We start from the raw sequence: 45,958 nt of genomic DNA on the forward strand, positions 1-45,958 counted from the left end.
GAGCTCGCCAAGGCGATCAGCGAGGTCGTGCACGACGGCGACGTGTCCGGGCGGCTCAGAGCAGCCGGCCTCGCCCGCGCGGCGGCGACGTCGTGGGACCGCATCGCGGTGGAGCACGATGCGATGTACCGCGCCGCGACGAAGCAGTGGACGCCGCCAGGACCGGACGACCGGCCGCTCGAGGTCGTCGTCGTCGCGTACGGCCAGCCCGACCTTCTCGCCGACGCGCTGGCTCCGCTGAGCACGCTGTCGGTCACGGTCGTCGACAACTCCTCCTCACCTGCGGTGCGCTCCGTGGTGGAGGCCGCGGGCGCCCGCTACGTGGACCCGGGTCGAAACGGGGGTTTCGGGGCCGGTGTCAACGAGGGGCTGCGACGGGTCGACCCCCGCGCCGACGTCCTGCTCGTCAACCCCGACGCGGTGGTCGCCCCGGGCGACGTCGAGGTCCTGCGCGCAGCCCTGCTCGCCGAGCCCGACCTCGCGAGCGTCGGACCGTCGCAGGTCGACGCGACCGGGACGCCCGCGCGGGTCGAGTGGCCCTTCCCGTCGCCGCTGGCGACGTGGGTCGAGGCCGCCGGACTCGGCCGCCTGCGACGCAACCGCTACGTCATCGGGTCGGTGCTGCTGCTGCGCCGCGAGGCCCTCGACCACGTCGGTCCCTTCGACGACGAGCGCTTCTTCCTCTATGCGGAGGAGACCGACTGGGCGCGCCGCGCGGTCCTGCTCGGCTGGCGGCACGCGCTCGTGCCGGCAGCGCGTGCCACCCATGTGGGTGCCGCGACGAGCACCGACCCCGCTCGGCGTGAGGGCCACTTCCACGCCGCGCAGGAGATCTATCTCCGAAAGCACTTCGGCAGCGTGGGCTGGCAGGTCGGGCGTGCCGGGCAGGTCGTCGGCTCTGCCGCGCGAGGGGTCGTGCTGCGGGGAGACCGGCGTCGCGCGGCACGTGCCCGCCTACACCTCTACCTCGCGGGTCCCGCACGGTCGGAGGAACGGCCCCGCGACGCCCGCGCCGGCCGCGCCGCCCGCGCCGCCCGCGCCGCACGCAGCGACCTTCCGTCCGTGCCTCTCGACGAGCTGGGACGGGTGGCCACGTCGTGAGCATCATCCCGGAACGTCTCCTCCGCACCGGCACGACCGACCTGCTCACCCGCATCGGTCTGGTGCTCGCCGGCGTCGCCCTCGTCGCCGTCGTAGGACGTCTCGCCGTGACGACGCCCGACGCAGCGATCATCCTCGCCGTCGCCGTGCTCGCGATGGGTGTGACGGCAGTGCAACCCGGTCTCATCCCGCTCGCCGTGCTACCCCTGCTCCTCGTCGTCCTCCGCGTCGGCGGCGGAGGGGTCGACCTCTCGCTCTCGGACTTCGCCCTCGCAGCGGCCGCCGTCCCAGCTCTTCTTCTCGCCAAGCGGCCCTTCTCCGCCGGCATGCGTGCGGTCCTCTGGGCCTCGGCGGTGTACCAGTTCGCAACGCTGATCACGGTCGTCAACAACCCGTACACGGCGAACGCCGTCGAATGGGCGCACGCCTGGATGCTCGTGTCCGGATCCCTTCTCGTCGGATGGGCCGTCGGCGCCAACGGTCACGCCCGCACCGGTCTCCGCCTGCTCATCGGCACCATCGCCGTCCTGGCGACCATCACCGTCGCAGAGGGTCTGATACACATCGCGAACGGCGACCTGAGCCCGGTCTACCCGAGCTTCCCGTATGGCATGCACAAGAACTTCGCGGGCACGGTCTGTGCGATGGGGGTGGTCATGGTCTACGCGCGGCCCGCGTGGGCCGGGATCAATCGGAGGTGGTCCTTCGTCCTCATGGGCATGATGCTGACGGCTGTCCTGCTCACCCAGTCGAGGCAGGCGGTCATCGGTCTGGTCGCGGCAGTCTTCGTCCTGGTCCTGCGCTCGCGGACCGATCGTCGACGGTCCAAGCTCGTGCTCCTGGTCGTCGCACCGCTGGTTCTCTTCGTGACGAACCTCGTGCAGGACCAGGTGCAGTCCGGGAACCAGTTCAACTCGGTCTTCCAGCGCCTCACGTGGTTCCAGGACTCGATGACCGTCTGGTCCTCCGACCCGTGGTTCGGCGTCGGGCTGCGCTGGTGGTACACCGACCGGTTCCCGTTCCAGTTCCAGCCGCCCAACGCCGAGATCGAGGTGCTGACATCGGCCGGGGCAGTGGGCCTCGCCGCCTTCGTCCTCCTCATGGTCGTGGCACTGCGGGTCGCGTGGCGGATGGACCCGGCCTACGGGTCCCTGGCGGTGGCCGTTCTGGTGTCACGGATCGTCCAGGGCCAGTTCGACCTCTTCTGGTCCGCCGTGCAGGGGTCGCTCCCGTTCCTCGTCCTCGGCCTGTGCCTCGGTGCGAAATGGTGTTCCCAGCAGCGCGAGTCGACCGAGACCCGAGCGCCCGAGCCGACTGGGGCTCCGCAGCCCGCCGGACTGTTGCAGACCCCTGGGGCCGCTCGGTGACCACGATCGTGCAGATCGCGCCCGAGATCGGGCCCGGCACCGGGGTGGGTTCCGTGGCTCACCACCTCGAGCAGGAGTGGCGGCGAACGGGGCTCACCGTCGAGCGCTTCACCCTCACGGAGTCGGGCGGCGCGTGGTTGCCGACACCTCGGGGCGGTCTGCAGGGTCGGCTCGCGGTCCTGGCCAGGGTGGTGTGGTTCTCGTCCGTCGGGACGCGCCGCGCGCGTCGCTATCTCGCCGACCACCCCGAAACGGTCTCCGTGTGCCACAACGACGTCCTCGCTGGGGACATCTACGTCAACCACGGACTCGTCCAGGCCGCGATGCGGTCGAGAGGCGCGTACTGGTACCGGATCCTGCGCAACCCCCTGCACCTGTTCACCACGGTGCGGGACAAGCGTCGCTACACCTCCGCCACCCACCGGCTCGTCGTGAACCTCTCCGACCAGGACCAGCGGCTCCTGCGTGAGCTGCACCCGTCCTTGGGGCCGGGCACCGCTGTCGTCACCAACGGCGTCGACACGTCCGAGTTCGTCCCGCCATCCGCTGACGAGCGGCGCGCAGAGCGGGAGTCGCTGGGGCTGACCGAGACCGACGTGCTGGCCGTCTTCATCGGGCACGAGTACGCGCGCAAGGGACTTGACCTCGTCGTGGACGCGCTGGACCAGTGCCCTGACCAGGTGCGGCTCCTCGTCGTGGGCGGGTCACCGGATCTCGTCGCCGGCATGGAGTCGCGGGCGGCCGCCGTCCGCAACCGGGCCCGCATCACCTTCGTCGGTCCGAGCCGTGACCCGAGGCCCTGGCTGCGCGCGGCTGATGTGCTGTGCCTGCCCAGCGCCTATGAGGCGTCGCCGCTCGTCGTCCTCGAGGCGTTGTCCATGGGGGTTCCCGTCATCGGCACCCGCACCGGCTCCATCCCCGATGTCGTCGAGCACGGGGTCAACGGCTACCTCGTCGAACGGTCGGCGACCAGCGTGGCCGAGGCGCTCGACCTGCTCTCCGTGGCCGACCGTCCGTCCCTGCGTCAGGCGGCTCGCCGGACTGCCGAACAGCACACGTGGGCCCATGTCGCCGCCCGCTACGTCGAGCTGCTGGACGGCCTGCGTGACGGGCCGGGACGAGGCCGAGAGGCCTCATGAGGATTCTGCACGCGATCCGCTCGGACGGGTTCGCCGGCGTCGAGAGCCATGTCGCTCTGCTCTCCCGCGCCCAGGCCGCCGCTGGTGACGAGGTCGTGGTCATCGGAGGCGACACCCACCGTATGCCGGCTGCCGCAGGTCCGGCCGTACGCACCCTTCCGGCCGCGACCGTCACCGACGTCCTCATCGCCGTCCGGCGCTGGGCGGTCGATGCCGACGTGGTGCACGCCCACATGACGGCCGCCGAGATCGCTTGCGCCACAGCGCTGCTGGGCGTGGACGTTCCGCTGGTGGTGACCCGGCACTTCGCCAGGAGTCGGGGGAGCAACCCCGTCTCGAGCGTGGCGGCCGCCCTGGCCGCACGCCGGGTCGACGCTCAGATCGCGATCAGCCGGTACGTGGCGGACAGCATCGCGGGGTCGAGCGTCGTGATCCACCCGGGCGTCGAGAGCAGTCCGGAGACGCCCCCGGCCGCGGAGCGTGAGAAGGTGGTGCTGCTCGTCCAGCGACTCGAGCTCGAGAAGGACTCCGACGTCGCGCTGCGGGCCTTCGCCGCGTCCGGGGTCGCCTCGCAGGGCTGGCGCCTCGACGTCGCCGGGGACGGTGCCGAGCGATGGCGTCTGGCCTCCTTGGCGGCCGACCTCGGCCTGGCCGACTCAACCCGCTTCCTCGGTCACCGGAGCGATGTGCCGGACCTGATGGCGCGCGCAGGTGTGCTCCTGGCCCCCTGTCGCATCGAGGGGCTCGGCCTCACGGTTCTCGAGGCGATGGGAGCGGCCCTTCCCGTCGTCGCGGTCGGCGCCGGAGGGCACCTCGAGACCGTCGGGGCCGTCGACGGCGCGGCGCTGCACGCACCGGGAGACCATGAGAGTGCGGGACGGCAGCTGGCTGCTCTCGTCGCGGATCCTCGCCGCCGGGACGCTTATGCCGCCGACCTCCAACGCGCCCAGCGCACCTGCTTCACGCCCGAACACCAGGCACGAGAGACCCGGGCCGTCTACCGAGGGGTGCTGTGATGGATCTGGTCATGACCTCCCTCGAGGCGTGGGACCGTGTGTGGCGACGCAACCAGCATCTCGTCGCCGGCCTGTTGCGCGGCGACCCCACCCTCCGGGTGCTCTTCGTCGAGCCGGCGACCGACCCGCTGCACGCAGCCCTCGGCGCCAGCCAGCCGAGGCTCGGCCGCGGGCTGCGTCCCGGGCCGTCGCTCGACGGCATACGGCCCGAGGCGCTGTGGCTCCTCGAGCCCACCAAGTGGCTGCCCCGCCGGGTCGACCGCCGCGTCGACGAGCGTTGGGCTCGGCAGGTGCTCCGGACCGCCCGTTCGCTCGACATGGTCGACCCGGTCCTCTGGGTCAACGACCCGAGCGGCGCGCTACTGGTCGAGGCGACGACGTGGCGCTCGCTCTACGACGTCACCGACGACTGGACGCTCGCCGAGCGGTCGACCGCCGAGACCGAGCGGGTCATCGCACAGGAGCAGGTGCTGTTGGCTCGGTGCGACGAGGTCGTCGTCTGCTCCCCGGCCCTCGCGGCGAGCAAGGGGCAGCGCCGGAAGGTGACTCTCGTGCCCAACGGGGTCGACTCGGCGGCCTACCTCGTCGGCCACGACCGACCCGCCGACCTTCCAGAGGGGGCCGCGGCGGTCTACGTCGGGACCCTGCACGGTGACCGACTCGACGTCGACCTCTGTGCGGCCACGGCGCGGGCTCTCGAAGGGACCGGACACTTGGTGCTCGTGGGACCGAATGCGCTTGCGACGGAGCAGCGTTCGCGCCTCGAGTCAGCGGGCGTCTTGATGCTCGGCGCGCGACCGAGCGGCGACGTGCCGTCCTACCTCCAGCACGCCGACGTGCTCGTCGTGCCGCACGTCGTGACTCCCTTCACCGACAGCCTCGACCCGATCAAGCTCTACGAGTACCAGGCTGCCGGCCGTCCGGTCGTCGCGACGCCGGTCGCCGGCTTCCGTGACGTCGACGACGAGCGGGTCACGGTCGCCGACCACGAGACCTTCGTGTCGGCCGTTGTGGCGGGTGTGGCCAGCGCCGGCCAGGTGAATGGACCGCTGCTGGACTCCGCGCCGTCGGCCGACGCCGACTGGTCCCGCCGCGTCGAGCAGGTCGCCGAGGTTCTCGAGAGAGTGCGGGAGCACGGGGCCGGCTCATGACACATCTGTCCACCGAGCTCCTCCACGTCCGGGCCCTGGGCGCCACTCTGGCCATCGAGGTCGAGGACGTTCGACTGCGGAGCCTTGCCCACCGGGCCTGGTCAGCCTGCCGGGTGTCGCCGGCCGCGGACGCGCTGGTGGTTCGTGCCCCCTCGGTCCCGGCCGGCTCAGGGGAGCCGGAGCTCGCCGCGGCCCTGCAAGAGCTGACCCAACGTGTGACCCGACGGGCCATCACGGCCCGCGTCGGTGAGCTGACCATGTTCCACGCAGGCGCGCTGTGTGATCGGACCAGCGGGGCAACGATCGCGCTGGTTGCCCCCGGCGGCACGGGCAAGACAACGGTGGTCAGGACCTTGGGTCGTGGCCGCGGCTACGTCTCAGACGAGACCGTCGGTGTCGACGGCGACCTCGGCATCGAGACGTACTGCAAACCGTTGTCCGTCCGTCGTGCGGACAGCCCGGATCTCAAGGACGAGATGTCGCCGGCGGACCTCGGCCTCCACGGGCCGACGGTGAAGCCGTGGCTGGCTGGCATGGTCATCCTGCGCCGCGATCTGACGTCGGGTGCGGCCGTCGTCGTCGAGCAACTGGCTCTCCTCGACGCTCTCGTGCTGCTCGCGCCAGAGACGTCGGCGTTGGCCCAGCTCGACAAGCCATTGCACCGGCTGGCCCGGCTCGTCGAGTCGGTCGGCGGCCTGAAAAGGGTGCGCTACCACGATGCCATCGACCTCGAACCCATCGTGCGTGACGTATTGGGGAGGCGTCGGTGAGCAGCATGGATCCCGAGCTCGACCCGTCCACGCCGCTGCGGTGTCGACAGTTTGTCGATGAGCTCACGACGGACGAAGGCACCCTCGTCCTCGTCGGGGGGGACCCATGGGGCCGCGTGGTGAGGTTGTCGCCGCTCGGGCTCGAGATTCTCGACGCGATCGGCGCGGGGCTGACCCTTCAGGAACTGGAGGCCGAACTGCTCGACCGAATGGGCCAACCCCCCGGTGGGCGGCTGACCGAGAGGGTTCGTGAATCGGTCCTCGCGTTGCTCTCCGCTGAGGTCATTAGTGCAGGTCAGGGGTACAAAAGAGACAATCAGGACGTCGTTCGATCGTGATGAGCCGGCGGGGGCCTAACGCCCCTCATTCCCGGCGTCGCGGACGTCTGGTTCGGGTACATTGACGAAGCACTTGGGGGTTCCAGTCATCGAGTGGGGGATTTATTCATGTCACACAATCACGGCGTCGAATCGGCGCCTCCGAGCCGACGCTCGGTCGTCAAGGGGGCCGCTTGGGCGGTACCCGCGGTGGTGGTCGCCGGGGCTGCGCCCACCGTCGCCGCTTCAGCGGGTCCCTTGAGCTTCACCGGAGCTGCATGCAAGCTGCCCGGCGCCTCGAGCTCGATCTTCAAGGGGTACGTGTTCGAGCTCGTTGCCGTTAATCAGCCTGGCCCCGGCCCAACAGTGGGTGTCACCGTCATCTCCGACGTCCGCATCAACGACAATCCGGTGTCGGGCTTCCAGGCGTTCGTCTTCTCCAGCACCAATGGCAGCTGCACGTGCCCGGCGTGTACGCCGGCTGGTGCGGTTGGCACGTGCGCCACGTTCTGCACGCCCGACGGTGCGAGCCAGCGCATCTTCGTCTACACCAACAGCCAGGAGGACAGCTCGAACTCGTCGTTCAGCCTGAGGTACCAGCGGTTCGAGTGCTCGACCTGCGTGGCGCTCGACGCCACCCCGGTGCTCATCTCCACGCCGACCCTCAGCACGCCGCCTATCACCGCCAACGGTGGCGGGGCCTGCAGAACCAAGGAGTTCGTCCCGATCCCGGCTGGCAACCCGGTCTGCAGCCCGGCGCCCTGAACCGAGGGCACTCGCACCAGACCCGACACGACTGACGAGCAGGGCCCGGATTCTTGTGGATCCGGGCCCTGCTCGCGTGCGTTGGCTCCTCCTGGCCGGCTGTCCTGCCGCAGTCAGCTGGCGGCGTCGGACGGATCCATCTCGGGCGCAGACGCGGCAGCGAGCTCTGCCTCGATGTCTGCGACGAACTCGGGCACCGCCAGGCTGCCGGTCACGGGTCCGCCGGCAAGGTGACCGTCGACCCCCAGCAGCAGGGCCGAGGGTGTGGCCAGTCCGAAGGTGTCCGAGAAGGCACCCTCGGTGTCGTGAACCGTGAGCGGCTCCTCGAGGGACGTCAGATGCGTGTGCCCGGCCGCCATCCGTGTCACCAGGCGTACGTCGAGCAGCGGCAGACGGGTTCGCCACTCCGGCACCGAGGTGATGACCTCCTCGCACGAGCCGCACATCTCCGACACGTAGACCAGCAGCTGGGGCCGCTCCACGCTGAGGGCCCTGAGGTTGGTCGTCGAGCCGTCGGACAGGCTGACTGGAACCGCCGGTGTCCGGGTGCGGAGGTAGTCACCGCTCTCGTCGTCCGGGACGTCCCCCGCGGCAGGCGCTGCTGGGCTCGGGGCGCCGACGATGAGGTAGGTCGTGGCGGCGGCGACACCCGCTCCCGCCAGCCACCACCAGGGCAGCCGGCCGTCGGCAACGCGCGTCGCGACCGAGGAGCCTTGTGCCGCAACGACGACGGCCAGGACCGCCAGCAGGACGAGCCACGCGTTGCGCACGACCGTGCGACGTGTGATGCGGCCGGGGGCGAACTCACCGAAGCACGCGCAGTCCACGTCCTCGTCGAAGCCCAAGGCCCGAACGACGAGCACGAGGTATGCCGTGAAGAGCAGGAGCGCCGCCACCGCGGCGACGATGCCCACCGGGCCACCGACGAGCACGAGCAGGGCGGCGAGCAGCAGCTCGCCCCACGGCAGTCCCTCGACGACGACGCGGCCGCGCAGGGGCGCCGGCACGCGGAGGTCCCGGAAGGCCTCGGCCGAGGCGCTCGGCGAGCGCAGCTTGCCGACCGCGCTCACGACGAGGACGACCGCGAGGATGACGGGCGCGAGGGCGAGGGCGTCGGAGGGCACGTCGCATTCTAGGCAGGCGACGGCATACCACCGTGGGTGATCGGGTGATCCCACCGGGCGGCGGGCCCGGCGTCGGTCACCTCCTGCACAATCGGCCCATGCGCGTCGTCACGGCCAACGTCAACGGGATCCGAGCAGCCGCGAGGCGGGGCCTGGTGTCGTGGCTCGAGCAGGCCGAGCCGGACGTCCTCTGCCTCCAGGAGGTGCGCGCCGACGACGTCGAGCTCGCCAAGGTGCTCGCCGACGCCGGCCTGGCGCACTGGTCGGCGGCGCACACCGAGGGCTCGGCCAAGGGACGTGCCGGCGTCGCCGTCGTGACGCGCGAGCCCCAGACGGCGGTGCGGGTCGGCATCGACGGCGCGTTCACCGACGAGGGCCGCTGGGTCGAGGCCGACGTCCCCACTGCCGCAGGACCGCTGACGGTCGTCTCCGCCTACGTCCACACCGGCGAGGCGGGCACCGAGCGACAGGACGTCAAGATGGCCTTCCTCGCGGCCATGACGGAGCGCATGCGACGTGCGGCCGCGGCCGACGAGCTCGTCCTCGTCACCGGCGACCTCAACGTCGCGCACCGCGAGGCCGACCTCAAGAACTGGAAGGGCAACCTCAAGAAGGCGGGCTTCCTGCCCGAGGAGCGCTCCGTGCTCGACGGGTGGTTCGCCGACGGGGGCTGGGTCGACGTCCAGCGCCGCCACGCGGGTGACGTCGCGGGCCCCTACTCGTGGTGGTCCTGGCGCGGCAAGGCCTTCGACAACGACGCCGGCTGGCGCATCGACTACCAGCTCGCAACCCGGAGGCTGGCCGCCACCGTCACCGACGTCTTCGTCGGGCGGGCGCCGACGTATGCCGAGCGCTGGAGCGATCACGCACCGGTCGTCGCCGACTACGCCCTCGGGCCCGTCTGACGACGCGTCGTCGGAGGCGGCTCGAGGCGGACCGGTTTGGGGCTCCCGGTCGCCCATGGGCCAGAATGCACCCATGTCCTCGACGCCCTCCCTCCCGACCACGACGCCGCGCAGCCTCTCGGGCATGCAGCCGACGAGCGACTCGCTCCACCTCGGCAACTACATCGGTGCGCTGGTCGAGTGGGTGCGCCTCCAGGAGACGCACGACGCCTTCTACTTCGTCGCCGACCTGCACGCACTGACGGTCGCCCCGGACCCCGAGGTGCTGCGCGAACGCACCCGCATCACCGCCGCGCAGTTCATCGCCGGCGGCGTCGACCCAGCCCGCTCGACGCTCTTCGTCCAGAGCCACATCGCGCAGCACACCGAGCTCTACTGGGTGCTCGGGACGCTCACCGGCTTCGGTGAGGCGAGCCGGATGACACAGTTCAAGGACAAGTCGGCCAAGGGCACCAACACCAACGTCGGCCTCTTCGCGTACCCCGTGCTCCAGGCCGCCGACATCCTCATCTACGACGCGAACGTCGTCCCCGTCGGCGAGGACCAGCGCCAGCACCTCGAGCTCTCGCGTGACCTCGCAGGCCGCTTCAACCAGCGCTTCGGCGACACGCTCGTCGTGCCCGAGCCGCACATCATGAAGGCGACGGCCAAGATCCAGGACCTCCAGGAGCCGACGGCCAAGATGAGCAAGTCGGCCGCCTCCGACACCGGGCTCGTCAGCCTGCTCGACGAGCCCGCGCGCATCGCGAAGAAGATCCGCTCGGCCGTCACGGACGCCGAGCGGGAGATCCGCTTCGACGAGGAGAACAAGCCGGGCATCTCCAACCTGCTCTCGATCCACTCGGCCCTGTCGGGCACGCCGGTGGCGATCCTCGAGGAGCAGTACGCCGGCAAGGGCTACGGCGACCTCAAGAAGGACGTCGCCGAGGTCGTCGTCGAGGCGGTGACGCCGTTCCGCACCCGCACCCTCGAGCTCATGGCCGACCCGGCCGAGCTCGACCGCATCCTCGCCGACGGCGCCGAGCGGGCCCGCGCCGTCGCCGAGGCGACGGTCCGCCGCGTCTACGACAAGGTCGGCCTCCTCCCGGTCCTCGGTCGGAACCTGGGATAACCACGCTGTGCCCACCCGCGCTGGGTAGGGTGCCACCGTGACGCAGACAGGGGAGCTCAAGGCGCGAGCCGACCTCCCGCACGGCACGTCAGGGCTCGGGGCGCTGCACCGAGGCCTCCTCCAGTGACTCGTCCCACCCGGTGCGACAGGATCTCCGACCACCTGCGCACTGGGTCGATTGTCGGCACTGGCCACCAGGTGTGCGAGGTCGCCACTGCGCCGACGGGGTCGCGGGAAGATCGCGCGAGCACGCCTGATGTCGACGAACGTCGACATCACAGACAGAACATCGGGGGCGCAGCGTGAGCACGGACATGGCGATTCGTGCGGCAGGACTGTCGAAGTCCTACCGCATCGCTCATCGAGCAGCACCGGTCACCCGGGTGACCGAGGCCGTGGCCCAGCGACTGCGTCACCCGTTTCGACGCGGGGACTACGAGGACTTCACCGCCCTGTCGGACGTGTCCTTCGAGATCCCGTGGGGAGAGGCCGTCGGCATCGTCGGGCGAAACGGCGCCGGCAAGTCCACGCTGCTCAAGCTCCTGACGCGGATCACGGCACCGACGGCTGGAAGGATCGAGCTGTCCGGTCGCATGGGCAGCCTGCTCGAGGTGGGCACGGGCTTCCACCCGGAACTGACGGGTCGCGAGAACATCTTCCTCAACGGGGCGCTGCTCGGGATGCGGCGCAACGAGATCCGACGGCGTTTCGACGAGATCGTCGACTTCTCGGGGGTGGAGCGCTTCCTCGACACGCCGGTCAAGCGATACTCCTCCGGCATGTACGTACGGCTGGCGTTCTCGGTGGCAGCGCACCTGGACACGGAGCTCCTGGCGATCGACGAGGTGCTGGCCGTGGGAGACGCGGAGTTCCAACGGAAGTCTCTCGCCAAGATGCGTGACGTCGCCAACGACGGACGCACCGTGCTCTACGTCAGTCACCAGATGCAGACGGTTGAGTCGCTGTGCACGTCGGCGATCTTCCTCCAGCACGGCACGCTCCAGCTGCAGGGCGGTGTCTCCGACGTCATCGAGCGCTATCGCGGCAGCTATGAGGAGTATGCCGCTCGTGAGACGCAGGCGCGGAAGGGGCTGAGTGACGACGTGCCTCGCATCCTCGAGGTCGTGCCGACGAGTCAGACCTTCTCCGTCGACGATGACAAGTTGGTCGACATTCGCATCGGTCCGACCGACGACTTCATCGGCACCTACTTCGTCTCGGCGCACCTGACGGACGCGAACGGGAACGTCGTGGGTCAGTGCGACTCCCGCCTCGTCGGCCGCTACCTGGACGCGGACCGTGAGCAGCGTCTTCGGCTGTCGATCCGCCACCTGTGGATGAAGCCTGGCCGCTACTCGATCGACGTCTTCGTGTGTGCGTCAGGCATCTTGGACTCATGGGAAGGCTCGGCCACGTTCGACATCCTGCCCTCGTTGCCCTACCCGGAGCTGACCTCACCCGAGGCCACCGGCCACGGTGCGGTCCTGCTGGACTTCGACTACGAGGTGCACGCATGAGCAAGGTCGTCATCACACCACCCGGGCGCCTGAGTCTCCCGCACTGGCAGGAGCTCTGGGGTGCTCGAGAGGTCTTCCTTCGCTTCGGCCAGCGCGACGTCCTCCTCCGGTACCGGCAGACGGCCGTGGGCGTCACCTGGGTGATCCTGCAACCCTTGGTTGCGGCCGGGATCTTCTCCATCATCTTCGGCCGGATCGCAGGTCTCTCGACCGACGGGGTGCCGTACTTTCTGTTCTCCTACATCAGCATGCTGGGCTGGAATCTCTTCTCCGGCGTGCTGAACCGGGCCGCCCCTTCGCTGGTCGCCAACCAGGCGCTCGTGTCCAAGGTGTTCTTTCCACGCATCCTCGTCCCGGCGTCGACGATCCTGTCGGTCATCCTCGACTTCGTCGTGGCCCTCGTCCTCGGCGTCGTTCTGCTGGTCGCCTTCCGGGTCAACCCGGGCATCGCGGCGCTCGCCCTTCCCTTCTGGGTCCTGTGCACCCTCTGCCTGAGTCTGGGGTTGGGACTGGCCGCCTCCGCGATCATGGTGCGCTACCGGGACGTGGCGTACGTCCTGCCCTGGCTGGTCCAGATCGGGCTGTACGCGACGCCCGTGGCGTATTCGCTCGAAGCCGTTCCCGAGCAGTACCGCATCTTCTTCGATCTCAACCCGATGAGCTGGCTGCTGACTGGGATCCGCTGGTCGTTGCTCGGCACGGCGCCGCCGCCGGCGTGGCAGCTGGCCGGGGCGGTCATCGTCAGCGCAGGGGCTCTCTTCGCCGGGTTGCTCGTCTTCCAGCGGTTCGAGCGGTCGTTCGCGGACGTGATCTGAGGCCAGCCCCGCTCTCGGGGTGACGATCGGTGAGGGCGCGGCCGTCGCGGCCGGTGCGATCGTGAGCGGGGACGCCGCCGCACGTCCGGCATGCCCGCGGCCGCACTGGTCGAGGAGATTGGGTACGGTCGGGTGCGTGAGTGTTGCGCGCCCCACGACGATCGGCGTCTCGATCCCGATCCCGGCCCCGCACGGTGACTATCTCCAGCGTCGCCGGGCCGACTTCGGTGACCCCCAGGCCTGGCAGATCCCCGCGCACATCACCCTGCTGCCGCCGACCGAGGTCGACGCGGAGGCGTATGCCGCCTTCCGGAGCCACTGCGCCGAGGTGGCCGCCGCGCACGCCGCGTTCGACGTCGTCCTGCGTGGCACGGGCACGTTCCGTCCGCTGTCCGACGTCGTGTTCATCCAGGTGGCCCAGGGCGTCTCGAACTGCGAGGCGCTCGAGGTGTCGCTGCGCTCGGGGCCGGTGAGCCGCGACCTCGAGTTCTACTACCACCCGCACGTCACCGTGGCGCACAACGTGCCGGCCGAGTCGCTCGACCTCGCCTTCACCGACCTCGCCGACTACTCCGTCGCGTTCGAGGTCGGCGCGTACCACCTCTACGAGCTGGGCGAGGACGACGTGTGGCGTCCCGTGCACGAGTTCACTCTCACCGGGGGCTGACGGGTGCCGGCGCTGGGGCCCCTCATGGATCGGCTCAAGGCCCTGTCTCCGTACCGGGCGTGGACCCGATTCAGCACGTCGAGCGGCAACCTGCTCGCGGCGGGGGTCAGCTACTACGCCTTCTTCTCCATCTTCCCGGCGCTCGCGCTCGCCTTCGCGATCTTCGGCTTCGTCCTGCAGGACCGCCCCGATCTCGTCCTCGCGATCGCCGACTCGCTCAACAACGCCCTCCCCGGGATGGTCAAGACGCCGAGCAACCCCGACGGCATCATCAGCATCGAGGCGCCGGCGAGCCTGACGCTGACCCTGACCGGCATCATCTCGTTCGTGACGCTGCTGTTCGCCGGCATGGGGTGGGTTCGGGCCCTGCGCACCGGCATCCGCGGCGTCTTCGGCCTCGAGGTCGCGCCACACGCCATGGTGCGGACGATGGCCCGTGACCTGCTGGTCCTCGTGACCGTCGGTACGGCCGTCGCGGTCTCGGCGATCCTCACGAGCAGCATCGGGGGTCTGGCCGAGCAGGTTGCCGGGTGGGTCGGTCTCGAGGGCAACGGACTCCTCGTCGGCCTGCTGGGACTTCTCATCGGCGTCGTCTTCGACACCTTCATCCTCGTCGTCCTGCTGCGGACCCTCTCGGGAGCACCGCTGCCGCTGCGCGACATCCGTCAGGGAGCGGTGATCGGTGCCGTCATCCTCACCCTGCTCAAGCTGTTCGGCGGCTTCCTCGTCAGCCATGCCACGGCCAACCCGCTGCTCGGGGCCGTCGCGCTCTCGGTCGGACTGCTCTTCTGGCTCGACCTCATGTCCAAGGTCATCCTCCTCTCGGCCGCGTGGGCCGCGAACGACGTCGACCTCGACGCCCTGGGCGATGACACCGGCCGCTCGACGCTGTCGAGGGCCGCCCGCCCCGTGTTCATCGCCCCGCTCGCCTCCGGCGCCGACACCAGCCTCGTGCCGTATGCGGCAGCCCCCCTCGAGGTGGCGCCCGGGCACTCTGACGTGGCTGGGCGGGACGTCGCCGGTTCCCGCGCGGTCGACCGGGTCAGCCTCGCCGCGGGTGCGGTCGTCGGTGCCGCCTCGGCCGCGCTGGTCGCTGGGCTTCGCCGGCAGCACCGCTGAGGGACCCGGGTCACTGGGCCTGTCAGTACCGCTGTTCGCCGTGCGGGCAGACACGTGCTGGGTACATTCGACCCGTGATAGCCCATGTGCCGACGCCGGGTGACCACTTCTCGCCGATGACAGGATCGGCCGTGATGACGGTGATCGACGGGCTGGCGCGTCCGACGGCCGAGAGCGCCAGGCATCAGGTTCTGGTGGCTGAGGGAACGTAGGCCGAGCGATACAGCTCAGCAGACGTGATCTCCTACCCGCCTGCCCCACCGCGAAGCCACTCAGTCCGTCTCGTCGACACTGCCCTCGCTCGGATGGGCGCCGGCCGGCCCTTCGCCTCCCGTGAGTACAGTGCTGCTTTCAAGGTCCTGAGCGACGCACCGCACACCGTGCTGCTCCACAACGCGCCGAACGTGGCCACTCTCCTTCCAGCCCAATCAGCGCCAGTGCTCTACGCACACAACGAGATCCTGCACGGAGCCCCGTGGGCAGCTCACAGCTCCGTCCGCGGTTTGGAGGGGATCATCACCGTCAGTGAGTGGCTGGCTGAAAGGACGCGCCTCCACGTTCCTCGCTCGATGCGCTCCCGGGTCGTCTCCCTGGTCAACGGTGTCGATACCGATTCCTTCGTGCCCGTGGACCGGACCGACCGGGACGGACTGAGAATCTTGTACGTGGGCCGGGTCGTGCCGGAGAAGGGCCCCGACGTGCTGCTGGATGCGGTGGAGCGAGCCGGGATCCACGGACTCACCGTCAGGATCGTGGGCAGTGAGGGCTTCGCCATCGATGGCCCACTCTCCAGCTACGAGCGCGCCCTGCGCAGACGCGCCTCAACCCTGTCCTGTGGGGTCGAGTTCGTGCCTTTCACGCCGCGGGCAGAGCTTCCTGGACACTACGAGTGGGCAGATGTCGTGACGCTCCCGTCTCGATGGGAGGAGCCGTGCGGTCTCACGCTGTTGGAGTCGCTCGCCAGCGGCGTGGCAACCGTGGTCACGGAGTCCGGTGGCATGCCGGAGGTCGCCGGGGACGCTGCGATAGTCATCAGGCGCAACGACCCAGGCGCCTTGATCGATGTCTTGCGACAGCTTGCTGACGCCCCGACGGCACGCAGCGATCTCGGTCGACGTGCTCGTGAACGGTCAATGGAATTCAGCTGGGCCGGCCGCGCCGAACGATTGGACGAGATCCTCAAGGAGTGGGGGCTCCCGACAGCGGGCCCTGGCCGAGAGGTGCCCGCGAATGGTTGAGCCGAACAGTGAGCGTGTCTTGGTGGTGATACCGCTCTACAACGGTGCTCGGTTCATCGATGAGACGTTGCAGAGCGTCATCTCACAGACTCACCCCCATTTCGAGGTCGTCGTCGTCGACGATGGGTCCAGCGATGACAGCGTTGAAAGAGTGCGCCGGTGGTCGCAAGCCGACGCTCGGGTGCGTCTGCGCACCAAGGGCTCGTCGGGCATCGCGTCCACCCGGAACCACGCGATGGCAGCCAGCACGCCTGGTGCGTCATACGTCGTCTTCCTGGACCAGGACGATGTATTGCCATCCGACTTCTTCAGTCGCGCGGTCTCCTGCTTGAGTCAACGGTCGGACGCCGTGGGCGCCGCTGCGCTGGTCGACCTCGTGGATGCTGACGGAAGACCATTCGACGATGGTGCGTTCGCGGCCGCGATGATGGGTGACAGCAGCTCATCCTCGCTCGACGCAAGCGATGGGCGCGAGGTTCGTTTCGAGGATGTGTTCGTCCACAACCGGCTCTGCCCTCCGAGCTGCGTCATGCTCAAGCTGGACATCGTGACCGAGGTGGGTGGACCCGACACGAGCTACGTCCTCGCGGACGACTGGGACTTGATGCTCCGGGTACTCAGACACGGACCGGTGCTGTTCCTGCCCGGCGCTCGCGTCGGCTACCGGCGGCACGGATCCAACGCCTCTGACTCCGCGGGGGCTCAGAACATCCAGGAAACGCGTCGGGTCTGGGCACGGACCTACTTCTCACGGGCGAACTCCGATGCGCAGCGCCGAGCGCTCCGACAGAAGTGGCGGACCCGTCAGCGTCGAACAGCTCGCGTCAAGGCGCACTCCGCTGTGACTGCCCTCGGGCGTGGCGAGCTGCTGATCGCCGCTCGGGGCCTGCTGGACGCCCTCGCGCACGCGGTGGCTCTCCGTCCCCTGCGGTATTGGGCCAGGCCTGCGAGGTGACCTGGTTGGGAGTTCTCGCGAGTCCTGTCCGGTGAGTCCGGGCACCTGCGACCTTGCGCCGCAAGGATGTTTCACGCCGCGCGGCGCCGGCGCCGGGCGATCGCGAGGAGCACGACGCCGGTGGTGACGACGACACCGGCCGCGGCGAGCACGACGAGCGACCTGGTGCGGTCGGATGCCGTCGCCTCGCTCGCCGGGGACGCGACCGGGGACGCGACCGGGGACGCGACCGGGGCGGCGACCGGGGCCGGGGTGCCGGTGCCCGCCGAGGTCCCCGGCAGGGGCCCCGAGCCGACGCGGGTGCCGGTCGCGCCGCCGGTGGGCAGCTCCGGCAGCTCGGGTGCTGCGGCGGGCGCCGCGGCCTCGCCGGGCTCGACGAGCCGCCCGACGGGCGTGACCCGGTCGGCGTTGGCGAAGCCCCAGTCGAGCAGGGCCGCCGTCGGCTTCCACGAGCCGGTGATGCTGCCCATCTGTGTCACGACGAGGGTGCGACCACCGCGGGTCGCGGCCCCCATGAAGGTGTGCTGTGCCCGGTCGGTGCGGCCGGGCTTGATGCCCACGGCGCCGGGGTAGTGCTGCAGCAGCTCGTTGATGTTGTAGACGTGGAAGGCCGGCCACACCTTCCCCCGCTTGTCCTTCCCGCCGGGGAAGACGCTGTCGCGCTTGGTGATCGTGGCGCGGAAGGCCGGCAGGCGCATGGCGTCGCGCCCGATGAGCGCCAGGTCGTAGGCGCTCGACCGCTGGGCGCCGTCGTCGAGGCCGCTCGGGTCGACGGTGAGGGTGTCGTGGGCCCCGACCTCACGGGCCTTGACGTTCATCAGCTCCACCGTGGCCTCGTAGCCACCGGCGGCGTCGGCGAGCGCGTAGACGGCGTCGTTGGCCGAGAACATCAGCATGGCGTCGAAGAGGCTCGAGACGGGGTAGCGGTTGCCGGCGAGGATGCCGACGCGCGACCCGGCCGCGTCCTGGGCGTCCTGGCCGGCGACGACGACCCGTCGCGGGTCGAGACGCGGCATCAACGTCAGGGCGGTCAGGGTCTTGAGGGTGCTGGCCGGGCGCAGCCACGCGTGCGGTGACTTGGCGGCGAGGACCTCACCGGTGTCGAGGTCGGCCACGACGTACGAGACGTCGTAGACCTCGGGCGGCGCGGGCACGGAGGCCGGGCGGTCGACGACGACACCGGACTCGGCCAGGCGCGAGCCACCGACGACCGTCTCGGGCTTCCACGCGGGATGGGCGAAGGGGGTGGGTGGCGCGTTGCGGCAGACGACGCGGACCTTCGGCGGCTTCGCCGGTGTCGCCGCGACCGTCGGGCGCGGGACTGGTACGGGGGCCTGCGCCGACGCGGAGGTCGTCGCGGAGGTGGTCGCGGAGGTGGTCGCGGAGGGTCGCGCGCTCGACGTCCGGGCCGCGGGCTCGTCGGTGGGGAAGACCCGCGGTGTCAGCGTGACCCCGACCGGGACGGCCTGGCGGGTCTGCCACGCCGCACAGGTCGGTGCGGCGACGGGTGCTGCTGCCGCGGGTGCGGCGCGGGGGAGGGGCGTGCCGGAGGCGGGCGGTACGGCATACGTCGTCGTCAGGGCGAGCCCGAGCCCGGGCGCGCTGAGCGCCGCGCCCGCGACGGTGACCGTCCACGGGCGACGTCGGGCCGGGTCTCGAGGCTTCATCGCCGGGAAAGACTAACCCGCCCCGGATGCTCCGGGGCGGGTCGTCGTGGGTCCTGCGGTGGGCGCGTCGCGCCTCACTCGCCGCGCATCAGGGCGCCGCGCAGGTCCTTGTTGAGCTGGTTGATGACGTCGAGCGGGATCTCCTTGGGGCAGGCCGAGGAGCACTCGCCGATGTTCGTGCAGCCGCCGAAGCCCTCGTGGTCGTGCTGGGTCACCATGTTGACGACGCGGGCGTCACGCTCCGGCTGGCCCTGGGGGAGCTCGCCGAGGTGAGTGATCTTCGCGCCCATGAAGAGCATGCCGGACGCGTTCGGGCAGGCCGCGACGCAGGCACCGCAGCCGATGCAGGCCGCCGCCATGAAGGCGCGGTCAGCCTTGGGCTTGGGCACCGGCACCGAGTGGGCCTCGGGGGCCGAGCCGGTGTTGGCGCTGATGAAGCCGCCCGCCTGGATGATGCGGTCGAAGCTGCCGCGGTCGACGACGAGGTCCTTGATGACCGGGAACGCGTCGGCGCGCCACGGCTCGATGGTGATCTCGTCCCCGTTGGAGAAGCTGCGCATGTGCAGCTGGCACGTCGTCGTGACCTCGGGGCCGTGCGCCTTGCCGGAGATCATGAGGCCGCACATGCCGCAGATGCCCTCGCGACAGTCGGAGTCGAAGGCGATCGGCTCCTCACCGCGGGCGTTGAGCTGCTCGTTGAGCACGTCGAGCATCTCGAGGAACGACATGTCCTCGGAGATGTCGGTGACCGGGTAGGTCACCATCTCGCCCTTGGCCTTGGGCCCGGACTGGCGCCAGATCTTGAGAGTCAGATTCACTTGTAGCTCCGCTGCTTCATCTCGACGAATTCGTAGACCAGGTCTTCCTTGTGCAGGACCGGCGCGCCGTCCTGACCGCCCCACTCCCACGCGGCGACGTAGGCGTACTCGTCGTCGTGACGCAGCGCCTCGCCGTCCTCGGTCTGGGACTCGGCGCGGAAGTGACCACCGCACGACTCGCGGCGGTGCAGCGCGTCGATGCACATGAGCTCTCCGAGCTCGAGGAAGTCGGCGACGCGGCCGGCCTTCTCGAGGCTCTGGTTGAGCGTGTCGGCGCTGCCGAGCACCTTGACGTTGCGCCAGAACTCGTCGCGCAGGCCGCGGATGAGGTCGATGGCCTTGAGCAGCCCCTCCTCGGAGCGCTCCATGCCGCAGAACTCCCACATGATGTTGCCGAGCTCCTTGTGGAAGGAGTCGACCGAGCGGTCGCCGTTGATCGACAGGAACTTGGCGACGCGCGCGTCGACCGAGGCGCGGGCCTCGACGACGGCCTCGTGGGACTCCTCGAGCTTGGGGAAGGGGCCCTTGGCGAGGTAGTCGCGGATCGTGTGCGGGAGCACGAAGTAGCCGTCGGCCAGGCCCTGCATGAGGGCCGAGGCGCCGAGGCGGTTGGCGCCGTGGTCGGAGAAGTTCGCCTCGCCCGTGACAAACAGGCCCGGGATGCTCGACTGGAGGTCGTAGTCGACCCAGAGGCCGCCCATCGTGTAGTGCACCGCGGGGTAGATGCGCATCGGCACCTCGTAGGGGTTCTCACCCGTGATCCGCTGGTACATGTCGAGCAGGTTGCCGTACTTCTCCGCGACGGCCTCGGCGCTCATGCGCTTCAGGGCGTCGGTGAAGTCGAGGTAGACCCCGCGGCGGAAGTCGCCGACCTTGGGACCGACGCCGCGGCCCTCGTCGCAGACGTTCTTGGCCTGGCGGCTCGCGATGTCACGAGGGACGAGGTTGCCGAACGAGGGGTAGATCCGCTCGAGGTAGTAGTCGCGGTCCTCCTCGGGGATCTGGCGCGGGTCCTTCTCGCAGTCCGCGGCGTTCTTCGGCACCCAGATGCGGCCGTCGTTGCGCAGCGACTCCGACATGAGCGTCAGCTTGCTCTGGTGCTCACCGGCCACCGGGATGCACGTCGGGTGGATCTGCGTGTAGCAGGGGTTGGCGAAGTGAGCGCCCTTGCGGTGCGCGCGCCACGTCGCGGTGACGTTGCTGCCCATCGCGTTGGTCGAGAGGTAGAAGACGTTGCCGTAGCCGCCCGACGCGAGCACGACGGCGTCGGCGAGGTGCGTCTCGATCTCGCCCGTGACGAGGTCGCGGGCGATGATGCCGCGGGCCTTGCCGTCGACGACCACGACCTCGAGCATCTCGTGGCGGCTGAACATCTCCACCGTGCCGGCCGCGACCTGGCGCTCGAGGGCCTGGTAGGCGCCGATGAGCAGCTGCTGGCCGGTCTGGCCGCGGGCGTAGAAGGTGCGCGAGACCTGGACCCCGCCGAAGGAGCGGTTGTCGAGGAGGCCGCCGTACTCGCGGGCGAAGGGCACGCCCTGCGCGACGCACTGGTCGATGATGTTGGTGCTGACCTCGGCGAGGCGGTAGACGTTCGACTCGCGCGAGCGGTAGTCGCCGCCCTTGACGGTGTCGTAGAAGAGGCGGTAGACGGAGTCGCCGTCCTCCTTGTAGTTCTTGGCGGCGTTGATCCCGCCCTGCGCGGCGATCGAGTGCGCGCGACGCGGGGAGTCCTGGTAGCAGAAGGACTTGACCTGGTAGCCGGCCTCGCCGAGTGTCGCGGCGGCCGCGCCACCGGCCAGTCCGGTGCCGACGATGATGACGGACAGCTTGCGCCGGTTGGCCGGGTTGACGAGGGAGGCCTCGAACTTGCGGGTGTTCCAGCGGCGGTCGATCGGGCCGGCCGGGGCCTTCGTGTCGCGGATCGGCTCACCCTCGGCGTATACGCCGTGGACGAGACCGGGCACGGGGGAGGAGGGCGTCGTGGATGTCGTGGTCACTGGTCAGCTTCCCTTGACGAGTCCGAAGAGGATGGCGAGCGGGGGGAGGGCGAACCCCACGCTCGTGACGAGCGCGATGACCGTCCCGAGCGTCTTGGCGCGGCGGCGTGCGGCGGCGTTGCCGGCCCAGCCGAGGGTCTGGGTGGCGCTCCAGACCCCGTGGTAGAGGTGCAGGCCCAGGGCGACGAGGGCGAGCAGGTAGATCAGGACGACCCACCACACCTGGAAGCTGCTGATGACGAGCAGCCCCGGGTTGCCCTCGGCCGGAAGCGAGCCGACGTTGAACTTGACGATCGTGAACTGGAGCAGGTGCCACACGAGGAAGAGGAGCAGCGCGACGCCGCCCCAGCGCATCATCTTGCTCTTGACCGTCGCACGGGCCGCGGCCTTGGCCACGTAGCGCGTCGTCCGGGCGCTGCGAGCACGGCTCCACAGGTAGAACGCGGACCACGCGTGAGCCACCAGCGCCGCGATGAGGAGGACCCGGAAGAGCCAGAGGAAGCCGGCATACGGCAGGAAGGGCGTGAACAACGTCCGGAGGTGCTCGGCGTACTCGTTGAACGCGTCGACGCCGGCGAAGATCTTGAGGTTGCCGTACATGTGCACGAGGACGTAGAACACGAACAACGCGCCTGAGCCGGCCATGAGCATCTTCATGAACACGGTGTTCCGGCGGGCCGATGCAGGTCGATTCGATCCCGTCACCGGGAGAGTTTGAGTGGCCACGGTCGAAACCTTATCCCCGAGGCTTCGCGCGGTCCGACGGCTACCGTCCGGTAGACGCCGAGTGTGACCATTTCCACTGTCATACGCCGGTCACCGAGGTCAGCGCGTTCCGGGCGCTCAGCGCTTGCGGAGCCCGATCTTCGTGCCCAGCCACACGAGCGGGTCGTAGTGACGGCCGACCACGCGCTCCTTCATCGGGATGATCGCGTTGTCGGTGATCTTGATGTGCTCGGGGCAGACCTCGGTGCAGCACTTCGTGATGTTGCACATCCCGATGCCCTGGGCGTCGCGGGCGAAGTCCGCACGGTCTTCACGCGCGTCGAGCGGGTGCATGTCGAGCTCGGCCGCACGGATGAGGAAGCGGGGTCCGGCGAACGCCTCCTTGTTGTTCTCGTGGTCACGCACGACGTGGCAGGTGTCCTGGCAGAGGAAGCACTCGATGCACTTGCGGAACTCCTGCGAGCGCTCGACGTCGACCTGCTGCATCCGGTAGTCGCCGGGCGCCACCCCCTCGGGCGGCGCGAACGCCGGGATCTGGCGGGCCTTCGCGTAGTTGAAGGACACGTCGGTCACGAGGTCGCGGATGACCGGGAAGGCACGCATCGGCGTCACGGTGACCACCTCGGTCTCGGTGAACGTCGACATCCGGGTCATGCACAGCAGCCGTGGCATGCCGTTGACCTCGGCGCTGCACGATCCGCACTTGCCGGCCTTGCAGTTCCAACGCACCGCGAGGTCCCCCGACTGGGTGGCCTGGATGCGGTGGATGATGTCGAGCACGACCTCGCCCTCGTTGACCTCGACGGTGTAGTCGACGAGCTCGCCGCCGTCGGCGTCGCCGCGCCAGACCCGGAACCTCGCGTCGTAGCTCATGACCCGCTCCCGTCGATGGGCGTCACCGGTGCCGGCACGTCGGCCAGCTCGTCCGGCGTGAGGTACTTGGCCAGCTCGCCCGTGTCGAAGAGGGCCAGCAGGTCGCCGCGCATGGCCGGCATCGGCTGCTCGCGCACCACGATGCCGTCGCCGTCCGCCGAGCAGATGAGGTTGCGGCCCCGCCAGCGCGGGTCCATCGTCGGGTAGTCGTCGCGGGTGTGGCCACCGCGGCTCTCCTGGCGCAGCAGCGCGGCCCGGGCCACGCACTCGCTGACGGCGAGCATGTTGCGCAGGTCGAGGGCGAGGTGCCAGCCCGGGTTGAACTGCCGGTGGCCCTCCACGGTCAGGTGCTCGGCGCGGGCCTTGAGGTCCTCGAGCCGTTCGAGTGCGCGTTCGATCTCCGCGGCCGTGCGGATGATGCCGACGAGGTCGTTCATCGTCTGCTGCATCTCCTGGTGGAGGGTGTACGGGTTCTCGCCGCCCTCCTCCTCGAACGGCGCGAGCGCAGCGGCTGCGGCGGCGTCGACGACCGCCTGGTCGACGTCCGGCCGACGGTCGCCCAGTGACAGGACGTATGCCGCGGCGCCGGTTCCGGCGCGGGCGCCGAAGACGAGCAGGTCCGAGAGGGAGTTGCCGCCCAGGCGGTTGGACCCGTGCATGCCGCCGGACACCTCTCCGGCGGCGAAGAGGCCAGGCACCCCAGCGGCGGCGGCGCTGTCCGGGTCGACCTCGACACCACCCATGACGTAGTGACAGGTGGGGCCGACCTCCATCGCCTCCTTCGTGATGTCGACGTCGGCCAGCTCCTTGAACTGGTGGTGCATCGACGGCAGCTTCTTGAGGATCTCCTCGGGGGGACGCCGCGTGGCGATGTCGAGGAAGACCCCGCCGTGCGGTGACCCGCGGCCGGCCTTGACCTCCGAGTTGATGGCGCGTGCCACCTCGTCGCGGGGGAGCAGCTCCGGGGGGCGCTTGTTGTTGTCGGGGTCGGTGTACCAGCGGTCGCCCTCCTCCTCGGTCTCGGCGTACTGGCCGCGGAAGACGTCGGGCACGTAGTCGAACATGAAGCGCTTGCCCTCGGAGTTCTTCAGCACGCCGCCGTCTCCGCGCACCGACTCGGTGACCAGGATCCCCTTGACCGAGGGCGGCCACACCATGCCTGTCGGGTGGAACTGGATGAACTCCATGTTGACGAGGGTCGACCCCGCCCGCAGGGCCAGGGCGTGTCCGTCGCCGGTGTACTCCCATGAGTTCGAGGTGACCTTGAACGACTTGCCGATGCCCCCGGTGGCCAGGACGACGGCGGGGGCGTTGAAGCGGACGAACCGACCCGACTCGCGCCAGTAGCCGAAGGCGCCGGCGATGGCCCCGCTCGGGTCCTGGAGAAGGTCGGTGATCGTCACCTCGGCGAAGACCTTCAGCCGGCTCTCCGGGTCGCCGGACTCACGTTCGTCGTCCTGCTGGAGGGAGACGATCTTCTGCTGCAGCGTGCGGATCAGCTCGAGCCCGGTGCGGTCGCCGACGTGGGCGAGGCGGGGGTACTCGTGGCCCCCGAAGTTGCGCTGGCTGATCCGTCCGTCCGGAGTGCGGTCGAAGAGGGCGCCGTACGTCTCGAGCTCCCACACGCGGTCGGGGGCCTCCTTGGCGTGCAGCTCGGCCATCCGCCACGAGTTGAGGAACTTGCCGCCGCGCATCGTGTCGCGGAAGTGCACCTGCCAGCTGTCCTTGCTGTTGACGTTGCCCATGCTCGCGGCGATGCCGCCCTCGGCCATGACGGTGTGCGCCTTGCCAAAGAGCGACTTGCAGATGATGGCCGTGCGAAGTCCTGCCTCGCGCGCGGCGATCGCGGCCCGCAGGCCCGCCCCACCGGCCCCGACGATGACGACGTCGTACTCGAAGTGCTCCAGCTCGGCGGCCATCAGTTGAAGAACCTCAGATCCGTGACGACCCCGGACGCGACCAGGGCGATGTAGGCGTCGGTCACCATGAGGGTGCCGAGCGTGGTCCAGGCCAGCTGCATGTGCCGGGTGTTGAGGCGCGAGACGACGGTCCAGGCCCGGTAGCGCACCGGGTGCTTCGAGAAGTGCTTGAGCCGGCCACCGATGAGGTGTCGGCATGAATGGCACGACGCCGTGTAGAGCCAGAGGAAACCGACGTTGACGAGCATGATGAGCGTGCCCAGGCCCATGCCGATGCCGCCGTCTTTGCCGTGGAAGCCGTCGAAGGCGTCCAGCGTGTTCATCCCGGAGACGACGACCGCGGCGTAGAAGAAGTAGCGGTGGACGTTCTGCAGGATGAGCGGGAAGCGCGTCTCGCCCGTGTACTTCGCGTGCGGCTCGGCCACGGCGCAGGCGGGCGGCGAGAGCCAGAACGACCGGTAGTACGCCTTGCGGTAGTAGTAGCAGGTGAGCCGGAAGCCCAGCAGGATCGGCAGCAGGAAGAACGCATACGGGACGAGCGGCGGGAGCTCACCCATCCAGGTGCCGAGGTGGCGGGCTCCCGGGACGCAGGAGGCGGTGACGCACGGCGAGTAGAACGGCGTGAGGTAGTGGTACGTCTCGACGAAGTAGTACCGCTGCATGGAGGTCCGCACCAGCGCGTAGAGCAGCCAGAGGACGAGCAGCGTGACGATGATGACCGGCTGGACCCACCACCGGTCGCCGCGCAGGGTGCGCCCGGGGATCTGGGCCCGCCCCGGAGCGCCGACGCCACCGGCGACGGAACCTCCTGCGCCGGAAGCCGGGTCGAGCCTCGTCTCACTCATCCTGCGAACCTCCACCGTCGTTGGTCGGGCGCCGTCGCACACTCTAGTGTGACGCGCGCCACGAGGGGGTGAAGCGAGGATCGTCGACGCCTGCGTGCGCTCACCTAGGGTGGGGCCATGGTGCTCCACGCAGCGGCCGCGGCCCTCGACTGGGCCATGGACAAGTCCCTGGTCCTCGGCTACACGAAGATCGGGCCCGCCGTGCGCCGTGCCTGGTGGCCGCACGACCCGGTGCCCGGGGCACTGGTCGGGCGCCACGTGCTCGTGACCGGCGCGAGCGGTGGCCTCGGCCTGGCGACGGCTCGCGGTCTCGCGCACCTCGGCGCCGTCGTGCACCTCACCGGCCGCGACGCCTCCCGTCTCGACGACGCCCGCTCCCGGTTGCTCGCCGAGCAGCCCCTCGCGGAGGTGACGGCCCACGTCGCCGACGTCAGCGACCTCGCCGCGACTGCGGAGTTCGCGCGCCGGTTCGTCGCGGACGTGCCGCGGCTGCACGCGGTCGTCCACAACGCCGGGGTCATGCCCCCGAGACGCACGGTCACGCCGGAGGGTCACGAGCTGACCCTCGCCACCCACGTGCTCGGCCCCCACGTGCTCACCTACGGGCTCCGCGAGGCGCTCGCGGGCGGAAGGGTCGTGCTCGTGACGTCCGGCGGCGCCTACGGTCAGCGGCTCGACGTCGACGACTGGGAGTACGCGTCGGGCGACTACTCGGGTGTCACGGCCTACGCCCGCACGAAGCGCATGCAGCTGGTCCTCACCGAGCTGTGGGCGCGAGATCTCGCGTCCGACGACATCCGGGTCCACTCGATGCACCCCGGCTGGGCCGACACCCCGGGTGTCACCGACTCACTGCCTCGCTTCGCGGCGCTCACCGGGCCGCTGCTGCGGGATGCCGACGCGGGCGCCGACACCGCGGTGTGGCTCACGGCCACGGCCGACGCGATCGGCACCGGCGGCTTCTGGCACGACCGGCGACGGCGCGCGACGCACTACGCACCCGTCGGGGTCGAGACGCCGGAGCAGGTCGCGCGGCTCTGGGCGCTCGTCCGCGAGGCGACCCGGGTGCCCGCGGCGGACGACTGAGCCCGTCGGACGGCATACGTCCTCGGTCGACGGTCAGGAGCGCAGCCAGCAGGTCCGTCGCTCGATGCGCAGGTAGCGCCTGGCGCACGAGCGAGTCGGTCGGTGGGACGTCGTCATCCCAGCCGGTAGCCGGACGATCTCAGAGGAGCTCGGTGCGGCCCCGGGCGGCCAGGGTCTCGACGACCTTCTTGACCTCCTGGGCGCGGTCGGGTCGCGTGATGAGCAGGGCGTCCTGCGTGTCGATGACGACGATGTCGTCGACGCCGATGAGTGCGACGAGCCGTCCCCCTGCCGACACCGTGGCGGTCGAGTCGATGCTGATGATGTCGTCGGCCGGGCCGATGGCGGTGATGCCCGGCAGCTCGCTCGACTCGGCGACGAGCTTGGTGAGCGAGTTGAAGTCGCCCACGTCGTCCCAGCCGAGGGCTGCGGGCACGACGGCGACGCGGCCGGCGGCGGCAGCGGGCTCGGCGACGGCGTGGTCGATGGCGATCTTCTGGAGCGACGGCCACAGGTCCCGCATGCGGCGGGGGTCTGCGGCGATGGTGCGCAAGTGGTCGACCATCTCGGCGTGGTTCTCGGCGAGCAGCTCGAGCAGGGTGGTCGCGCCGACGACGAACATGCCTGCGTTCCAGCGGTACTCGCCGCTCTCGAGGTAGCGGGTCGCGGTCTCGAGGTCGGGCTTCTCGACGAAGTCGTCGACGCGGTGGGCGCTCGGGGCACCGACGACGTCGAGCGGTGCGCCGAGCCGGATGTAGCCGAAGCCGGTGGCCGGCTCGGTCGGCTCGATGCCGATGGTGACGAGCTCGCCGCGCCGGGCGAGGACGACGGCCTCCGCGACGGCCCGCTGGAAGTTGTCGGGCTCGGTGATGACGTGGTCGGCGGCGAACGAGCCGAGCACGGCCTCGGGGTCGCGTCGCTCGAGGACGGCGGCGGCGAGCCCGATGGCAGGCATCGAGTCGCGGGGCGACGGCTCGCCGATGACGGCGTCGTAGCCGAGCATCGGCAGCTGGCGGCGCACCGCCTCCTCGTGGGCGACCCCGGTGACGACGAGGATCCGGTCGTCGACGAGCGGCTCGAGGCGGTCCCACGTGGCGCGCAGCAGCGACTGCCCCGACCCGGTCAGGTCGTGCAGGAACTTCGGCGAGCTGCGGCGCGAGATGGGCCACAGCCGGGTGCCCGAGCCGCCGGCGGGGATCACGGCCCAGAAGCCGGGGATGCCTGTCATGGGGGACACCGTACCGACCCGTCCGGCGATGCCCGAACCCGTCCGCGGCCCCCGGCGCCCCGTCGGCGATCGGTGGCGATCGGTGGCGACCCGGGGCGACCGGCTGACCACCGCTGGTGAGGTCAGCCGATGTCGCGACGCCGCAGGGCCGCGACCCCCGCCGCGCTGAGGGCGGCGGCGACGAGGGTGAGCCCGACGAGGGGGGCGGCTCCGACCGTGCCGCCCGGCAGCGCCGGCAGGTGCGTGAACGGTGAGAGGTCGACGAGCCAGCCCGGCAGGTCGAGCAGGTCGCCGAACTCACCGAGCAGGAGGAAGACGATGAGCGCGGCCCAGGCCAGGCCGGTGAAGCGGGGGAGCGCGCCGTAGAGCAGGACGGCGACGGCCAGGACCACCCACACGGCGGGGAGGGTCGAGAGGGCGGCTCCGACGAGGCGCCCCACGGTCCCGCCGACGTCGCCCACGTCGGCTCCGTGGACGAGGCCGGCCACGACGACGCTGACGAGCATGACGACGGCCGAGGCGACGACGGCGATGACGATGTGTCCGAGGGCCCATCCGGTGCGCCGCACCGGCGTCGCGAGGAGGGACTCGAGGCGCGTCGTCGTCTCCTCGGTGTGCATCCTCGTGACGAGGGCGATGGCCAGGGCCGACGCGCCGATGGCCGCGAAGTGCAGCTCAGTGGAGAAGTAGATGTCGGTGATGGAGCCGGCGTCGCCGCCCATGGCCCGCAGCATGTCGGCGACCTCGGGCGAGTCGACGAACGTCTCGACGCTGCCCGCGATCGACCCGAGGACGACGCCGAGGACGGCGTACGCCACGACCCAGCCGACGAGCGTGCCGCGGGCCAGACGCCGGGTCAGGGCTCCGGCGGTGCGGACGGGGCTGCGGTCGTGTCCGGCTCGGCTCGGCAGCACCCCGGACCCGAGGTCCCGCCGGTCGAGCAGCACGAAGGCTGCGGCCACGAGTGCGGCGTAGAGCGCGAGCCCGAGCACCGCGACCCAGTAGCGGTTCTCGCCGTAGGGCGACACCTTGACGCCCCAGCCGAGCGGCGACAGCCAGGACAGGAAGCGGGCCGGGCTGTCGCCGCCGGCGGTGTCGCCCACGGCCCGGACGAGGAAGGCGACGGCCAGCGCGCCGAGCGACCACGCAGCAGTGCCACGGGTGCTCGAGGTCAGCTGCGCGGCGACCGCGGTGACGCCGACCCACGACAGCCCCATGACGAGCCAGGAGACACCGAGGGCGACCGATCCGGCGGGGTCGAGCCCGACGGCGATCGACCAGACGACCGTGAGGACGACGGTGAGCAGCACGGCGGCCGTGCCGAGCAGCACGGCGGCCGTCAGCGCGGCACGGCGCCCGACGACGCCGGCACCGAGCAGCTCGAGCCGCCCGGCCTCCTCCTCCGTCCGCGTGTGGCGCCGGACGACGACGTAGGCGAGCAGCGCGAGGAAGACGCCGCCGAGCAGCACCGACTTGAGCGTCGCGATCGAGTCGATGCTGAGGCTCGAGATCGGCCCGTACATCGCGACGAGCGCCGGGTTGGCGAGCGTCGAGGCCATCCCCTGCTGCGCCGACGCGAGATCGGGGAAGAGCGCGAACGTCGCCTTCGCCGACAGGGCGACGAAGGCGGCGAGGCCGAACGCGCTCACCGGCACGAGCACCCGGTCGCGCCGGGCGGCGAGCCGCAGCAGCGAGGTGGTCCCGGTCAGACCGACGCCGGCCTGACGTGCGGGGACGGCCAGGGCGGTCACGATGTCGCCGTCGACGTCGTGCGGTACTGGTCCATGAAGAGCTCCTCGAGCGTCGGCGGGGCGCTCGTCAGGGCCGTGATGCCGTGGGTCCCGAGCACCTCGAGCAGGCGGCCGAGGTCGTCGCCGCCGACGGTGCAGGTCACCCGGTCACCGGACACGAGGACGTCGCCCACGCCCGGGAGCCCGGTGAGCAGGGCCGGGTCGACCGGGCGCGCGAGGGTCGCCCGGACGGTCGTGCGGGACAGGTGGCGCAGGTCGGTCAGGGTGCCCGACTCGACGTTGACTCCGGCGCGGATGATGCTGACGCGGTCGCACACCTGCTCCACCTCGGAGAGGATGTGGCTCGACAGGAGCACCGTGCCGCCGCCCTGGCGGAACTCGTGGACGACGTCGCGGAACACGGCCTCCATGAGCGGGTCGAGACCCGAGGTGGGCTCGTCGAGCAGCAGCAGCTCGACGTCGGAGCTCAGGGCCGCGACGAGGGCCACCTTCTGCCGGTTGCCCTTCGAGTAGGACCGACCCTTCTTGGTGGGGTCGAGGTCGAACCGTTCGAGCATCGACGCGCGCCGCTTCTCGTCCACGCCCCCTCGGAGCCGGGCGAGGATGTCGATGACCTCACCTCCGGTGAGGTTGGGCCAGAGGGCGACGTCCCCGGGGACGTAGGCAAGGCGGCGGTGCAGCGTCTCGACCTCGTGCCACGGGTCGCCGCCGAGCAGCGTCGCGCTGCCGCCGTCGGCGCGCAGCAGGCCGAGCAGGATGCGGATCGTCGTGGACTTGCCGGCGCCGTTGGGGCCGAGGAAGCCGTGGATCTCACCGGTGGCCACGTCGAGGTCGAGCCCGTCGAGAGCGACGGTGTGCCCGAAGGTCTTGCGCAGGTCGTGGACCTGAATGGCGGAGGTCATGGATCGACGGTACACAATTTTCACGGTTTACTGAATGCTGTGAGAGTTGGGTTAGGGTCGGTCCACGCGACGGAGGAGGAGTGGTGACGTCAGTGCGACAGCGGTCGAGCCGCGATGAACGGGCCGTCTCGGCCTACGTGGAGCGTCTCGGCGACACCCTCACCGACGCCGGTATGCCGCGCCTGGCCGCACGCGTCTTCGCCCAGCTGCTCGCCGACGACGACGGGCGGATGACCGCTGCAGAGCTGACGGAGTCGCTCGACGTGAGCCCGGCCGCGGTGTCCGGTGCCGTGCGCTACCTGACCCAGACCTACCTCATCGGCAAGGAGCGCGAGCGCGGGTCCCGCCGAGACGTCTACGTCGTGCAGGCCGACGCCTGGCACGGCGCGATGCTCTCGCGCGACCGGATGCTGGCCCAGATCGAGACGAGCCTGCGTGCGGGGGTGCCCGCCGTCGGGGGCCTCGACACCGAGGCCGGTCGGCGCCTGCAGCTCTCGGTGGCCTTCCTCGAGTTCCTCGGCGACCGGCTCGGCGAGCTCGAGGGGGAGTGGGCCGCCCACAAGGCCGAGATCACCCGCACCTGGCCGTCCGTCACCCCCTGACCCTCACCCGTCGAGAGGCCACGATCTGCCGGTCCTCACGCGTCGAGAGGCCACTATCTGCGGGTCCCAACCCGTCGAGAGGCCACGTTCCGTCGGGACCCGGGGTGACGGCATACGCCCTCGGTGACGTGAGATCGGCAACGTTCGACCGGCGGGCGGCAGCGGCGGACCGCCACGCCGATACGCTCGGCAACATGGCTGACAGCACTGGTGCGCGCTCCGAGTCCGACCTGCCCATCGAGCCCGTCTACGACGCGTCGGCCCTCGCCGGCTTCGACGCCGACAGCAAGCTCGGCGCGCCCGGCAGCTACCCCTTCACCCGCGGCGTCTACCCGTCGATGTACACCGGCCGTCCGTGGACGATGCGCCAGTACGCCGGCTTCGGCACCGCGAAGGAGAGCAACCAGCGCTACCACCAGCTCGTCAAGGCGGGCACAGGCGGCCTGTCCGTCGCCTTCGACCTGCCGACGCAGATGGGCTACGACTCCGACGAGGCCATCGCGCACGGCGAGGTCGGCAAGGTCGGCGTCGCCATCGACAGCCTCGACGACATGCGCACGCTCTTCGACGGCCTGCCGCTCGACAAGATCTCGACGTCGATGACGATCAACGCGCCCGGCTCGACGCTTCTCCTGCTCTACCAGCTCGTCGCGGAGGAGCAGGGCGTCGCCGGTGACCAGCTGACCGGCACGATCCAGAACGACGTGCTCAAGGAGTACATCGCCCGCGGCACCTACATCTACCCGCCGCGCGAGTCCCTGCGCCTCATCGCCGACATCTTCGCCTACTGCCACAAGGAGATGCCGCGCTGGAACACCATCTCCATCTCCGGCTACCACATGGCCGAGGCCGGGGCGACGCCCGTGCAGGAGATCGCCTTCACGATCGCCAACGCCGTCGAGTACGTCCGCGCCGCGCAGGCCGCCGGGCTGCACGTCGACGACTTCGCGCCGCGCCTCTCCTTCTTCTTCGTCGCACGCACGACCCTCATCGAGGAGGTGGCGAAGTTCCGCGCGGCCCGCCGCATCTGGGCGCGGATCATGAAGGAGGAGTTCGGTGCCCAGAACCCGAAGTCGATGATGCTGCGCTTCCACACGCAGACCGCGGGCGTCCAGCTGACCGCCCAGCAGCCCGAGGTCAACCTCGTCCGCGTCGCGCTCCAGGGTCTCGGAGCGGTGCTCGGCGGCACGCAGTCACTGCACACCAACTCCTTCGACGAGGCCATCGCCCTGCCGACCGAGAAGGCCGCGCGGCTCGCGCTGCGCACCCAGCAGGTCATCGCCTACGAGACCGACGTGACGAAAACCGTTGACCCGTTTGCCGGTTCGTACGTCGTCGAGTCGATGACCGACGAGATCGAGGAGGCGGCGCTCGCGCTCATCCAGGCTGTCGAGGACAAGGGCGGTGCGGTCGCGGCCATCGAGCAGGGCTTCCAGAAGGGCGAGATCGAGCGATCGGCGTACCGCGTCCAGCTCGAGATCGACAACGCTGAGCGCACCGTGGTCGGCGTGAACCGCTTCGTCCTCGACCAGGAGGACCACTACGAGCCGCTCCGCGTCGACCCGACGATCGAGGCCGACCAGCGCGCCCGGCTCGAGGCCCTGCGCGCTGACCGCGACAACGACGCCGTGGCAGCGGCGCTCGCGAAGCTCCAGGACGCAGCCCGCGGCACCGACAACGTCCTCTACCCGATGAAGGAGGCGCTCGCGGCGCGCGCCACGGGCGGCGAGGTCGCCCACGCCCTCCGTGCGGTCTGGGGCACCTACCAGCCCCGCGAGACCTTCTGAGCCACACGGCATACGCCAGCCGTACGCCGTCGACCCGACCGGCCGGGTCAACCAACCGGCCGCAACCCGAAAACCAGGCCTCAGCGGCCCTTTCGCCGGTTCGGACCGGTTACCTGACCCGTCCGGAGCCGACGCAGGCCCTGGGAGCGACGCAGCGCGACGACGTCCTCGATGGCACGCCGCACGACGTCCGGCTCGAACATCACCTGCTCCCAGGTGAACCGGAGCACGAGCCAGTCGCGGGTGATGAGCCCGTTGTAGCGGCGGCAGTCCCGGTCGAACGCCTTCCGCTCCGAGTGGAACTCGTGGCTGTCCGCCTCCAGGACGATCCGCAGGTCCTCGTCGGCCAGGTCGACGCGGGCGTAGAAGCTGTCGTAGCGGATGCGTGTCTGCGGCTCGACGACGAGGCCGGCCACCTCCTGGGCGATGGCGCGCAGCACGCTCTCGAAGGGGTTGGCCGCACGACGGTCCGCTGCCCCCATGACCCGAGCCACCCGACTGCGCTGTCGCGGACCCAGCCACGCCGCGCGCTCCACGACGGGCCCTCGTCCGAGGCCGGAACGCAGAGCCGAATCGGCCACGGCGAGCGCCTCGTCGAACGGCAGGTCGAGGCAGCAGTCGATGACGGTGCGCACCGGCGAGGTGACCCAGCCGTCGATGACGTCCTCGACGTCGAGGTCGCGCCAGTGCACGGCTGCGGCGGCCTGCGCATCACGGGTCAGGTGACGCTTGCGCCGCACTGTGACATGGGGTCGTTCCGGGACGGTCTTGACCTTCCAGCCCCAGTGGTTGGCTGCGGTGGTGTGTGAGGCCGTGCCCGTCAGGCGCAGCGCCTCCCGCCGACCGCTCTGCGCGAGCGGGAGGCTGTACCACCCGTGCGCCACCCGCACGACGCCCCCTTCGGCGAGCGCCGCGTCGATCCGCCGCCAGTGGGTCAGCGCCCGGAGCCGGTCACGGCGGGCGATGCCTCCCAGTCGGGCGAGGGCGGTCTCGGGACGCAGGTACGGCATACCTCAGCGTGTCCCGCCGGCTGACGCCCGTGGGCCGTCCGTCCACAGGGTCGACCGACAGGACGTCGGGCGGCCAGCGCGTCGGTGAAGCCCGTGCGCCGCCTGCTGCCTGTTGGTTGACCCGGAGGCGGACCGGGGGCGTATGCCGTTCAGCCGGGCCGGGCGCCCACGCGGGCTGCCGCGGCGCTGCCGGCCGCGACCCCGGCCCGCAACGCGCTGGTCCGGTCCTGGCCGCCGAGCCAGGCCGACAGGAGCCCGGCGTTGAAGGCGTCACCGCACCCGGTGGCGTCGACGTTCTCGACGACCGGCGCCTCGGCCGACTCGTCCACGCCGTCGGCACCGACCCAACGGGCCCCGGCCGCGCCGTACGTCGCGACGACCTCGCTCGTGTGCCCCAGGATCGCGGCCAGTCCTCCGAGCGCGGCGACCTCGTTCTCGTTGGGCAGCAGCAGGTCCACGCCGGTCACCCAAACGAGGAAGGTGTCGACGCCTTCCCGCTCGATGAGGGCCGGCGACTGCGGGTCGACCGACGTCGTCCACCCGAGCGACCGCGCCTGGCGCAGCGACTCGAGACCGGCCGCACGCGACCCGGCGTCGAAGAGCACGTAGCCCGACAGGTGCAGGTGCGGCCGAGGCTCGGCTGGGAGCCCCAGCGAGGCGAGGTCGACGTCCGCTACCGCGAAGGCCTTGTTGGCGCCACGGTCGGGAAACATCGTCCGGTCACCGTGGGCGTCGAGCAGGATGACGACCATGCACGTCGGCAGCCTGGCGTCGACCGCGAACGCGCAGGTGACGCCGGCGGACTCGAGCTCGCGTCGGCAGGTCGTCCCCGCGGCGTCGTCGCCGATGCGGGCCACGAGGGTCACGTCGGCCCCGAGGCCGGCCAGCCACGAGGCGGAGTTGGCACCGGCCCCGCCCGGCACGAGGGCGACGGCCGACGGGGTGTCGGAGTGCCACCGGATGTCGCCCGAGGGGCGGGTGATGACGTCGAGCCCGACGTCGCCGACGACGACGACGACCGGCCGCGTCGTCATGCCGACCGGGTCGCGAGCTGGGACGCGACCTCGGCCGCCACCTCTCCCGCGAGGCGCGCGTTCGACAGGACGAGCTCGACGTTGGCGCGGAGCGACTCGCCGCCGGAGTGGTCGTGGAAGTACTCGAGCAGCCGCGGCGTGACGTCCTTGCCGTGCACGCCCTCGCGCTCGAGGAGCGCGAGCCCCTCCTCGACGAGCCGGTCGTGCAGTCCGCGCTCGACCTGACGGTCGGCGGGCAGCGGGTTCGCGAGGACCACACCGGCGGCGTCGGTCCCGAGGCGACCCCGGGCGACGACGACCCGTGCGGCCTCGGCCGCGGACTCGACCCGCCACGGCACCGGCTGCCCGGAGTCCGAGAGGTAGAAGCCGGGGAACGCGTCGGTCCGGTAGCCGAGCACCGGCACCGACAGCGTCTCGAGCGTCTCGAGCGTGCCGGCCACGTCGAGGATCGACTTGACCCCGGCGCACACGACGAGCACCGGCGTGGTCGCGATGACCCGGAGGTCGGCGGAGACGTCGAAGGTCTCGGACGCCCCGCGGTGCACGCCGCCGAGCCCACCGGTCGCGAACACCCGGATGCCCGCGAGGTGCGCGAGCGCGGACGTCGAAGCGACCGTTGTCGCTCCCGAAAATCCAAGTGCCGCAGCGACGCCCACGTCACGGACCGACAGCTTGGCGATGTCCGGATCGGTGCACACGCGCTCGACCTCGGCAGCCCCGAGGCCGATGTGCACGACGCCGTCGAGCACGGCGATCGTCGCGGGCACCGACCCGCCCGCGCGCACGGCGCCCTCGATCTGCCCACCGATCTCGATGTTGTCGGGGTGGGGGAGGCCGTGGGCGAGGATGGTGCTCTCGAGGGCGACGACACCGACCCCGGCATCGAGCGCCTCGCGCACCTCCTCGTGGACGACGAGCAGGTCGGACTCCGGAAGGCGCTGCGGCATGGCGCAGAGCCTAGTTCGGCGCGCTCCGGGGACCCGCGTGGCCCCGCCCGCTGCGGGGGCACGCGGCGCACTCGCGCATCCCGGGGATCGCGTAGATGAAGCAGCACGAGACCCGGGTCGGCTCGGTGCCGACGCTCTCCCCGGCCGCGCCGCGCGCGAGGCGCACGGCCGTCGCCCACATGTCGCCGACCACGCCCCACCGCTGCCGTGAGCCCATCCGTACGTCGGGGGCGTATGCCGTCACGACCTCCGAGACGAGCGCGAGGTATGCGGTCCGGGCCCGTTCCAGACGCCGCGCCGGGTCGTCGTCGACGGCCAGCGAGGTCCGCTCGGGGGCGACGACGATGCGGAACGGGTCGAGGCCCGGCGCGAGCTCGAAACCGAGCCCGGCGCCGGACGGCACGAGGAGCCAGGGACCGAGCACGGCGGCATACGCCATCGGGGAGGCGGCCACCTCGCACCACCACTGGAGGACGAAGGCGGCGGGCACGTGCGGCCGCACCGTCGTCGCGTTGCGCTGCTCCATCTGCACGTGGAGCGCCGAGCGCCACGGCGCGAGCGGGTCCGCCCCCGCCCGCACGTGCGCCACCACGTCCGCGGTCCAGACGGTCGCGGGGGAGACCCGGCTCGTCACGGTGGTGAAGGGCATCGCCCGGTCGACGAGCCCGACGACGTGCCGGACGGCGTCCGTCCCGAGGGACGTCCCCGTGGGTGCCTCCGACTCCACGCGTGACCTCTCCCTCCGTGCTCCGACCGGTCCCGGTGACCCCGGCCTGCGAGGGTCGACCCCATCCTCTCGCTAGACTCCCGTGCTCGTGACCGACCGCTCCGCTTCGCTGCCCTTCGAGGCCATCGCCCGAACCGTCGAGCAGCATGCCGCGGAGCTGGTCGCGATCCGTCGCGACCTGCACACGCACCCGGAGCTCGGACGTGGCGAGGTGCGCACGACGGCACTCGTCGCCGAGCGTCTCGAGCGCGCCGGCATCGGCGTCCGGCGACTGCGCGGCACGGGCCTCGTCGCCGACCTCGGCGCCACGAACCCCTCGCACCGGATCGCGCTGCGCGCCGACATCGACGCCCTGCCGATCCGTGAGCAGACCGGCCTCGAGTTCGCGTCCCGGACCGACGGCGTCAGCCACTCGTGCGGCCACGACGTGCACACGACCGCGCTCATCGGCGCGGCGCTCGCCCTCAAGGAGGTCGAGGAGCGGCTCGCCTCGGCCGGCGTCGGCGCGCGGCTGATCTTCCAGCCCGCCGAGGAGCTCATGCCCGGCGGCGCCGAGGACGTCGTGGCCCAGGACGGCCTCGTCGGGGTCGACCGGATCTTCGCGCTCCACTGCGACCCCAACCTCGACGCGGGCCAGGTGGGCCTGCGCGTCGGCGCCATCACCGCGGCCGCCGACCAGATCGAGGTCACGCTCTCCGGTCGGGGCGGCCACACGTCGCGTCCGCACCTGACCCAGGACCTCACGTACGCCCTCGCCAAGGTCGTCACCGACGTGCCGGCCGTCCTGTCACGCCGACTCGACCCGCGCGCGGGCGCGGCTCTCGTGTGGGGCTCGATCCACTCCGGCGGGGCGCACAACGTCATCCCGTCGTCGGGCAAGGTCGGCGGCACGCTGCGCATGCTCGACGCCGGCATCTGGGAGGGCGTCGAGCGCCTCCTCGAGGCCGTCGTCCACGAGGTCGTCAAGCCGTATGCCGTCCAGGCCGACGTGCTCATCACCAAGGGCGTGCCCCCGGTCGTCAACGACGCCGGCTGCATCGACGCCCTCACGGCCGCCGTGACCGGCACCGGGTCGTTCGTCGCGCCGACGCCGCAGTCGCTCGGCGGCGAGGACTTCGCGTGGTACCTCACCCACGTGCCCGGCGCCATGGCCCGGCTCGGGACCCGCTCACCCGGCGGCCCGACCTACGACCTGCACCGGGGCGACCTCGTCGTCGACGAGGGCGCGATCGTCGTCGGGGCCCGGACGTTGGCCGGTGTCGTCTTCGCGGCGGCCGCCCGACTGGCCGGCACACCGGCCCTCGGGGGCGTCTCTCCTCTGAGCGCGGTCGCGGATCGGTAACACTTCCTGCGACTTCCCCCGAGCCGAACAGATCTTGTCGTGCCGGGGTCTACAGTTCCGTGCTATCTGGGCCGATGTCGTCGTCGGCCCCGCGGAATCTAAGGAGCACCTCTTGCGTCACGCAACCAAGGTCGCGGCCGTTGTCGCCGCCGCCGCGCTGGGCCTCGCGGCCTGCGGCAGCAGCAGCGACAACACGCCCGCGGGCAGCAACACCTCGGCCGGCAGCACCGGCACGCAGGCCGCCGGCAAGAAGATCGTCGTCGGTATCGCCTACGGCGTCGGCGGTCGTGGTGACCAGTCCTTCAACGCGTCGGCGGCCGTGGGCCTCGACAAGGCGAAGGCCGACCTCGGTGTCGAGTTCAAGGAGGCCACGCAGGTCAACGGTGAGAGCGAGGCTGCCACCGAGGAGCGCCTGCAGCAGTTCATCGACGCGGGCGCGACCCACGTCATCGGTGTCGGCTTCGCCTACGCCAAGGCCATCGGCACGGTCGCCAAGGCCAACCCCGACGTCAAGTTCGCGATCATCGACGACGCGTCCCCCGACTCGGCCGGCGCCAACGTCGCCCAGCTGACCTTCGCCGAGGAGCAGGGCTCCTTCCTCGTCGGTGCGGCCGCCGCGCTGAAGTCCAAGACCAACACGGTCGGCTTCGTCGGGGGCGTCGCCACCGACCTCATCAAGAAGTTCGAGGCGGGCTACATCGCCGGCGCCAAGGCGGCCAACCCGTCGATCGTCGTCAAGAGCCAGTACCTCTCGCAGCCGCCGGACTTCTCCGGCTTCAACGACCCCGCCAAGGGCAAGACGGCCGCTGAGGGCCTCTACCAGGGCGGCGCCGACGTGGTCTACCACGCCGCGGGCGGCTCGGGCAGCGGTGTCTTCACGGCCGCCAAGACTGCTGGCAAGCTCGCCATCGGTGTCGACTCCGACCAGGCCCTGACGGCCACGCCGGACGTCCGCGACGTCATCCTCACCTCGATGATCAAGAAGGTCGACGTGGCGGTCTACGACTTCCTCAAGTCGGGTGCCGCGGGCACCGACATCACGGGCAACAAGGTCTACGACCTCAAGGCCGGCGGCGTCGACTACGCCACGACCGGTGGCAAGGTCGACGACATCAAGTCGAAGCTCGACGACTACAAGCAGAAGATCATCGCGGGCGAGATCAAGGTCCCGACCGCACCCTGATCCTCGAGAGCCTCGAGATCCCCTCTGAATGATCCCCGAGCGGGGCGACACGGCCCGGGCGGCGCGGTAGCGTCGTCGCGGGCCGTGTCCGTCCCCGGCTCCGGTGGTCGGTCGGGACGTCCTTCGACCCGGCCCCACGAACCACCCGCCCGGACTCCTCTCCGGGCCTGGACGAGGAGTTGTCGCCATCACCGCAGCACCTGCGCGACCCGACGGGACGTCGGACGCCCATCCCGCCGTTCAACTCGAGGGGATCACCAAGCGGTTCCCCGGAGTCGTCGCCAACAAGGACATCGGTTTCTCGGTCGCGCGTGGCACGGTCCACGCGATCGTCGGTGAGAACGGCGCCGGCAAGTCGACGCTGATGAAGATCCTCTACGGCGTCCAGCGCCCGGACGAGGGGTCCATCAGCATCGGCGGTCGAGTCGTCGACCTGCACTCGCCGGCCGACGCGATCGCCGCCGGCATCGGCATGGTCTTCCAGCACTTCCAGTTGGCAGACAACTTCACGGTCCTCGAGAACGTCGTCCTCGGCGCCGAGAAGCTGCACGGCATCGGCGACGCAGCCCGACGCGAGATCACGCGCATCTCGGACGAGTACGGCCTCGACGTCGACCCCGACGCCCTCGTGGACGACCTGGGGGTCGGTGCGCGCCAGCGCATCGAGATCCTCAAGGTCCTCTACCGCGGCGCCAAGATCATCATCCTCGACGAGCCCACCGCGGTCCTCGTGCCGCAGGAGGTCGACGAGCTCTTCGACAACCTCCGCGAGCTCAAGTCCGAGGGCCTGACCGTCCTGTTCATCTCGCACAAGCTCGACGAGGTGCTCTCGGTCGCCGACTCCATCACGGTGATCCGACGCGGCACGACCGTCGACACCGTCGACCCGTCGTCGGTCAACGCGCGCCAGCTCGCCGAGCTCATGGTCGGGGCCGAGCTCCCCACCCCGCAGACGGAGGAGTCCACGGTCACCGACCGCGTCGTGCTGCGCATCGAGGACATCGTCCTCGCGGGCGCCGGTGCCGGCCGCAACGTGCTCGACGGCATCTCGCTGACCATCCACGCGGGTGAGGTGTTGGGCATCGCCGGCGTCGAGGGCAACGGCCAGGCCGAGCTCGTCGAGGTCATCATGGGGATGCGCGAGCCCACGTCCGGGCTCGTCTTCCTCGGCGACACCGACATCTCCGACTGGCGCACGCGGGAGATCCGGGAGGCCGGCGTCGCCTACATCCCCGAGGACCGCCAGCGGCACGCCCTGCTCCTCGAGGCCCCCCTCTGGGAGAACCGCATCCTCGGCCACCAGACCGAGGAGCCGAACGTCCGCGGCTTCATCATCAACGCCGCGGGGGCCAAGGCCGACACCGAGCGGATCGTCAAGGAGTACGACGTCCGCACACCCTCGATCAACGTCAAGGCGGGGTCGCTCTCCGGCGGCAACCAGCAGAAGCTCATCGTCGGCCGCGAGATGAGCCACCAGCCCAAGGTGCTCGTCGCCGCACACCCGACGCGCGGTGTCGACGTCGGCGCCCAGTCGAGCATCTGGGACATCATCCGCCAGGCGCGGCGCGACGGCCTCGCCGTCCTGCTCATCTCGGCCGACCTCGAGGAGCTGATCGGACTCTCCGACACCATCGAGGTGATCCTGCGCGGGCGGCTCACCGGCACGTTCGACCCCGACACCGTCACCGCCGAAGACCTCGGTGCGGCCATGACCGGAGCGGCTGCCAACCCGGAGGAGACCCGATGAGCACGTTCAGCCCCCGCAAGCTCCTCCTCGCCGTCGCGGCGCCCGTGCTCGCGCTCGTCGTCGCGTTCCTCGTGACCTCGGCCATCCTGCTGCTCCTCGGGGACCCGGTGGTCGAGGTCTGGCAGACGATCCTCAGCTGGCCCAAGCCGCGCCAGCTCGTCCAGATCGTCAACGGCGCCACGGTCTACTACCTCTCGGCCGTCGCGGTCGCGGTCGGCTTCCGGATGAACCTCTTCAACATCGGCGTCGACGGTCAGTACCGCGTCGCGGTCTTTGCCGGAGCGGCCTTCGCCGGTCAGGCCTGGTTCCCCGGCCCGCTCAACGTCCTACTGACGATCGTCGTGGCGATGGTCGCCGGAGGCCTCTGGGCGAGCATCGCCGCCTACCTCAAGGTCCGCCGCGGCATCTCCGAGGTGATCAGCACGATCATGCTCAATGCGATCGCGACCGGAGTCGTGCAGTGGCTGCTGCTCAAGGTCGCGGTCAAGCAGCAGGGCAGCAACAGCATCTCGACGAAGCCGATCCCCGAGTCCTCGCAGCTCGACGGTCTCGGCCTCATCCCGGGCGCGACCAACAAGGTCTACACGCTCATCCTGCTCGCCGCCCTCGTCGGCGCCCTCTACTGGTTCGTCATCAACAAGACCCGGTTCGGCTTCGACCTGCGCGCGACGGGCCGCTCCGAGAGCGCCGCGGTCGCCAGCGGCGTCAAGGTGCCGCGCATGGTCGTCACCACGATGATCGCCTCCGGTGCTCTGGCGGGCCTCATCGGCATGCCGCTGCTCTTCGGTCAGGACCACAGCTACGGCACGACGTTCCAGGCCGGACTCGGCTTCGCCGGCATCGGCATCGCGCTGCTCGGTCGCAACCACCCGCTCGGCATCGCGGCCGCGGCCCTGCTGTGGTCGTTCCTCGACGTGCAGAGCAACGCGCTGCAGATCCGCGCCGGGGTCGCCTCCGAGGTCGTCTTCATCATCCAGGGCGTGATCCTCTTCGCCGTCGTCATCGCCTACGAGCTGATCCGTCGCGCCGACGTGCGCCTCGAGCAGCAGCGGGTGGCGAGGGAGCTGGCCGCGACGAGATCCGATGCCCCCACCCCGGAAGGAGCGACGGCATGAGTGTCACTGGTCTGGATGCCGGCGTCGAGAAGGTCACCGCCACCCCGCGCCGGCTCCGCCTGAGCCCGCTCCAGTGGGTCGGGGTCGGCCTCGGTGCCGTGCTCGTGCTCTCGATCCTCCGTGTCGTCACCGGCGCCAACGACGTCGACTCGTCCGGTCTGCTCATCGCGGCCTTCGGACTCGCCGTGCCCATCGCCCTCGCCGGTCTCGGCGGTCTCTGGTCCGAGCGCGCCGGCGTCGTCAACATCGGCCTCGAGGGCATGATGATCCTCGGCACCTGGGGTGCCGGTTTCCTCGGCTACCACCTCGGCCCGTGGTGGGGTCTCGTCGGAGCGGTCATCGGCGGCGCGGTCGGTGGACTCATCCACGCCATCGCGACGGTGACCTTCGGCGTCGACCACATCGTGTCGGGTGTGGCGCTCAACATCGTGGCGCTCGGCTTCGCGAAGTACCTCTCGGTGCGCTTCTTCAGCACCCTCCCGGGTGGCGGCCCGACGCAGTCGCCGCCGCTCGAGGAGCTGCCGACGATCAGCATCCCGGGCCTGTCCGACGCCCTCGGTGAGCTGGAGCAGAAGCACATCTTCTTCATCTCCGACCTCGCCGGCGTGCTCCGTGCCTTCTGCACCAACGTGTCGGTCGTGACGATCCTCGCCGTCCTGCTCTTCATCGCGACGGCCTACATCCTGTGGCGCTCGACCTTCGGCCTGCGTCTGCGCTCCGTCGGCGAGTCCCCGGTCGCGGCCGAGTCGCTCGGTGTCAACGTGCTGCGCTACAAGTTCCTGGCCGTCCTCGTCTCGGGCGGTCTGGCCGGTCTCGGCGGTGGCTTCCTCGCCCTCGTCGCGGCCAACGTGTTCCGGGACGGGCAGACGGGTGGTCGTGGCTACATCGGCCTCGCAGCCATGATCTTCGGCAACTGGCGCCCCGGCGGTCTGATGGCCGGTTCGGTGCTCTTCGGCTACACCGACGCGGCCCAGCTGCGCGGTGGCGGCACGACCGTCCACGCCTTCCTCCTGCTGCTCGCGGTGCTGCTCGTCGGCATCGGGATCTGGCAGATCGTCCGCAAGGGCCGCGTGGTGCAGGGCGTCATCGCCCTCGCCGTCGGTGTGATCGTCGGTGCCTGGTACGCCCTGACCGACATCGTGCCGCCGGAGCTGTCGAGCACGCTGCCCTATGTCACGACCCTGCTCGTGCTGGCGTTCGCCTCGCAACGCCTGCGCATGCCGGCGGCCGACGGGCAGATCTACCGCAAGGGCGAGGGGCACTAGTGGCCGACACGACGAGTCCGCAGCCCAGCACCTCCGACGCGATCGACTGGGAGTCGCTGCGCCTGCGCGCGGTCGAGCTCATGGAGCGGGCGTACGCGCCCTACTCCCGGTTCCGCGTCGGTGTCGCCGGCCTCGTCGACGACGGGCGGGTCGTCGCCGGCTGCAACGTCGAGAACGCCGCCTACGGCGTGGCTCTCTGTGCCGAGTGCGGCATGGTGTCCGAGCTGCACGCCACGGGTGGCGGACGCCTCACCGCGGTCTTCTGCGTGGGGGGCGACGGCCAGGCTCTCATGCCGTGCGGTCGCTGCCGGCAGCTCCTCTGGGAGAACGGCGGGCCCCGGTGCCTGCTCATGACCCCCGAGGGCGTGCTCCCGATGTCGGCGGTCCTGCCGCAGGCGTTCGGGGCCGAGGACCTGCGTCACGCCGAGGGCTGAACACGTCCGCACCCGGTCGTGCTCCGGCACCGACGGCGCTGGGACATGATGGTCCCGTGAGTGAAGCCTTCGATGCCGTAGACGTCATTTCCGCCAAGCGCGACCGGGCCGAGCTGTCCGACGCCCAGATCGACTGGGTCATCGACGCGTACACGAGGGGCGCCGTCGCCGAGGAGCAGATGTCGGCGCTCGCGATGGCGATCTACCTCAACGGGATGAACCCGCGCGAGATCGCCCGCTGGGCCGACGCGATGATCCGCTCGGGTGAGCGGCTCGACTTCTCGGGACTGTCCCGCCCCACGAGCGACAAGCACTCGACCGGGGGAGTGGGCGACAAGATCACCCTTCCTCTGGCGCCGATCGTCGCAGCCTGCGGCGTCGCGGTCCCGCAGCTCTCGGGCCGCGGCCTCGGGCACACGGGCGGCACGCTCGACAAGCTCGAGTCGATCCCCGGGTGGAGGGCCGACGTGTCCAACGAGCAGATGATGGCCCAGCTCGAGGACGTCGGCGCCGTCATCTGCGCCGCCGGCACGGGCCTCGCCCCGGCCGACAAGAAGCTGTATGCGTTGCGCGACGTCACGGGGACCGTCTCCTGCGTGCCCCTCATCGCGACCTCCATCATGAGCAAGAAGATCGCCGAGGGCACCGGGTCCCTCGTCCTCGACGTCAAGGTCGGGTCGGGCGCGTTCATGAAGGAGCTCGGGCAGGCCCGCGAGCTCGCGGAGACCATGGTCCGCCTCGGCACCGATGCCGGCGTGCACACGGTCGCCCTGCTCACGAACATGGAGACTCCGCTCGGGCTCACGGCGGGCAACGCGCTCGAGGTGCGGGAGTCCGTCGAGGTGCTCGCCGGCGGGGGCCCGGGTGACGTCGTCGAGCTCACGCTCGCCCTCGCGCGGGAGATGGTCGCGGGTGCGGGCCGCTCCGACATCGACCCGGCGGACGTGCTCGCGGACGGCCGGGCGATGGACGTCTGGCGTCGGATGATCCGCGCCCAGGGGGGAGACCCCGACGCGGAGCTGCCGACGGCCAAGGAGACCCACCACGTGCTCGCGCCGGCCGACGGGGTGCTCGTCCAGCTGGACGCCCTCGCTGTCGGGGTCGCCGCGTGGCGCCTCGGCGCCGGGCGGGCCCGCAAGGAGGACCCGGTCCAGGCCGGGGCGGGTGTCGAGCTGCATCACAAGCCCGGCGCGACCGTCCGTGGGGGAGAGCCGCTCATGACGCTGCACACCGACGAGCCGGAGCGGTTCGCCCGGGCGCTCGAGGCGCTCGAGGGCGGCTTCACGATCGCCCCCGAGGGGTCGCGGCCGGACCTGCCCCCGATCGTCATCGACCGGGTCTCCTGACTCTCGCGTGCCCGTCCGTGGTGGTCGGCGGATGCTCCGACAGACCGGCCACCACGGGTCTGTGGCGCTGTGCCGGGAGCGATTTGGGGAATCCCGGGGGACCGGGCTACTGTTCTCTTCGTCAGCCCGACAGGGAGGAACGGACGCCACCGCGGCGGTGAGAGATCACCGAGCGAAGCTGGCCGGTCCCGGGGTCTGACGAGTGTCCGGAGTGTCCGACCCAGTCGGGTCTGCTCCGGAGAGCAGGTTCCGCCCGCATCACCGTGGTTTGACTCGGTGGGGCGCGGCGGGTAAGTTTGAAGGGTTGCCCCGGAGGCCTCCTCGTTGAGGTGGTTGATGGTGTGTGTCCGATTCTTGAGAACTCAACAGCGTGTCAAAAATCGATGCCAATTACCTCGTCCCGAGGCCTGGCCGGTTGATCTTCGTCCTCTAGTGGCGTGGTGACGGTCGTGGTTTTGGGCGAATTATCCTTTGGTTGAATTGAACTTCTAGCTTTTTGAGCTGGTTGTTCGACTTCAGTCAGGTTTTCG

General features: G+C 70.6%; 41 protein-coding genes (1 of these 41 running past the window's edge). 26 read left to right on the forward strand and 15 right to left on the reverse strand.

What is annotated here, in order from left to right:
- The 8 genes from AC1DW8_RS07565 to AC1DW8_RS07600 all read left to right on the forward strand — a co-directional run.
- Positions 1-1,101, forward strand: the 3' portion of a protein-coding gene (locus tag AC1DW8_RS07565; RefSeq protein WP_478092992.1) for a glycosyltransferase. 930 nt of this gene lie to the left of the window's left edge; 1,101 of the gene's 2,031 nt are visible here — the last part of the coding sequence; its start codon lies off the left edge, out of view; its stop codon occupies positions 1,099-1,101.
- Complete coding sequence (locus AC1DW8_RS07570; protein ID WP_478092994.1) at positions 1,098-2,468, forward strand: O-antigen ligase family protein; 1,371 nt, start codon at positions 1,098-1,100, stop codon at positions 2,466-2,468. The genes AC1DW8_RS07565 and AC1DW8_RS07570 overlap by 4 nt, the downstream gene beginning before the upstream one ends.
- Positions 2,465-3,607, forward strand: coding sequence for a glycosyltransferase family 4 protein (locus AC1DW8_RS07575; protein ID WP_478092995.1), 1,143 nt, complete (start codon positions 2,465-2,467; stop codon positions 3,605-3,607). Before AC1DW8_RS07570 ends, AC1DW8_RS07575 begins: the two co-directional genes overlap by 4 nt.
- Entirely contained in the window at positions 3,604-4,623 is a 1,020-nt protein-coding gene (locus AC1DW8_RS07580) for a glycosyltransferase family 4 protein (protein ID WP_478092997.1), read from the forward strand. Before AC1DW8_RS07575 ends, AC1DW8_RS07580 begins: the two co-directional genes overlap by 4 nt.
- Positions 4,623-5,774, forward strand: coding sequence for a glycosyltransferase (locus AC1DW8_RS07585; RefSeq protein WP_478092999.1), 1,152 nt, complete (start codon positions 4,623-4,625; stop codon positions 5,772-5,774). The genes AC1DW8_RS07580 and AC1DW8_RS07585 overlap by 1 nt, the downstream gene beginning before the upstream one ends.
- Positions 5,775-5,887: 113 nt before the next feature.
- Positions 5,888-6,544, forward strand: coding sequence for a hypothetical protein (locus AC1DW8_RS07590; protein WP_478093001.1), 657 nt, complete (start codon positions 5,888-5,890; stop codon positions 6,542-6,544).
- A gap of 5 nt (positions 6,545-6,549) precedes the next feature.
- Entirely contained in the window at positions 6,550-6,882 is a 333-nt protein-coding gene (locus AC1DW8_RS07595; protein ID WP_478093003.1) for a hypothetical protein, read from the forward strand.
- A 237-nt stretch (positions 6,883-7,119) separates the two neighbouring features.
- Entirely contained in the window at positions 7,120-7,626 is a 507-nt protein-coding gene (locus AC1DW8_RS07600) for a hypothetical protein (RefSeq protein ID WP_478093005.1), read from the forward strand.
- A gap of 113 nt (positions 7,627-7,739) precedes the next feature.
- On the opposite strand, the gene AC1DW8_RS07605 is transcribed toward AC1DW8_RS07600, so the two are convergent.
- Complete coding sequence (locus AC1DW8_RS07605; RefSeq protein ID WP_478093007.1) at positions 7,740-8,750, reverse strand: MauE/DoxX family redox-associated membrane protein; 1,011 nt, start codon at positions 8,748-8,750, stop codon at positions 7,740-7,742.
- A gap of 98 nt (positions 8,751-8,848) precedes the next feature.
- On the opposite strand from AC1DW8_RS07605, the gene AC1DW8_RS07610 reads away from it, so the two are divergent.
- From AC1DW8_RS07610 to AC1DW8_RS07645, 8 genes are all read left to right on the forward strand, one after another.
- A complete protein-coding gene (locus AC1DW8_RS07610) occupies positions 8,849-9,655 on the forward strand; it encodes an exodeoxyribonuclease III (RefSeq protein ID WP_478093009.1) in 807 nt (268 codons plus the stop codon).
- A gap of 55 nt (positions 9,656-9,710) precedes the next feature.
- A complete protein-coding gene (trpS, locus tag AC1DW8_RS07615; RefSeq protein WP_478093011.1) occupies positions 9,711-10,766 on the forward strand; it encodes a tryptophan--tRNA ligase in 1,056 nt (351 codons plus the stop codon).
- A gap of 314 nt (positions 10,767-11,080) precedes the next feature.
- Positions 11,081-12,283, forward strand: a complete 1,203-nt coding sequence (locus AC1DW8_RS07620) for an ABC transporter ATP-binding protein (RefSeq protein WP_082622974.1) — start codon at positions 11,081-11,083, stop codon at positions 12,281-12,283.
- Positions 12,280-13,098: an ABC transporter permease gene (locus AC1DW8_RS07625; RefSeq protein ID WP_478093013.1), complete on the forward strand. Its 819-nt coding sequence runs from the start codon at positions 12,280-12,282 to the stop codon at positions 13,096-13,098. Before AC1DW8_RS07620 ends, AC1DW8_RS07625 begins: the two co-directional genes overlap by 4 nt.
- Before the next feature lie 136 nt (positions 13,099-13,234).
- Complete coding sequence (locus AC1DW8_RS07630) at positions 13,235-13,765, forward strand: 2'-5' RNA ligase family protein (RefSeq protein WP_478093015.1); 531 nt, start codon at positions 13,235-13,237, stop codon at positions 13,763-13,765.
- Positions 13,766-13,789: 24 nt separating this feature from the next.
- The gene (locus AC1DW8_RS07635) at positions 13,790-14,884 is read left to right on the forward strand and encodes a YihY/virulence factor BrkB family protein (RefSeq protein WP_478093016.1); all 1,095 of its coding nucleotides are present in this window, start codon (positions 13,790-13,792) and stop codon (positions 14,882-14,884) included.
- Positions 14,885-15,321: 437 nt separating this feature from the next.
- On the forward strand, positions 15,322-16,122 hold the full coding sequence (locus tag AC1DW8_RS07640) for a glycosyltransferase family 4 protein (protein WP_478093018.1): 801 nt from the start codon (positions 15,322-15,324) through the stop codon (positions 16,120-16,122).
- Positions 16,115-17,077, forward strand: coding sequence for a glycosyltransferase family 2 protein (locus AC1DW8_RS07645; RefSeq protein WP_478093020.1), 963 nt, complete (start codon positions 16,115-16,117; stop codon positions 17,075-17,077). Before AC1DW8_RS07640 ends, AC1DW8_RS07645 begins: the two co-directional genes overlap by 8 nt.
- Before the next feature lie 71 nt (positions 17,078-17,148).
- Here AC1DW8_RS07645 and AC1DW8_RS07650 read toward each other — a convergent pair whose 3' ends face one another.
- From AC1DW8_RS07650 to AC1DW8_RS07680, 7 genes are all read right to left on the reverse strand, one after another.
- Positions 17,149-18,744, reverse strand: coding sequence for a D-alanyl-D-alanine carboxypeptidase family protein (locus tag AC1DW8_RS07650; RefSeq protein ID WP_478093021.1), 1,596 nt, complete (start codon positions 18,742-18,744; stop codon positions 17,149-17,151).
- Between the two features lie 74 nt (positions 18,745-18,818).
- A complete protein-coding gene (locus tag AC1DW8_RS07655; protein WP_478093024.1) occupies positions 18,819-19,562 on the reverse strand; it encodes a succinate dehydrogenase/fumarate reductase iron-sulfur subunit in 744 nt (247 codons plus the stop codon).
- Positions 19,559-21,526: a fumarate reductase/succinate dehydrogenase flavoprotein subunit gene (locus AC1DW8_RS07660; RefSeq protein ID WP_156415639.1), complete on the reverse strand. Its 1,968-nt coding sequence runs from the start codon at positions 21,524-21,526 to the stop codon at positions 19,559-19,561. The genes AC1DW8_RS07655 and AC1DW8_RS07660 overlap by 4 nt, the downstream gene beginning before the upstream one ends.
- Before the next feature lie 36 nt (positions 21,527-21,562).
- Positions 21,563-22,216 carry a succinate dehydrogenase cytochrome b subunit gene (locus AC1DW8_RS07665; protein WP_200959155.1) on the reverse strand — a complete coding sequence of 218 codons (654 nt, stop codon included), beginning with the start codon at positions 22,214-22,216 and terminating at the stop codon, positions 21,563-21,565.
- 186 nt (positions 22,217-22,402) lie between these two features.
- Complete coding sequence (locus AC1DW8_RS07670; RefSeq protein WP_056778576.1) at positions 22,403-23,158, reverse strand: succinate dehydrogenase/fumarate reductase iron-sulfur subunit; 756 nt, start codon at positions 23,156-23,158, stop codon at positions 22,403-22,405.
- On the reverse strand, positions 23,155-25,077 hold the full coding sequence (locus AC1DW8_RS07675; protein WP_478093027.1) for a fumarate reductase/succinate dehydrogenase flavoprotein subunit: 1,923 nt from the start codon (positions 25,075-25,077) through the stop codon (positions 23,155-23,157). Before AC1DW8_RS07675 ends, AC1DW8_RS07670 begins: the two co-directional genes overlap by 4 nt.
- Positions 25,077-25,922, reverse strand: a complete 846-nt coding sequence (locus AC1DW8_RS07680) for a hypothetical protein (RefSeq protein ID WP_056778583.1) — start codon at positions 25,920-25,922, stop codon at positions 25,077-25,079. The genes AC1DW8_RS07675 and AC1DW8_RS07680 overlap by 1 nt, the downstream gene beginning before the upstream one ends.
- 117 nt (positions 25,923-26,039) lie before the next feature.
- Here AC1DW8_RS07680 and AC1DW8_RS07685 point away from each other — a divergent pair, with 117 nt between their 5' ends.
- Positions 26,040-27,008, forward strand: a complete 969-nt coding sequence (locus AC1DW8_RS07685; RefSeq protein ID WP_056778585.1) for an SDR family NAD(P)-dependent oxidoreductase — start codon at positions 26,040-26,042, stop codon at positions 27,006-27,008.
- Between the two features lie 139 nt (positions 27,009-27,147).
- Here AC1DW8_RS07685 and AC1DW8_RS07690 read toward each other — a convergent pair whose 3' ends face one another.
- The 3 genes from AC1DW8_RS07690 to AC1DW8_RS07700 form a co-directional block, all read right to left on the reverse strand.
- A complete protein-coding gene (locus AC1DW8_RS07690; protein WP_056778594.1) occupies positions 27,148-28,236 on the reverse strand; it encodes a mannose-1-phosphate guanylyltransferase in 1,089 nt (362 codons plus the stop codon).
- Between the two features lie 122 nt (positions 28,237-28,358).
- Positions 28,359-29,987 carry an ABC transporter permease gene (locus AC1DW8_RS07695; protein ID WP_056778597.1) on the reverse strand — a complete coding sequence of 543 codons (1,629 nt, stop codon included), beginning with the start codon at positions 29,985-29,987 and terminating at the stop codon, positions 28,359-28,361.
- The gene (locus AC1DW8_RS07700; RefSeq protein ID WP_056778599.1) at positions 29,984-30,889 is read right to left on the reverse strand and encodes an ABC transporter ATP-binding protein; all 906 of its coding nucleotides are present in this window, start codon (positions 30,887-30,889) and stop codon (positions 29,984-29,986) included. The genes AC1DW8_RS07695 and AC1DW8_RS07700 overlap by 4 nt, the downstream gene beginning before the upstream one ends.
- 83 nt (positions 30,890-30,972) lie before the next feature.
- Here AC1DW8_RS07700 and AC1DW8_RS07705 point away from each other — a divergent pair, with 83 nt between their 5' ends.
- Together AC1DW8_RS07705 and AC1DW8_RS07710 are read left to right on the forward strand one after the other, a co-directional pair.
- Positions 30,973-31,491 (forward strand): GbsR/MarR family transcriptional regulator, encoded by a 519-nt coding sequence (locus tag AC1DW8_RS07705; protein ID WP_235508739.1) that lies wholly within the window; start codon positions 30,973-30,975, stop codon positions 31,489-31,491.
- 194 nt (positions 31,492-31,685) lie between these two features.
- The gene (locus AC1DW8_RS07710) at positions 31,686-33,278 is read left to right on the forward strand and encodes an acyl-CoA mutase large subunit family protein (RefSeq protein ID WP_056778727.1); all 1,593 of its coding nucleotides are present in this window, start codon (positions 31,686-31,688) and stop codon (positions 33,276-33,278) included.
- 80 nt (positions 33,279-33,358) lie between these two features.
- Here the strand turns inward: AC1DW8_RS07710 and AC1DW8_RS07715 are convergent, their stop codons facing one another.
- From AC1DW8_RS07715 to AC1DW8_RS07730, 4 genes are all read right to left on the reverse strand, one after another.
- On the reverse strand, positions 33,359-34,288 hold the full coding sequence (locus tag AC1DW8_RS07715) for a DUF559 domain-containing protein (protein ID WP_478093030.1): 930 nt from the start codon (positions 34,286-34,288) through the stop codon (positions 33,359-33,361).
- Positions 34,289-34,437: 149 nt separating this feature from the next.
- Positions 34,438-35,322: a carbohydrate kinase family protein gene (locus AC1DW8_RS07720; RefSeq protein ID WP_478093032.1), complete on the reverse strand. Its 885-nt coding sequence runs from the start codon at positions 35,320-35,322 to the stop codon at positions 34,438-34,440.
- Positions 35,319-36,269, reverse strand: a complete 951-nt coding sequence (locus tag AC1DW8_RS07725; RefSeq protein ID WP_478093034.1) for a pseudouridine-5'-phosphate glycosidase — start codon at positions 36,267-36,269, stop codon at positions 35,319-35,321. Before AC1DW8_RS07725 ends, AC1DW8_RS07720 begins: the two co-directional genes overlap by 4 nt.
- 10 nt (positions 36,270-36,279) lie before the next feature.
- A complete protein-coding gene (locus tag AC1DW8_RS07730; RefSeq protein WP_478093036.1) occupies positions 36,280-36,996 on the reverse strand; it encodes a (2Fe-2S)-binding protein in 717 nt (238 codons plus the stop codon).
- 82 nt (positions 36,997-37,078) lie between these two features.
- On the opposite strand from AC1DW8_RS07730, the gene AC1DW8_RS07735 reads away from it, so the two are divergent.
- From AC1DW8_RS07735 to AC1DW8_RS07765, 7 genes are all read left to right on the forward strand, one after another.
- On the forward strand, positions 37,079-38,338 hold the full coding sequence (locus tag AC1DW8_RS07735; protein WP_056778610.1) for an amidohydrolase: 1,260 nt from the start codon (positions 37,079-37,081) through the stop codon (positions 38,336-38,338).
- 112 nt (positions 38,339-38,450) lie between these two features.
- Complete coding sequence (locus AC1DW8_RS07740; protein ID WP_478093037.1) at positions 38,451-39,521, forward strand: BMP family lipoprotein; 1,071 nt, start codon at positions 38,451-38,453, stop codon at positions 39,519-39,521.
- A 103-nt stretch (positions 39,522-39,624) separates the two neighbouring features.
- A complete protein-coding gene (locus AC1DW8_RS07745) occupies positions 39,625-41,268 on the forward strand; it encodes an ABC transporter ATP-binding protein (RefSeq protein ID WP_082619943.1) in 1,644 nt (547 codons plus the stop codon).
- Positions 41,265-42,383: an ABC transporter permease gene (locus tag AC1DW8_RS07750; protein ID WP_478093040.1), complete on the forward strand. Its 1,119-nt coding sequence runs from the start codon at positions 41,265-41,267 to the stop codon at positions 42,381-42,383. The genes AC1DW8_RS07745 and AC1DW8_RS07750 overlap by 4 nt, the downstream gene beginning before the upstream one ends.
- Complete coding sequence (locus AC1DW8_RS07755; protein ID WP_056826882.1) at positions 42,380-43,648, forward strand: ABC transporter permease; 1,269 nt, start codon at positions 42,380-42,382, stop codon at positions 43,646-43,648. Before AC1DW8_RS07750 ends, AC1DW8_RS07755 begins: the two co-directional genes overlap by 4 nt.
- Positions 43,649-43,728: 80 nt before the next feature.
- A complete protein-coding gene (locus AC1DW8_RS07760) occupies positions 43,729-44,082 on the forward strand; it encodes a cytidine deaminase (RefSeq protein ID WP_235508742.1) in 354 nt (117 codons plus the stop codon).
- A gap of 56 nt (positions 44,083-44,138) precedes the next feature.
- Positions 44,139-45,428: a thymidine phosphorylase gene (locus AC1DW8_RS07765; RefSeq protein ID WP_478093042.1), complete on the forward strand. Its 1,290-nt coding sequence runs from the start codon at positions 44,139-44,141 to the stop codon at positions 45,426-45,428.
- Positions 45,429-45,958: the final 530 nt, after the last annotated feature.

Source organism: Terrabacter sp. P2_E3, assembly GCF_056403915.1.

Excerpts from the sequence above, each read along its gene's own strand:
- AC1DW8_RS07580 (WP_478092997.1), top strand. The coding sequence starts at position 3,604 with ATGAGGATTCTGCACGCGATCCGCTCGGACGGGTTCGCCGGCGTCGAG.
- AC1DW8_RS07585 (WP_478092999.1), top strand. The coding sequence starts at position 4,623 with ATGGATCTGGTCATGACCTCCCTCGAGGCGTGGGACCGTGTGTGGCGA.
- AC1DW8_RS07595 (WP_478093003.1), top strand. The coding sequence starts at position 6,550 with ATGGATCCCGAGCTCGACCCGTCCACGCCGCTGCGGTGTCGACAGTTT.
- AC1DW8_RS07610 (WP_478093009.1), top strand. The coding sequence starts at position 8,849 with ATGCGCGTCGTCACGGCCAACGTCAACGGGATCCGAGCAGCCGCGAGG.
- trpS (WP_478093011.1), top strand. The coding sequence starts at position 9,711 with ATGGGCCAGAATGCACCCATGTCCTCGACGCCCTCCCTCCCGACCACG.
- AC1DW8_RS07620 (WP_082622974.1), top strand. The coding sequence starts at position 11,081 with ATGGCGATTCGTGCGGCAGGACTGTCGAAGTCCTACCGCATCGCTCAT.
- AC1DW8_RS07625 (WP_478093013.1), top strand. The coding sequence starts at position 12,280 with ATGAGCAAGGTCGTCATCACACCACCCGGGCGCCTGAGTCTCCCGCAC.
- AC1DW8_RS07635 (WP_478093016.1), top strand. The coding sequence starts at position 13,790 with ATGGATCGGCTCAAGGCCCTGTCTCCGTACCGGGCGTGGACCCGATTC.
- AC1DW8_RS07645 (WP_478093020.1), top strand. The coding sequence starts at position 16,115 with ATGGTTGAGCCGAACAGTGAGCGTGTCTTGGTGGTGATACCGCTCTAC.
- AC1DW8_RS07650 (WP_478093021.1), bottom strand. The coding sequence starts at position 18,744 with ATGAAGCCTCGAGACCCGGCCCGACGTCGCCCGTGGACGGTCACCGTC.
- AC1DW8_RS07665 (WP_200959155.1), bottom strand. The coding sequence starts at position 22,216 with ATGAAGATGCTCATGGCCGGCTCAGGCGCGTTGTTCGTGTTCTACGTC.
- AC1DW8_RS07670 (WP_056778576.1), bottom strand. The coding sequence starts at position 23,158 with ATGAGCTACGACGCGAGGTTCCGGGTCTGGCGCGGCGACGCCGACGGC.
- AC1DW8_RS07675 (WP_478093027.1), bottom strand. The coding sequence starts at position 25,077 with ATGGCCGCCGAGCTGGAGCACTTCGAGTACGACGTCGTCATCGTCGGG.
- AC1DW8_RS07680 (WP_056778583.1), bottom strand. The coding sequence starts at position 25,922 with ATGAGTGAGACGAGGCTCGACCCGGCTTCCGGCGCAGGAGGTTCCGTC.
- AC1DW8_RS07685 (WP_056778585.1), top strand. The coding sequence starts at position 26,040 with ATGGTGCTCCACGCAGCGGCCGCGGCCCTCGACTGGGCCATGGACAAG.
- AC1DW8_RS07690 (WP_056778594.1), bottom strand. The coding sequence starts at position 28,236 with ATGACAGGCATCCCCGGCTTCTGGGCCGTGATCCCCGCCGGCGGCTCG.
- AC1DW8_RS07700 (WP_056778599.1), bottom strand. The coding sequence starts at position 30,889 with ATGACCTCCGCCATTCAGGTCCACGACCTGCGCAAGACCTTCGGGCAC.
- AC1DW8_RS07710 (WP_056778727.1), top strand. The coding sequence starts at position 31,686 with ATGGCTGACAGCACTGGTGCGCGCTCCGAGTCCGACCTGCCCATCGAG.
- AC1DW8_RS07715 (WP_478093030.1), bottom strand. The coding sequence starts at position 34,288 with ATGCCGTACCTGCGTCCCGAGACCGCCCTCGCCCGACTGGGAGGCATC.
- AC1DW8_RS07720 (WP_478093032.1), bottom strand. The coding sequence starts at position 35,322 with ATGACGACGCGGCCGGTCGTCGTCGTCGTCGGCGACGTCGGGCTCGAC.
- AC1DW8_RS07725 (WP_478093034.1), bottom strand. The coding sequence starts at position 36,269 with ATGCCGCAGCGCCTTCCGGAGTCCGACCTGCTCGTCGTCCACGAGGAG.
- AC1DW8_RS07750 (WP_478093040.1), top strand. The coding sequence starts at position 41,265 with ATGAGCACGTTCAGCCCCCGCAAGCTCCTCCTCGCCGTCGCGGCGCCC.
- AC1DW8_RS07755 (WP_056826882.1), top strand. The coding sequence starts at position 42,380 with ATGAGTGTCACTGGTCTGGATGCCGGCGTCGAGAAGGTCACCGCCACC.
- AC1DW8_RS07760 (WP_235508742.1), top strand. The coding sequence starts at position 43,729 with ATGGAGCGGGCGTACGCGCCCTACTCCCGGTTCCGCGTCGGTGTCGCC.